At 28.5% G+C, this 57,671-nt stretch carries 56 protein-coding genes, 1 other RNA gene and 1 other annotated feature (1 of these 58 running past the window's edge); of the genes, 55 read left to right on the top strand and 2 right to left on the bottom strand.

Annotation, left to right across the window (positions count from 1 at the left end; genetic code table 4):
- The 53 genes from dnaA to SCORR_RS00265 all read left to right on the top strand — a co-directional run bounded on the left by dnaA (position 1) and on the right by SCORR_RS00265 (position 52,248).
- On the top strand, positions 1-1,332 hold the full coding sequence (gene dnaA / locus SCORR_RS00005; RefSeq protein ID WP_094047917.1) for a chromosomal replication initiator protein DnaA: 1,332 nt from the start codon (positions 1-3) through the stop codon (positions 1,330-1,332).
- A gap of 98 nt (positions 1,333-1,430) precedes the next feature.
- The gene (gene dnaN, locus SCORR_RS00010) at positions 1,431-2,558 is read left to right on the top strand and encodes a DNA polymerase III subunit beta (protein ID WP_094047919.1); all 1,128 of its coding nucleotides are present in this window, start codon (positions 1,431-1,433) and stop codon (positions 2,556-2,558) included.
- 61 nt (positions 2,559-2,619) lie between these two features.
- Positions 2,620-4,518: a DNA gyrase subunit B gene (locus tag SCORR_RS00015; RefSeq protein ID WP_094047921.1), complete on the top strand. Its 1,899-nt coding sequence runs from the start codon at positions 2,620-2,622 to the stop codon at positions 4,516-4,518.
- An 18-nt stretch (positions 4,519-4,536) separates the two neighbouring features.
- Positions 4,537-6,960: a DNA gyrase subunit A gene (gyrA, locus tag SCORR_RS00020; RefSeq protein ID WP_094047923.1), complete on the top strand. Its 2,424-nt coding sequence runs from the start codon at positions 4,537-4,539 to the stop codon at positions 6,958-6,960.
- A 133-nt stretch (positions 6,961-7,093) separates the two neighbouring features.
- Positions 7,094-7,191: signal recognition particle sRNA small type (ffs, locus tag SCORR_RS00025), an RNA gene on the top strand.
- 11 nt (positions 7,192-7,202) lie between these two features.
- Positions 7,203-7,631 (top strand): deaminase, encoded by a 429-nt coding sequence (locus SCORR_RS00030; protein WP_094047925.1) that lies wholly within the window; start codon positions 7,203-7,205, stop codon positions 7,629-7,631.
- A 1-nt stretch (position 7,632) separates the two neighbouring features.
- Entirely contained in the window at positions 7,633-9,480 is a 1,848-nt protein-coding gene (gene dnaX / locus SCORR_RS00035) for a DNA polymerase III subunit gamma/tau (RefSeq protein ID WP_094047927.1), read from the top strand.
- Between the two features lies 1 nt (position 9,481).
- On the top strand, positions 9,482-10,054 hold the full coding sequence (locus SCORR_RS00040; protein WP_094047929.1) for a toprim domain-containing protein: 573 nt from the start codon (positions 9,482-9,484) through the stop codon (positions 10,052-10,054).
- A gap of 15 nt (positions 10,055-10,069) precedes the next feature.
- Positions 10,070-10,705 (top strand): dTMP kinase, encoded by a 636-nt coding sequence (gene tmk, locus SCORR_RS00045; RefSeq protein WP_094047931.1) that lies wholly within the window; start codon positions 10,070-10,072, stop codon positions 10,703-10,705.
- Positions 10,698-11,438 (top strand): DNA polymerase III delta subunit-related protein, encoded by a 741-nt coding sequence (locus tag SCORR_RS00050; protein ID WP_094047933.1) that lies wholly within the window; start codon positions 10,698-10,700, stop codon positions 11,436-11,438. Before tmk ends, SCORR_RS00050 begins: the two co-directional genes overlap by 8 nt.
- Positions 11,438-12,157 (top strand): tRNA1(Val) (adenine(37)-N6)-methyltransferase, encoded by a 720-nt coding sequence (locus tag SCORR_RS00055; RefSeq protein ID WP_211279178.1) that lies wholly within the window; start codon positions 11,438-11,440, stop codon positions 12,155-12,157. The genes SCORR_RS00050 and SCORR_RS00055 overlap by 1 nt, the downstream gene beginning before the upstream one ends.
- 4 nt (positions 12,158-12,161) lie before the next feature.
- Complete coding sequence (tilS, locus tag SCORR_RS00060; RefSeq protein ID WP_094047937.1) at positions 12,162-13,283, top strand: tRNA lysidine(34) synthetase TilS; 1,122 nt, start codon at positions 12,162-12,164, stop codon at positions 13,281-13,283.
- Positions 13,284-13,318: 35 nt separating this feature from the next.
- On the top strand, positions 13,319-15,232 hold the full coding sequence (gene ftsH / locus SCORR_RS00065; RefSeq protein WP_094047939.1) for an ATP-dependent zinc metalloprotease FtsH: 1,914 nt from the start codon (positions 13,319-13,321) through the stop codon (positions 15,230-15,232).
- Between the two features lie 36 nt (positions 15,233-15,268).
- Positions 15,269-16,123, top strand: coding sequence for an Hsp33 family molecular chaperone HslO (locus SCORR_RS00070; RefSeq protein WP_094047941.1), 855 nt, complete (start codon positions 15,269-15,271; stop codon positions 16,121-16,123).
- 49 nt (positions 16,124-16,172) lie between these two features.
- On the top strand, positions 16,173-17,063 hold the full coding sequence (locus tag SCORR_RS00075; RefSeq protein ID WP_094047943.1) for an ABC transporter ATP-binding protein: 891 nt from the start codon (positions 16,173-16,175) through the stop codon (positions 17,061-17,063).
- A gap of 68 nt (positions 17,064-17,131) precedes the next feature.
- Positions 17,132-17,446, top strand: coding sequence for a DUF1904 family protein (locus SCORR_RS00080; RefSeq protein ID WP_094047945.1), 315 nt, complete (start codon positions 17,132-17,134; stop codon positions 17,444-17,446).
- Positions 17,446-18,411, top strand: coding sequence for a tRNA dihydrouridine synthase DusB (dusB, locus tag SCORR_RS00085; protein ID WP_094047947.1), 966 nt, complete (start codon positions 17,446-17,448; stop codon positions 18,409-18,411). Before SCORR_RS00080 ends, dusB begins: the two co-directional genes overlap by 1 nt.
- A 16-nt stretch (positions 18,412-18,427) precedes the next feature.
- Positions 18,428-19,942 carry a lysine--tRNA ligase gene (lysS, locus tag SCORR_RS00090; RefSeq protein ID WP_094047949.1) on the top strand — a complete coding sequence of 505 codons (1,515 nt, stop codon included), beginning with the start codon at positions 18,428-18,430 and terminating at the stop codon, positions 19,940-19,942.
- Positions 19,942-20,946, top strand: coding sequence for a class-II aminoacyl-tRNA synthetase family protein (locus SCORR_RS00095; protein ID WP_094047951.1), 1,005 nt, complete (start codon positions 19,942-19,944; stop codon positions 20,944-20,946). Before lysS ends, SCORR_RS00095 begins: the two co-directional genes overlap by 1 nt.
- 8 nt (positions 20,947-20,954) lie before the next feature.
- The gene (locus tag SCORR_RS00100; RefSeq protein WP_094047953.1) at positions 20,955-21,569 is read left to right on the top strand and encodes an IspD/TarI family cytidylyltransferase; all 615 of its coding nucleotides are present in this window, start codon (positions 20,955-20,957) and stop codon (positions 21,567-21,569) included.
- A 108-nt stretch (positions 21,570-21,677) separates the two neighbouring features.
- The gene (gene rpsF / locus SCORR_RS00105; RefSeq protein ID WP_245831786.1) at positions 21,678-22,142 is read left to right on the top strand and encodes a 30S ribosomal protein S6; all 465 of its coding nucleotides are present in this window, start codon (positions 21,678-21,680) and stop codon (positions 22,140-22,142) included.
- 11 nt (positions 22,143-22,153) lie between these two features.
- A complete protein-coding gene (locus SCORR_RS00110; protein ID WP_094047955.1) occupies positions 22,154-22,606 on the top strand; it encodes a single-stranded DNA-binding protein in 453 nt (150 codons plus the stop codon).
- Positions 22,607-22,615: 9 nt separating this feature from the next.
- Entirely contained in the window at positions 22,616-22,843 is a 228-nt protein-coding gene (gene rpsR, locus SCORR_RS00115; RefSeq protein ID WP_094047957.1) for a 30S ribosomal protein S18, read from the top strand.
- 57 nt (positions 22,844-22,900) lie between these two features.
- Entirely contained in the window at positions 22,901-23,347 is a 447-nt protein-coding gene (rplI, locus tag SCORR_RS00120; protein ID WP_094047959.1) for a 50S ribosomal protein L9, read from the top strand.
- 3 nt (positions 23,348-23,350) lie between these two features.
- The gene (dnaB, locus tag SCORR_RS00125; RefSeq protein ID WP_094047961.1) at positions 23,351-24,712 is read left to right on the top strand and encodes a replicative DNA helicase; all 1,362 of its coding nucleotides are present in this window, start codon (positions 23,351-23,353) and stop codon (positions 24,710-24,712) included.
- A gap of 13 nt (positions 24,713-24,725) precedes the next feature.
- Positions 24,726-26,099: a hypothetical protein gene (locus SCORR_RS00130; RefSeq protein WP_094047963.1), complete on the top strand. Its 1,374-nt coding sequence runs from the start codon at positions 24,726-24,728 to the stop codon at positions 26,097-26,099.
- A 74-nt stretch (positions 26,100-26,173) separates the two neighbouring features.
- Positions 26,174-28,111 carry a hypothetical protein gene (locus SCORR_RS00135; protein WP_094047965.1) on the top strand — a complete coding sequence of 646 codons (1,938 nt, stop codon included), beginning with the start codon at positions 26,174-26,176 and terminating at the stop codon, positions 28,109-28,111.
- Positions 28,112-28,777: a uracil-DNA glycosylase gene (locus SCORR_RS00140; RefSeq protein WP_094047967.1), complete on the top strand. Its 666-nt coding sequence runs from the start codon at positions 28,112-28,114 to the stop codon at positions 28,775-28,777. It begins immediately after the preceding gene.
- Positions 28,778-28,786: 9 nt separating this feature from the next.
- Positions 28,787-29,686 carry a hypothetical protein gene (locus SCORR_RS00145; RefSeq protein ID WP_094047969.1) on the top strand — a complete coding sequence of 300 codons (900 nt, stop codon included), beginning with the start codon at positions 28,787-28,789 and terminating at the stop codon, positions 29,684-29,686.
- Between the two features lie 12 nt (positions 29,687-29,698).
- Complete coding sequence (gene cysS / locus SCORR_RS00150; protein ID WP_094047971.1) at positions 29,699-31,030, top strand: cysteine--tRNA ligase; 1,332 nt, start codon at positions 29,699-29,701, stop codon at positions 31,028-31,030.
- Positions 31,030-31,755: a 23S rRNA (guanosine(2251)-2'-O)-methyltransferase RlmB gene (gene rlmB, locus SCORR_RS00155; protein ID WP_094047973.1), complete on the top strand. Its 726-nt coding sequence runs from the start codon at positions 31,030-31,032 to the stop codon at positions 31,753-31,755. The genes cysS and rlmB overlap by 1 nt, the downstream gene beginning before the upstream one ends.
- Positions 31,756-31,771: 16 nt before the next feature.
- Positions 31,772-32,392, top strand: coding sequence for a sigma-70 family RNA polymerase sigma factor (locus SCORR_RS00160; protein WP_094047975.1), 621 nt, complete (start codon positions 31,772-31,774; stop codon positions 32,390-32,392).
- Between the two features lie 41 nt (positions 32,393-32,433).
- Positions 32,434-32,592 carry a 50S ribosomal protein L33 gene (rpmG, locus tag SCORR_RS00165; RefSeq protein ID WP_094047978.1) on the top strand — a complete coding sequence of 53 codons (159 nt, stop codon included), beginning with the start codon at positions 32,434-32,436 and terminating at the stop codon, positions 32,590-32,592.
- 1 nt (position 32,593) lies between these two features.
- Positions 32,594-32,989, top strand: coding sequence for a preprotein translocase subunit SecE (gene secE / locus SCORR_RS00170; RefSeq protein WP_094047980.1), 396 nt, complete (start codon positions 32,594-32,596; stop codon positions 32,987-32,989).
- 12 nt (positions 32,990-33,001) lie between these two features.
- Complete coding sequence (gene nusG, locus SCORR_RS00175; RefSeq protein WP_094047982.1) at positions 33,002-33,628, top strand: transcription termination/antitermination protein NusG; 627 nt, start codon at positions 33,002-33,004, stop codon at positions 33,626-33,628.
- Between the two features lie 16 nt (positions 33,629-33,644).
- Positions 33,645-34,151, top strand: a complete 507-nt coding sequence (locus tag SCORR_RS00180; RefSeq protein WP_094047984.1) for a peptidylprolyl isomerase — start codon at positions 33,645-33,647, stop codon at positions 34,149-34,151.
- Positions 34,152-34,264: 113 nt separating this feature from the next.
- Positions 34,265-34,699: a 50S ribosomal protein L11 gene (gene rplK / locus SCORR_RS00185; RefSeq protein ID WP_094047986.1), complete on the top strand. Its 435-nt coding sequence runs from the start codon at positions 34,265-34,267 to the stop codon at positions 34,697-34,699.
- A gap of 2 nt (positions 34,700-34,701) precedes the next feature.
- Positions 34,702-35,388, top strand: a complete 687-nt coding sequence (gene rplA / locus SCORR_RS00190; protein ID WP_094047988.1) for a 50S ribosomal protein L1 — start codon at positions 34,702-34,704, stop codon at positions 35,386-35,388.
- 25 nt (positions 35,389-35,413) lie between these two features.
- Positions 35,414-35,541: a sequence feature (ribosomal protein L10 leader region), on the top strand.
- Between the two features lie 39 nt (positions 35,542-35,580).
- The gene (rplJ, locus tag SCORR_RS00195; protein WP_094047990.1) at positions 35,581-36,081 is read left to right on the top strand and encodes a 50S ribosomal protein L10; all 501 of its coding nucleotides are present in this window, start codon (positions 35,581-35,583) and stop codon (positions 36,079-36,081) included.
- Positions 36,082-36,097: 16 nt separating this feature from the next.
- Positions 36,098-36,466 (top strand): 50S ribosomal protein L7/L12, encoded by a 369-nt coding sequence (rplL, locus tag SCORR_RS00200; RefSeq protein WP_094047993.1) that lies wholly within the window; start codon positions 36,098-36,100, stop codon positions 36,464-36,466.
- Between the two features lie 143 nt (positions 36,467-36,609).
- Positions 36,610-40,461 carry a DNA-directed RNA polymerase subunit beta gene (gene rpoB, locus SCORR_RS00205; protein WP_094047994.1) on the top strand — a complete coding sequence of 1,284 codons (3,852 nt, stop codon included), beginning with the start codon at positions 36,610-36,612 and terminating at the stop codon, positions 40,459-40,461.
- Positions 40,462-40,476: 15 nt separating this feature from the next.
- Complete coding sequence (rpoC, locus tag SCORR_RS00210; RefSeq protein WP_094047996.1) at positions 40,477-44,244, top strand: DNA-directed RNA polymerase subunit beta'; 3,768 nt, start codon at positions 40,477-40,479, stop codon at positions 44,242-44,244.
- A 64-nt stretch (positions 44,245-44,308) separates the two neighbouring features.
- Positions 44,309-44,737 (top strand): ribose 5-phosphate isomerase B, encoded by a 429-nt coding sequence (gene rpiB, locus SCORR_RS00215; RefSeq protein WP_094047998.1) that lies wholly within the window; start codon positions 44,309-44,311, stop codon positions 44,735-44,737.
- A 14-nt stretch (positions 44,738-44,751) separates the two neighbouring features.
- Positions 44,752-45,375 (top strand): uracil phosphoribosyltransferase, encoded by a 624-nt coding sequence (upp, locus tag SCORR_RS00220; protein WP_094048000.1) that lies wholly within the window; start codon positions 44,752-44,754, stop codon positions 45,373-45,375.
- A gap of 124 nt (positions 45,376-45,499) precedes the next feature.
- Positions 45,500-45,859 carry an MG406 family protein gene (locus SCORR_RS00225; protein ID WP_094048002.1) on the top strand — a complete coding sequence of 120 codons (360 nt, stop codon included), beginning with the start codon at positions 45,500-45,502 and terminating at the stop codon, positions 45,857-45,859.
- Between the two features lie 41 nt (positions 45,860-45,900).
- Positions 45,901-46,671, top strand: a complete 771-nt coding sequence (locus tag SCORR_RS00230) for a F0F1 ATP synthase subunit A (RefSeq protein WP_094048004.1) — start codon at positions 45,901-45,903, stop codon at positions 46,669-46,671.
- Between the two features lie 72 nt (positions 46,672-46,743).
- On the top strand, positions 46,744-47,025 hold the full coding sequence (locus SCORR_RS00235) for an ATP synthase subunit c family protein (RefSeq protein WP_094049860.1): 282 nt from the start codon (positions 46,744-46,746) through the stop codon (positions 47,023-47,025).
- 3 nt (positions 47,026-47,028) lie between these two features.
- Positions 47,029-47,571 (top strand): F0F1 ATP synthase subunit B, encoded by a 543-nt coding sequence (gene atpF / locus SCORR_RS00240; RefSeq protein WP_094048006.1) that lies wholly within the window; start codon positions 47,029-47,031, stop codon positions 47,569-47,571.
- Positions 47,572-47,573: 2 nt separating this feature from the next.
- On the top strand, positions 47,574-48,119 hold the full coding sequence (gene atpH / locus SCORR_RS00245) for an ATP synthase F1 subunit delta (RefSeq protein ID WP_094048008.1): 546 nt from the start codon (positions 47,574-47,576) through the stop codon (positions 48,117-48,119).
- Between the two features lie 13 nt (positions 48,120-48,132).
- Positions 48,133-49,704 (top strand): F0F1 ATP synthase subunit alpha, encoded by a 1,572-nt coding sequence (gene atpA / locus SCORR_RS00250; RefSeq protein WP_094048010.1) that lies wholly within the window; start codon positions 48,133-48,135, stop codon positions 49,702-49,704.
- A gap of 3 nt (positions 49,705-49,707) precedes the next feature.
- Complete coding sequence (atpG, locus tag SCORR_RS00255; protein WP_094048012.1) at positions 49,708-50,553, top strand: ATP synthase F1 subunit gamma; 846 nt, start codon at positions 49,708-49,710, stop codon at positions 50,551-50,553.
- Between the two features lie 14 nt (positions 50,554-50,567).
- Positions 50,568-51,980: a F0F1 ATP synthase subunit beta gene (atpD, locus tag SCORR_RS00260; RefSeq protein WP_094048014.1), complete on the top strand. Its 1,413-nt coding sequence runs from the start codon at positions 50,568-50,570 to the stop codon at positions 51,978-51,980.
- Positions 51,964-52,248, top strand: a complete 285-nt coding sequence (locus SCORR_RS00265; RefSeq protein WP_157705296.1) for a F0F1 ATP synthase subunit epsilon — start codon at positions 51,964-51,966, stop codon at positions 52,246-52,248. The genes atpD and SCORR_RS00265 overlap by 17 nt, the downstream gene beginning before the upstream one ends.
- Before the next feature lie 17 nt (positions 52,249-52,265).
- On the opposite strand, the gene SCORR_RS00270 is transcribed toward SCORR_RS00265, so the two are convergent.
- Together SCORR_RS00270 and SCORR_RS00275 are read right to left on the bottom strand one after the other, a co-directional pair.
- Complete coding sequence (locus tag SCORR_RS00270; RefSeq protein WP_094048018.1) at positions 52,266-53,201, bottom strand: 5'-3' exonuclease; 936 nt, start codon at positions 53,199-53,201, stop codon at positions 52,266-52,268.
- Positions 53,202-53,221: 20 nt separating this feature from the next.
- Positions 53,222-53,824, bottom strand: a complete 603-nt coding sequence (locus SCORR_RS00275) for a YigZ family protein (RefSeq protein ID WP_157705298.1) — start codon at positions 53,822-53,824, stop codon at positions 53,222-53,224.
- Positions 53,825-54,087: 263 nt separating this feature from the next.
- Between SCORR_RS00275 and secA the strand changes: the two genes are divergently transcribed.
- Both secA and SCORR_RS00285 read left to right on the top strand, forming a co-directional pair.
- Positions 54,088-56,982: a preprotein translocase subunit SecA gene (gene secA / locus SCORR_RS00280; RefSeq protein ID WP_094048021.1), complete on the top strand. Its 2,895-nt coding sequence runs from the start codon at positions 54,088-54,090 to the stop codon at positions 56,980-56,982.
- 51 nt (positions 56,983-57,033) lie between these two features.
- Positions 57,034-57,671 carry the 5' portion of a YfcC family protein gene (locus SCORR_RS00285; protein WP_094048023.1) on the top strand. It continues 856 nt past the right edge of the window, so only the first 638 of its 1,494 coding nucleotides appear in the window; its start codon is at positions 57,034-57,036; its stop codon lies beyond the right edge, outside the window.

A 57,671-nucleotide genomic window follows, 5' to 3' on the forward strand; every position in this document is an offset into this window, starting at 1 on the left:
ATGAATAACAATGATATATGAAAAAAAACTAAGGAATGATTAATCTCATCCGATTTAGTTGAACCTAACGTTTATGACGAGTATATAAAAATAGCTGAACTTAAAGAATTAAGTGATGACGAAAAAGTAATAATAGTTAAATCAGAACTTTCAAAGTGATACTTAAACACTATAAGTGATCAATTAAAAGAAAAAATTGCTGAAATCACAGGAAAATTCACTAATTTAACCTTATTAACCAAGGATGAGTTTAAGAAAGAACTTGAGATCAAATCATTGGTAAGTCTAAAAAAACAAAAATCGTTACAAAATATATACTCTTTTGAAAATTTTATTACAGGTTCAAGTAATATAAATGCACTTAATGCTGCGAAATCAGCAATAAACAATTTGGGTACTAAATGGAATCCATTATTTATATACGGAGATTCTGGATTAGGAAAAACTCATTTATTAAAAGCTATAAGTAGTGAAGTGGTTAAAAATGATGAAAATTTAAATGTAAAATATTTTACTTCATCAGACTTTAGAAAAAATATACTCGACTCTCTGATGGATGGTTTTAAAGAAATCGAAATGACTAAGACAAAAATGAATGATATAGACGTCATATTAATAGACGATATTCAATTTCTGGCTAATAGTGGCAAAACAAATGAGATATTTTTTAATATATTTAATTCTTTTGTAGAAAGTAATAAACAAATCGTATTATCTTCTGATAAGTTTCCAGAGCAATTAAATGGTTTTGATAAAAGAATGGTGTCAAGATTCTCACAAGGGTTAAGCGTCAGAATCGAGAAGTTAGATAATGAAACATCATTAAATATAATTGACTATAAATGTAAAATTGCAAACATAAAACTTTCACAGGAAAGTAAAAAATATATATCTTCTTTCTTTGGTACGGACGTAAGAAAAATAGAGGGAATAATTAATAAGATAGAATTTTATTTCATACAAAATAAACACGACTCTGAAGAGCTAATAAATATTGATAAAATATCAAAAATACTCGAAGACTACTCGTTTGCACCTGGTGGGGAGATTACAGTTCAAAAAATAAAGGATGTTGTGGCTCAAAATTATGGTGTTAGTATTAAATCAATTGATAGTGGCTTGCGTGTTCAAAACGTGGTCAAAGCGAGACATGTTGCTATGTATCTTACAGGAGAGATATTAAAAAAGAATTACTCGGAAATTGGTCTTGCCTTTGGTGGTAAAGATCACACTACTGTGCTGAATGCTTATAACAAAATAAACAAGTTTTTAAAGGACGACAAACTTTTCAAAGCTACATTGAAAAAAATTAAGAAAGATATTGTGTCTTAAAGGCTCAAAACCTTAATGCTATAAGCCTCAGGTGAAGTTATCCACATATTAAGAGTATAATAATAATAAATTAAATAATAAATTAATAGGAGGAATAAATGTTTTTTAGTATAAATAGACTCTCACTCATTGAAGAAATAAATAAATGTAATAGAATAATTGATTTTAAATCACCATCACCAAGTATTACTGGAATTAGTATTGAAGTATCTGTCGATAATTTGGTTTTGATTTCTACAAATAGTGTAATCTCTATTAAAACTTGTATTAACGTTGGAGAAATAGACCTTATAATAAAGCAACCAGGTAACCTATTAATTAGAGGTAAGTATTTTTTGGATATACTTAGAAAAATGGATGATGATATTGTTAATGTATCTTGTGTTGAAGAAAACATTGTAGTATTATCCGGAAAGAAACTAGAATTTTCTTTAAATATACTTGATTATAATGATTTTCCTATAATCGCATTTAGAGAAAAAGGAGAAAGCATTATAGTAAATTGTGCTGATTTAAAAAAAGCTTTAAATCAAACTATAATATCTGTTAATGAATATAAACAAAAAATTGTATTATCTGGACTTAATTTTTCTTTAAAAAACGATGTTTTTTTTATTACTGGAACTGATGGATATAGAGTTTCAAGAAAGAAGATAAATTTTTGATCTTCCGAAATTGAAGAAAAGTTTGAATCTAATATACCTTATAAAAGTGTTCTAGAGGTAATCAAATTATTACCTGAAAATGGAGAATGTAAAATAAGTATAGTTGATAATTATGCGATGTTTATAATAAATAAAACTGTCTTTCAAACATCTGTTCTTGAAGGACAATTTCCTGATGTAAATGCTGTTTTTCCAGTTGATTTTAATACAACCATATTTGTGGATAACAAAAAATTCTACAAGTTAATTTCACGTGCTGATTTACCAAACGATGACAACTCAATTCCTGTTGTTAATTTAATTCTTGAAAATGAAAAGATATTTATTAAGTCAAGTATTCATCAGGTTGGTAGTTACGAAGAAGAATTTGAAGAATTTGAATTAAAAGGAATAGATAATCAAAACATATCATTCAATTCTAAATATTTAATTGATTCTCTAAGAAGTTTTGAAACAAGAATGATTGAAATCAACTTAATTGACTCAAAAAAACCAATTGTTATTTCTTCTTCAGAAGATGATAGTTTAAGTCAAATTATTTTACCAATGTTTTCTAATTAAGATACCATAAAGATAAATTCTACTATTAAATGCTATAATTAAAAGGTAGAAAAAGGTTATCATGAAAAACGATTATAATTCAGAACAAATACAAATATTAGAGGGTCTTGAAGCCGTTAGAAAAAGACCTGGAATGTATATTGGGACTACTAATAAAAATGGATTACATCATCTTGTATGAGAAATTATTGATAACTCTGTTGATGAAGCTCTTGCAGGATATTGTAATGAAATTACTATTATAATAACTGATAAAAACGAAATCATTGTAAAGGATAATGGGAGAGGTATACCTATTGATATACATCCAAAAACTAATAAGACAACTTTAGAAACAATTTTTACTGTTTTACATGCAGGTGGGAAGTTTGATGAGTCTACTTATAAAATCTCAGGTGGTCTTCATGGTGTTGGAGCATCAGTTGTAAATGCTTTATCTGATTATGTTAAAGCTTATGTGATGCGTGATGGTAAAATTTATAAACAATACTTTTCAGAAGGCGGAACAAAATCAACTAGTTTAGAATTAGTAGGAAACACTGATGTAAATGGAACAATAATTTGTTTCAAACCTGACAACTCAATTTTTAAAGATACTGTGGTATTTGATTTTGATATAATCAAAAATAAAATAAGACAGTTAGCATTTTTAAACAAAGGATTAAAACTTAATTTATATGATCAAAAAAATGAAAAAGAAGTGTCTTTCATTTTTTCCGACGGAATTAAAGATTATGTAAAAGAAATTAATAATGGAAAAGAAAAAATAAATAATAAAATATTTTATGTATCAAAAACGGTAAATGAAGTAGAAGTTGAAGTAGCAGTCCAATACAACGAAAACTACGATGACAACTTATTTTCATTTTGTAATAATATTTTCACATCCGAAGGTGGTTCTCATGAAGATGGGTTCAAGAATGCAATGCTAAAAGCAATACACTTATATGTTGATAACTTAAAACAAAATAATGCTAATAAATTTATTTGGGATGATGTTAAAGAAGGAATAGTTGCGGTTGTTTCTATTAGACATAAAGATCCATTGTATGAAGGACAAACAAAAGCTAAACTTTCAAATAATGATGCAAAAGAAAGTGTGTTTAATGTAGTTTTAGAAACTTTTGAAGATTATTTGTTAAAAAACCCAGAAGATGCCAAAAATATATTAGAAAAAGTTTCATTATCACAAAAAGCACGAAAAGCGGCTCAAAAAGCTCGTGAAGATACAAAAAGAAAATCAGCTCTTAGTAGTTTCTCTTTACCAGGTAAACTAGCAGATTGTGAATCTAAAAATGTTGAAGAGTCTGAATTATATTTAGTAGAAGGTGATTCAGCTGGTGGAAGTGCAAAACTTGGAAGAAATAGGAAAAATCAAGCTATTCTTGCATTAAAAGGAAAAGTTTTGAATGTTGAAAAAGTAAAGCAAAATAGAGTATTTGAAAACGTTGAAATTCAATCAATTATTGCTGCTGTTGGAACAGACGTAAAAAAAGATTTAGATCTAAAGAAACTAAGATATGGAAAAGTAATTATTATGACTGACGCAGATGTTGATGGAGCTCATATTAAAGTTCTTCTTTTGACATTTTTTTATAGATATATGAAAGACTTAATTTTAAATGGTAATGTTTACATTGCTCAACCACCTTTATATAAAGTTTGAAACACAAAAAATACAAATTATGCTTATAGTGATTCAGAGTTAGAAAATCTTAAAAAGAGTACTTATGAAGGTACAAAATATAATATTCAAAGGTATAAAGGTTTAGGTGAAATGGACCCTATTCAGTTATGAGAAACAACCATGGACCCAAAAAGAAGAACTATGTTAAAAGTTACAGCGGATGATGCATTCTTAGCAAACGAAGTATTTTCTAACCTAATGGGTGACAATGTTGAGGAAAGAAAAAAATTTATAATTGAAAATGCAAAGTTTGTGAAAAACATTGATATTTAGATTGAGGTTATTTAAATAATGGAAAATAATAACATAGAAAATAGATTATTAGATATCGACATAAAAACAGAAGTTGAACGAGATTTTCTTGAGTATTCAATGAGTGTAATTGTTAGTAGAGCACTTCCTGATCTAAAAGATGGGTTAAAGCCTGTTCAAAGAAGAATTATATATGCAATGAATGAATTAAAGATTTTTTCTGATACTCCTCATAAAAAATCTGCACGTATTGTTGGTGAAGTCATAGGTAAATATCATCCACATGGTGACTCTTCAGTTTATGAAGCAATGGTTAGAATGGCTCAAGATTTTTCTTATAGATACCCACTTGTTGAAGGACATGGAAATTTTGGATCTATTGATGGCGATGGAGCTGCGGCGATGCGTTATACTGAGGCCCGTCTTTCAAAAATATCTTCACTATTACTTAGAGATATTGATATGGATACTGTGCCGTTTGTAGATAATTATGATGCACTTGAAAAAGAACCCGTATATTTAACGGGTTATTTTCCTAATTTATTAGTTAATGGCGCAACAGGTATAGCTGTTGGTATGGCTACAAATATTCCACCACATAACCTTTCTGAGGTAATAGATGCAATTGTGGAATCTATTAACGACAAAGATATAACTATTGATAAAATTCTAACTCTTATAAAAGGTCCTGATTTCCCAATGGGTGCTTCTATGACTAATGGTAAAAGTATGATCGAAGGTTATAAAACAGGAAAGGGTAGCGTAACATTAAGAGCGAAGATTACAACTGAAGAGACAGAAAAAAGAAATAGAATTGTCATTACAGAAATCCCGTATCAAACAAATAAACTTAAAGTTGTTGAAAAGATTGCTGAACTCCATAAAAATAAAATTATATTAGGTATTCATGATATAAGAGATGAGTCTAATTATGAAGGAATTAGGGTGGTTGTAGAAGTTCAAAAAACTGCAAACATTCAACTTATTATAAAAAAACTTTATAAACTAACAAATCTACAATATAATTTTGCAATTAATTTATTAGCTTTAAATAATGGAAAACCTGAATTATTGAATATAAAAGATATTATTAGGTTATATATAAACCACCAAATTTTAGTGATAATAAAAAGAAGTCAATATGAGAAAACAAAACTTGAAGATAAGTTACATATTCTAAAAGCGTTAAAAGTAACCATCGATAACATTGAAGAAGTAATTAGAATTATTAAGGACTCTAAAACAACTGCAGAAGCAAGTCTTAATTTAGGTAATAGATTTAAATTTGATGATAAACAAATAAAAGCTATACTAGATATGAGACTACAAAGGTTGGTTTCTTTAGAACATGAAAAAATTGTGAATGAAATTTTAGATATTGAAAAACGTGTCACTTATTTAATAGAAATAATTAACTCAAAAGAACTACAACAAAAAATATTAGTTGATCAATTAATAGATATTAAAAAAAGGTTCGGAGATGAAAGAAGAACAAAAATAATTGAAGAAGAATTAACTCAAATCGAAGATGAAGAACTAATCCAAGATGACCAATTTTTATTAAGTTTATCAAATGATGGATACGTAAGAAGAATTAAGCTAGATGAATTTAAGGTACAAAAACGCGGAGGTAAGGGAACTTTACTAAGTAATAATCAAACCGATGAAATACTTATATCCTGTATTGGTAAAGCAAAGGATGAAGTTTTATTTTTTACAAATATTGGAAAAGTATATAAAATAAAAGCTTACAAAATACCTTTATTTTCAAAAAACTCAAGAGGTATTCCATTGATTAATTACATTGGTATAAGTCAAGAAGAAACTGTAACTTCTGTTTTATGTTACAAACAAAATAAAAATAAGAACTTATTTCTTCTAACAAAAAACGGTATTGCAAAAAGAGTTTTGATAAAAGAGTTTGAAAAGGTGAATAATGTAGGAAAATTATCTATTGTATTAGATGAAGGTGACAAATTGATCTCGGTTGTAGCAACAAAAGGAAATGAACATCTAATAATAGCTTCTAAAAAAGGTAAAGTTATAAAAATAGAAGAAGAGAAATTTAGAATTATGTCTAGAGGTTCAAGAGGTGTTAGAGCAATTAAGTTAGACAAAAACGATAATACAGTATCTGCTTGTTCAACTGTAAAGAATACAATGGTAGTTACTATATCAGACAAAGGAATTTTAAAAAAGACATTAATTGAAGAATATAATTTACTTAGTCGTGGTTCAAAAGGGATTATCGGAATGAAATTAAATGATAGAACTGGTAATCTTAAGTATATTTTCTCTATTAGAGAAACAGATGAAATAATCATGGTGTCCTCTGAAGGAAAAACTATAAGAATATTAGCTAGTGATATAAACCTTCAATCAAGAAGCAGTTCTGGAGTAATAGGGTTTGATGTAAATGATAAAGAAACTGTTACTTCTGTCTCAATAAAATTTAATAAATAAAAATGTTTCACGTGAAACATTTTTATTTATGCGAACTTATTGTTTCACGTGAAACATTTTTATTTATTTGATATTGTTAACTAGCTTTAAATAATTCATTTTGTTTTTTATTTTAGAATATAATATGTTATTATATGAATGTCATTGTAAGGGTGACGTTCGAACTTGGTCAGGACCGGAAGGTAGCAGCCATAAGAATCCAGTGCCTTGTACATTGACTTTTTTTTATTTTTGGGGAAATTATGCAAATAAATAAAATATATAATTTATTAAATAAAAGTATTGAAAAATGTAAGAAATCAAAAGATGTGCCGGTAGTTTCTTTGTTGTATAAAGATGAATATAATTTTTATTTAGGATTTAACACTAGACAAAAAAAGTATGAAATAAATAATCATGCTGAAATAAATTGTATAAATAAGGCTTTTAAAAAAACAAGATCTAAAAATATGAGTGAATATAAACTTTACGTAAATTTAAAACCTTGTTTAATGTGTATCACCACTTTAGAACAAGTTAACATAAAAGAAGTATATTATTGATTGGAAAATGATAAAATTGATTATTCTAGAATTAGGTCAAGCATTATATTTAGTAAAGTATATAATAAAAGGCAAGAGGAGTTCTTTAGAAATGAACTTCAAAATTTTTTTAAAATTTTAAGAGGGTAGTATGGAAAACAAAAAAGTATTATATAGAAAATATAGACCTTCATGCTTCAATGAGTTAGTAGGACATTCCGTTGTGAAAGAAATCTTAACTAAACAACTTATGAAAAAAACATTTTCTCATGCAATGATTTTCTCAGGACAAAGGGGTACAGGGAAAACTTCTTTAGCTAGGCTGTTTGCGAAAAAAGTCTTATGCGATAGTAAAGATTACATCTCTGATGAATCATGTAATAAATGTATAAGCTGTATTGAATTTAATAATGAGTCACACCCTGATTTATTTGAGATTGATGCTGCTTCAAATAATGGAGTAGATGAAATTAGAAGCATTAAATCTAACATTTCAACTTTACCAACAATTTCAAATTATAAAATATATATAATTGATGAAGTTCACATGTTATCTAATGCGGCTTTTAACGCATTATTAAAAACTCTCGAAGAGCCTCCTAGGCATGCGTTGTTCATTTTAGCAACAACAGAGCAAACCAAAATCCCTGTAACAATAGTCTCTAGGTGTCAAGCGTTTAATTTTAAAAAAATTGATCAAGAAAGCTTAGTTAACAAATTGATTGAAATAAGTATAAAAGAAGGTTTTGAAATTACACATGAAGCTGCTCTTGAAATTTACTACATAACAGAAGGTTCATTGAGAGATGCTCTAAACTATCTTGAACAATGCATGGTAATTACTGAACATGTTATAGATATAAAAGTCTTAAAAAAACTATTTTATATATCTTCAAAAAGTGAAAAACTAGAATTTATAAGTAATATCACTCTAAATAAAGTTGATAAAATAATCAATGCACTTGAATCATTTAGTAGAATCGGTGTAGATTTTAAAGTTTTCTTAATCGGTTTAATTGATATTCTAAAAGAAGTTGTTGAATATAAGTTATGTAAAAATACTGATTTTCTTAATGTATTAAATGAAAAAGAAGTTAAAGAGTTTGATGACATTAGTTTAGAAACTATTATTAATCTTTCTGAAAATTTAATTGATGCTTATGTAAAAGTAAAAAATACAAGCCTTGGTATAGAAGTGGTGTTGTTAGGTATCATTAAATCATTTTCTAATAAACTTATAAGTTTAACTAATAAGATGTCTGGAACAACTACTTTAAAAAAAGAAGAAAATGACCAAGATGACGTAACTTTAAAACATAGTCCAAAAGTTTCTAACGAAATACTTGTAAATCAAGATATAAAAGAAGAAAATGACTTTATTATTGAAAAAATAACAAATCATAATCAAGAACAAATTAATGGACATAAATTTTTGTTAGAAACTGACTATGAAAAAAAAGAGTTTCAAATGAAGTCAATGATAAAAGATAAAAATAAAGTTAAAGTGAATGTATTTTTTAGCAATGAAGATATACTTAATGAGTTGTTCTTTGCTAATAAAGAAAAAAGAGTAAGTGTAGAATCGAAATTAAACGACTTCTTTAGTGTATTAGATAAACAAAATGAACTTACTGATTTGTTAATTCCTTTATATGATACAAAAGTTGTCGCTTCAAGTGAGAATTGTTCGATAATCGTCACTGACAACAGCTCACAAGCAAACTGAATGAATAACAAAATAAGAGATGATTCATCAATTGAAAAAGTATTTAATTTTCTTGAAGTTAAATTTATATTTGTTATAGATAAGGACCAATGAAGTTTCATAAAAAAAGATTACATAATGTATAAAAATCAAAACAATATACCAGAGTATGTAAAAAAGAGTTATAGGGAATATTATAGTAAAAAAAACACAGATATAGATATTTCAAAAGAGAATTATATTAGAGATTTGAAAGAACACTTTAAAGAATTTGATATTGAGGTCGAAGAGTAATATGGATGATTTATTAGATAAGTTAAAAGAAATTGATGGTATCACAAACAAAATAGGAGAAAAGTTTTTAATAAACTTGATTGAAAATTTAGATAAGTTTAATTTATTGAACGAAATACTACAAGAACTTAAAGAAAACTATAAAAATTGTGAAATTTGCAACTTTTATAAAATGAATAATACATGTGTCTTCTGCGATAATAATAAACGTGATCAAAACTTGGTGTGTGTATTAACATCAAAAAGAGAAGCTAGAAAGTTACTAAATAGCGAATATAGAGGAATAGTACATATATTAAGAGGCGAGATTAACCTAAATAAAAATATATCTCCGGATACAATACAAATAGATAAATTATTTGCTAGAATTAATAAAGATACAGAGGTGTTATTAGCTACAAATCTTACCTTTAATGGAGAAGTTACTGCAAATTACATTATTAGTGTTATAAAAGATAAATGTAAAAAGATAACAAGATTAGCAAGAGGTATCCCTTTTGGAGGGTCGTTAGATTATATAGACGAAGAAACACTTATAAATGCAATTGAAAATAGAAAGATTATTAAAAAATAATAATTTGGTGAAGATATGCTTTTTATATCACTTGAAGGAATTGACGGTTCTGGTAAGACAACAATATCAAAAATGATCAAGGATAATTTGTCTCAAAAAGGTTATAAAGTTTTGTTAACAAGAGAACCTGGTGGGGAAATTTTTGCAGAGGATATAAGACAAATGATATTAGACAAAAAAAATATAATCACCCCTTGAACTGAAACACTTTTATATATAGCGGCAAGAAAACAACATTTAGATAAAGTTGTTATACCTGCATTAAAGTCAGGTACTATTGTAATTTGTGATAGATTTATGGATTCAACGTCAGCATATCAGGGATATGCCAGAAACATAGGGATGACTGAAATTGATGAAGTACAAAACATAGTTTTAGGCTCTACAAAACCAGATTTAACAATTTTTTTTGATATTACCCCGAATGAAGCTCATATTAGACTATTAAAAAGAAAAAGAAAACCAGATAGATTAGAAAGTGAAAATGCTTTATTTCACGAAGCTGTTTACGAAGGTTATCAAATACTTATTTCAGAAAATACAGATAGAATTAAAGTTGTCGACTCAAGAAAACCAATTAATGAGGTTTTGCAACAAGTAGACTTTTTAATTAATGATGCATTAAATCAAAGAATGAAAAAAAATGACTAAATTAGATTTTTTAAATACTATCTACTCATCTATTCTAAACAAAAAACTTCATCACTCTATTATATTAGAATCTAATGAACAAGAGATTTTAGAAGAATGCGGAAAAGAGTTCGAGAGAATTTTATTTTGTGAATCTCACAGTATAGAAAATGATGATTGCAGTTATTGCAAGTTGGTAAATAATAACAATAATCAAAATTTGTACGAAGTTTTATCTGATGGTAATCAAATAAAAAAAGATACAATAAAAAAAGTTATTGCTAGACTATCGTTAACTTCTTTTCAGAGCAACTTTAATAAACTTTATATAATTAAAAATGGAGAACATTTAAAAGAAAGTGCAGCCAACGCATTACTTAAATTTTTAGAAGAACCACCAAAAAATACTTTTTGTTTAATTTTTACTAAGGATATAACAAAAATTTTACCAACAATAAAGTCAAGATCATTAATTTATAAAACGGAAAGTAAAAATAATTTAATTAGTGGAGATAAACTATTAAATTTTTATACAAAAAAAAATAAACTCCAATTACTTGAATACTTTTTAGAACTTAAAACAAAAGATAGAGTTTCTGTCATTGATGCTCTAGAGTACAATTTTAAAGCTTTCATGAGAATTAATTTTAGAATTTCAGAATGAATAATAGAAGCGATTGAAGAAGTAGGTAAGTATAATTACTATATTTTAACACTTGAAAACCTATTTTATAAAATTATTAAGGAGCTATAGTGAAGGTTAAAAATAAACTATTAAATTACAAAGATTTAGAAATTATCCAAGATAGCAATCATTTTAATTTTTGTTTAGATTCAGTTTTATTAGCTCGATTTGTAACATTTAATAAAAAGGTTAAAAAAATTGTAGATATTGGAACTAATAATGCAATTATTCCATTAATTTTATCCAAATATACTAAAGCAGCGATTTATGGCGTTGAGATACAAGAAGAACCATCTATTTTGGCTAGGAAAAATATTGAAGCAAATAATCTTATTAATCAAATTGAAATTATCAATCAAGATATAAAAAACTTTACAATAAAAAGGAATAACTTTTGTGAAATAGTTGTCTGTAACCCACCTTTTTTTAGAATCGATGAAAATTCTAACCTAAATACTAAAGAAAGTCTCGTTATTGCAAGGCACGAGAAATTCCTTAGTCTGGAAGAAATGATACATTTTTCAAGGATATTACTTAATAATGACGGAAAGCTGGTATTTATTCATCTTGCAGAAAGATTTGAAGACATTATAATTGCATTAAATAAATCTAGTTTTTCAATTAAAAAAATAAGATTTATTTATTCTAAGAATGAAAAGTTTAGTAACAAAATATTGGTAGAGGCTAAGTTATCAAATAATAAAGGTTGTAAGATATTTCCTCCGTTATATATACACAATGATGACGGAAGTTATACAAATGATGTAAAAGTTTTTTTTGAGGATTAAGACTATGACTCTAAATAAAAATAAAAAATATATAGTGGGTGTGTCAGGGGGACCAGATAGTATTTTTTTATTATCTAAACTTATTTTAAAAGGTTATAAAAATCTTATTGTATGTCACATTAATCATAATTTTCGTAAAGAGGCTTTATTAGATCAAAAAGTTGTCGAAGATATTTGTAAAAAAAATAATACTAAATTGGTTATTAAAAACATATATTATGAAAAAAAGTTTGGAAATTTTGAATCTTGAGCTAGAAACGAAAGATATAAAATATTCTCATCATTACTTAAGGAAAACAAATTTGACTCAATTCTTACTGGTCATAACCAAAACGATGTTGTTGAAACTTTTATTATGCAATTAGAAAAAAAATCATTAGTAAAATATTATGGGATCTCATATAGTTCGAATTTATTCGGGTGTAATATTTTGAGACCCATATTAAATTATAAAAAAACTTATATTATTAATTGATTAAACAAAAGAAATATTGATTATGCAATTGATAAAACAAACTTGGATATAAAATATAAAAGAAATAAGATAAGAGCAAATCTAAAAGAGAAAGAGATAAAACATTTTATAAAAGAGATAAATCAAAAAAATAAGTCTCTGTCAAAAAAATATAAGACTATTAACAATTTATTAGACAAAAGTAGTTCGTATCTAAATATTAATTACTTAAAATTAAACGATGATGATTTTAATCTTAGGTTGATATATGAGTTTCTAGTAATTAATAATTTACAATCACATGTATTATCTACTAAGAAAGCTAAGGTTAAAGAAATCCTTAAACAAATAAGAAGTAAAAAAAACTATTTAACATATGATTTTGATAATAGAATACTATTAAAAGATTACAATAAAATTTATATATGTGATAAAAGCATAGTTAGTACTTTTGAAACAAATAATAAACCAAATAATTGCACATACATTAATGCCGAAATTAGTAATTTAGTTTATACTAATAATTGGATAAAATGACAATCAAAATTGTATTATAAAAACAAAAAACTAAAAACCCACTTTATGAATAAAAAAGTAAGTTATTTAGAGAGATTTAAAATAATATTGGTGTTTGAACCTGAACAAAAAGTTATTTTAAATAAATTATGATAGAATTATAAAGATTTAGAAAAAGTGAGCGGTGTTTAATGAAAAATAAAAAAACGATATGGATAATATTAATCACTATATTTATATTGGCGATAATTGGTTTTGCTATTTATAGTTTTATAGTGTCCTCAGCTGAAAAGTTGACTTATCAACAGTTTGAAGAGTTGCTTAAGCAAAACTCAATTGTTAATAGTTCTCTAGAAGAGAAAATAGTTAATGGTGTTCATGTTATTTCAGGTTCATACAATAAAGATGGGAGTCTACACAGATTTGTAGTTGGTATTAATAACCAACAATATTCTAACTTACTAGAGGACCCTATTTTCAAAGACATAGTCGGAAGAATTATTACCAATCAAGAACTTGTTTCACCAATTTGGACTCTTGTTCAATCATTACTACCAATTGTTATTATGATAGGTGCTTATGTTTGGATTTTTAGTATGATGACAAAAGGCGGAATGGGCGGAGGAATGCTAGGCGGAAAAAACCAAAGACCTAGACAAATAAAATCCGATGTTAAGTTTTCTGATGTTGCAGGTATTAATGAAGAAAAAACTGAGCTAGTAGAATTAGTTGATTATCTTAAAAACCCAAATAAATACGCAATGATGGGTGCAAGAGTTCCAAAGGGAGTACTAATGGAAGGTCCTCCGGGTACTGGGAAAACTTTATTAGCAAAAGCAGTTGCTGGGGAAGCAAATGTAGCTTTCTTCACAATGGCTGGTTCAGAGTTTGAAGAAATGTTTGTTGGACTAGGTGCTAGTAGAGTACGTGACTTATTCAATGATGCTAAAAAAGCAGCACCATGTATTATTTTTATAGATGAAATTGATGCTGTTGGTAGAAAAAGAAATACTGCAATGGGTTCTGCTACTAATGAACAAACATTAAATCAACTACTTGTTGAAATGGACGGTTTTGGTTCTAACTCAGGTGTCATAGTTATGGGTGCGACAAATAGGGTTGATGTTTTAGATCCAGCTTTACTAAGACCGGGTAGATTTGATAGAACTATTCAGATATCATTACCAGATATTAGAGAAAGAGAAGCTATATTAAAACTACATGCGCGTAATAAGTCTGTATCTCCTGAGATAGAGTGAAAAAGAATTGCTGAAAGAACACCAGGTTTCTCAGGTGCTCAACTTGAAAATGTATTGAATGAAGCTGCAATACTTGTTGTTAGAAATAAACGTAAGATGATAACATTAGGAGACATCGATGAAGCTATTGATAGAGTTGTAGGTGGTCCTGCTAAGAAATCTAGAGCAATGACAGTTCAAGACAAAAAAGTTGTATCTTATCATGAAGCTGGTCATGCACTTATTGGTTTAAAATTAGATTCTGCTTCAAAAGTTCAGAAAGTTACAATTATTCCAAGGGGTAATGCAGGTGGTTATACAATTATGACACCAAAGGATGAATCAAATTTTTCTTCTAAAGAAGATTTATTTGCATCAATTGCTGGTTATCTGGGTGGAAGAGCAGCAGAAGAGTTAATGTTTGGTAAAGATAAAATTACAACTGGTGCTCACGATGATCTTGATAAGGCAACAAACATCGCGAGAAGGATGGTTACCCAATTTGGTATGTCTACTCTTGGACTAACAAAATATTTAACAATGCAAGAAGAAGCATATGGTCAAACAAAAGGTGTATATTCAGATGAGATTGCTTATAAAATTGATACTGAAATTAATACAATATTAGATAATTGTTATATTACAGCCCGTGAATTAATTAGTAAGAACCTTGATTTACTTGAATTAATAGCAGAATCATTAAGGGTTCTTGAAACAATCACTGCTGAGCAAATTGAATATATCAATAAATACTCTAAACTTCCAGATGAAGTTATTAAAGAAAAAGAAAGAATGGAAAAAGAAGAAAAGAAAAAAAACGCTGGAGAAATACTTGAGTTTGAACCAGATGAGGATGAAAAAAAATAGCACTTCACTGCTATTTTTTTTAAATAAGGAGATATTATGGATTTACAAATTAGAGCTATAAGTAATTTAAGAAATGTAAAAATTTCAATTGTAGATATTACTGAAGGTTTGGTAGAAATAGCAAGTATACAAAAACTGAGTGAAATTGCAGTTGAGGCATTAGGAAAGCTGATAATAAATACAAGTTTAGTTAGTTTATCATTGAAAGATGGTGCTAAAGTAGTTACAAATTTAAATGGTATGGGGTACTTAGGTTCTTTAATTGCTGAATTTGATAATAATAATTTTAGAGGTTATGTCCAAAACAAAGTACCAAGCATAAAAGAGGATGAACCAGGAAGTTTACTATCAAAAGCGGTTGGTACAAATGGTTTTTTACAAGTTTCTAGATATGATAAAAAAAGTGTTGAACCCTATACTTCAAAGGTTGAAATAGCTTCAGGAGAGATTAATATGGATTTTATGTATTACCTGCAAAAAAGTGACCAAATTAACTCGTTAATCACTTCTAGTGTAAAAATTATTAACGGAGAAGTAAAAAAAGCTTGTGGTATTATGATCCAATTATTACCCAATTTTAAAGATGATGATATTGATTTTTTAGAAGAAAAAATTGGTACTTTAAGTTACTTAATTAGTACTCTTGAAAAAACAACAAATTATGATGCGCTTGTAAAGGATATTTGCGAGGATGCGAAAGTATTAGAAACTAGGGAAATAAAGTTTAAATGCACATGTTCTAATGATAAAGTCATGAGTTCTTTAAAGTTACTTAGCAAAGAAGAATTAAAAAAGGCTTATGAAGAAGGAGAAGTTATAGAGGTTATTTGTGATTTTTGTACTAAACAATACAACATTAGACCAGATGAAATTTTAACTTTATTAGAATAGTATGATAAAATTATTTTAGTGTACTTTATAATTTAATAAGGAGAATAACATGACTGAAAAAATACCCGAGTTCGTTGTAATTAATAAGCCTACTTTCAACGAGTCTGATGAATTTAAAGAATTAAAGCAGAAGATTAAGTTTCAAAAACAACAAACATCAAAGTTTTCTAAAAAGATATTATTAGGAGATATTGTTACAACAACTGATAATAAACCTGATACTGATAAATATGTAATTGAACTTTTTGGAGTACGAAAGTGATATCAAACTGGAGATATATTAACCCCCGTATTAAGAGGAGTTGATTTAAAAATAGAAAAAGGTAAGTTCATTGTAATACTTGGACCATCTGGTTCTGGTAAAACAACATTATTAAATACAATTTCAGGACTTGATAAATCTTCTGAAGGAGATATTTTTGTATTAGGAAACAATTTATCTTTATTAAAAGATTCGCACTTAACTAAATTTAGACGTGAAAATGTTGGTTTCATTTTCCAACAATACAATTTATTATCTAATTTAACAGCTAAAGAGAATGCTGAGGTTGGTGAAAACCTAAGTAAAAGAAAAGAAAATAAAATGTCATTAGTTGATATTTTCAAAACAATTGGTATGGAAGACCAAATGAATAAATACCCTCACCAAATGTCAGGTGGTCAACAACAAAGGGTTTCTATTGCAAGAGCACTTGCGAAAAGTCCTGAGATATTGTTTGGTGATGAGCCAACAGGTGCACTTGATGAAGAAATGGGTAGAAGAGTTCTGGAAATACTTGTAGATATAAAAAACAAATACAAGACTACAATTATAATAGTTACTCATAACCCTAATATTAGTGAAATTGGTGATACAGTTATTCATGTAAAAAATGGTTTAATAGATGACATTAGAAATAATGCTAACCCAAAAAAACCTTCTGATATTGATTGATCTTAAAAACTAGTACTTTTTAGTACTTTTTTTATTTATTTAAATTATAATTAAAATAATAGACGGAGGTTATTATGCCAGTATTTACATTCAAAGGTGAAAATTTAAAAACAGTTCAAGAATATCATAAGAAAATAGGGGAATTAGCATTACTAGTAAACGCTAAGGTTGAAAATTTTGTATTCTTGTATGAAGAAATAAGTTTAATTACTAATGATAATGATATAAATGTTCTTTATGTTTCTGTTGAATGACTTGGGAGGCCTTTAAAGCAGGAAATCGTAGCAAATCATTTACAAGATTTTTTTGGTAAATATTATAAGAAGATATATTTAAAGTTTACTGAAATAAATAATTTTATGTATTTAAATGGCAAGTTAATAGGTTAATGAAAATAAAAAATATAAATATAGAAGGTAGATTATTTCTTGGTCCTATGGCAGGAACAACTAATAGCGCTTTTAGAACAATCTGTCGTGAAAAAGGAGCTTCTCTTGTTTATGCTGAAATGGTTAGTATGGAGGGTTTGGTACATAATAATCAAAAAACAAAGAAAATGATTTATGTCTCTGAGATCGAAAAACCAACCTCATTACAAATATTTGGTTATGATGTAAATTCTTTTGTTGAGGGTACAAAAATAGTTGATGTAAATTCTGATTGTGACATAATTGACATTAATATGGGTTGTCCAGCACCTAAGGTAGCTCTAAGGAGTCAAGCTGGTGCAAACTTATTAAAATTCCCAGAAAGAGTTGGAGAAGTAATAAGAGCAGTAGTTAATAGTACTGATAAACCAGTAACTGTTAAAATGAGAATTGGCTGAGATGATGAGAGCAAGAACGTAGTTGAACTAGCAAAAATTGCAGAAGAAAACGGTGCAAGTGCAGTAGCAATTCATGGTAGGACACGAAATCAATTTTATAAAGGACAAGCAGATTGAACATGGATTAAAAAAGTGAAAGAAGCAGTTAAAATACCAGTAATTGGAAATGGTGATGTTGTAGATGGAGAATCTGCAGAAAAAATGTTTTTAGAAACTGGATGTGACGCAATTATGATTTCTAGAGCAGCCCAAGGAAATCCATGAATTTTTAGAGAGATAGAACATTATTTAAATACTAAAACATTGTTAGAGAAACCTTCATTCAATGAATGAAAAGAGACAATTATAAGACATGCAAAATTATTAATAAATGAACTAGGTGAAGAACATGCGATTAAGGAAATGCGAAAGCAGTTAGTTTGATATATAAAGGCATATAAAAAAAGTCCAAATTATAGTGAAATGCAAAACAAAGCAGTTCAGATTGAAACTATTAAAGACCTAGAGTCAGTTATTGACTTATACTAGAATTAGAGGAAAAAATATGAAAGATAACAACGAAAGAATTTTTAGTGAACAAGAACAAATTAGGAGACAAAAATTAGAGAGCCTAATAAAAGAAAACAAAGATCCATATGTAGAAAATAGTTATGATAGATCTCATACATTACAAGCATTAATTGATGAATATAATCGTTTTGATAAAGAAGATTTATCAAAATTAAGTGACGGAAATATAATTTCTACAGCAGGTAGAATTAGATTATTTAGAGAAGCAGGTAAAAAAGCTATTTTTGCAAATATACAAGATCAAGAAGCTGTGATTCAAATTTATGTAAGAGAGGATGAAGTTCAAGAAACTAATTTTGCATATTTCAGAGATTTAGACCTTGGAGACATAATTGGAGTAAAAGGTATAATGATGAAAACCGATCACGGTGAGTTAACTATAAGAGTTAAAGAATTTACCCTTTTAACAAAAGCACTTAAACCGCTCCCTGATAAATATGCAGGAATTTCAGATATAGAGGAAAAATATAGAAGAAGATATGTTGATTTAATAGTTAACCCAGAAACAAAAAAAGTGTTCCAAAAGAGAAGTAAAATTATTAGAACTATTCAAAGAGTTTTAGATGAAAAAGGGTACATAGAAGTTGAAACGCCAATACTTCAATTAATAAAAGCTGGTGGTGATGCAAGACCATTTATTACTCATTATAATGCGCTCGATTCTAATTTTTACTTAAGAATTGCAACAGAGCTTCACTTAAAAAGGTGCATAGTAGGAGGTTTTGAAGGAGTATATGAAATAGGGAGACTATTTAGAAACGAAGGAATGAGTACAAGACATAACCCGGAATTTACTTCAATTGAAATTTATGTAGCTTATAAAGAAATGAATTTTTTAATGAATTTATGTGAAGAAATATTTAGAACATGTGCTGAGCAGGTAAATGGTAGTACAAAATTAACATATGATGGAAATGATTATGATTTTTCAAAACCTTTCAAAAGGTGACATATGGTGGACGCAATTAAAGAAGTATGTGGAGTAGATTTTTGAAAACCAATGACTTACAAAGAAGCAATTGAATTAGCCGATAAACATAATGTTCATTATGAAAAATATCACTTCTCAGTAGGTCATATTATCAACTTATTCTTTGAACACTTTGTAGAAGATAAAATAATTGAACCAACTTTTATAATTGGACACCCAAAAGAAATATCACCTCTTTCAAAATTAAATAAAGATGACGGAAGATTCACCGATAGATTTGAATTTTTTATAAATAAAAGAGAGTATGCAAATGCTTTTTCAGAATTAAACAATCCTATTGATCAATATGAAAGATTTTTAGATCAAATAAAACAAGCTGAAGCAGGAGATGAAGAAGCGTCTGAATTGGATTTAGATTTTATAGAAGCTTTGGAATATGGAATGCCGCCAACAGCAGGGATCGGAATTGGAATTGACAGATTAGTAATGCTTTTAACAGGATCTGATTCAATTAAAGACGTTTTATTATTTCCACAATTAAGACCAAGAGGTAACTAATGAAGTTTGGTATTGTTTTAGGGTATGTTTCTAAACTAAATTTTAAAGATACATTAAAAGCTATCGAATTAATTAAAGATAGCTTATTTTTGGGTATAAAGAATAAGTTTAAGTTAATTTCTGTAGATAGTGGTATTGTAACAAATAAAAGAGACTGACTAAATGACGATTTTCAACAAACAAAAAGACCAATTGATTTTGATATAATTGACAGTAAAGATTTTGGGGAGATTATATTAGCAAACAACAAATGAAGAAGAAAAATTTTATCAAATATCGAGCACCTAGAAAATAAAAAGGGTATTATATCAAAGTTTTCAACCATTGATAGAGATGCGAAAGTTGGTAATACTAGCTCGATAATATATGATGAACTAGGTATTGAGCTTTTAACAAAAGAAATAGATATGAAGTTCTTAGATAGCATATTAATAGAACTTTATTCCTTAATTTATAGTATTGATATAAAAACAAGTGAGCAATATAAGAACTTAAAAAAATCGCACTTTGCAAAAACATTAACATTTGTTTCTTATAAGAAGTTAAGAGAATTATACCCATTATTGACCTTCAAGGAAAGAATTAATAAGTTTGCAAAAGAAAATGGAAGTTTTGTATTAAAAGACTATGTCGAAAAAATAATTAATCATAAAAGTATGAATAGCTTTTCAGAAGATGTTTTTGATTTTAAAACATATTCTAAACTTTATGTATATAATTATGAGTGTGAAAAAGCAGTTTCAATAGGTTATGCTTCATACCAAGTTGATAGAGAAGTTTTAAGAAAACAAAACCTCTTACTAAAAGAGAATTATAAAAATAATACTAATTATAATTATTTAATTAAGTCAAATGCACTACCAGTTTCATTGTCTTCAGGACTTTTCATAAATAGAGTGACTATGATGATATTAGAGAAGCAACACATAGCAGAAGTGCATTCGTCTATTTGGGATGAGGAATTTATTGAATATTGTAGAGCTAATAAAATTAAAGTATTTTAAGGAGTAGTATGTTTAGTATTATCATTGTGGCAAATGGGAGTTCAAATAGATTCGGTAAAAATAACAAACTATTATCTAGAATAGATGGTGAATATTTGATTAATATAACTATAGATAGGTTCTTAGAAAATAAATTAATTGAAGAAATTATATTAGTTTCTAATAATCAGGTTTTCGACAAAGTAAAAAATAAGAATGTTGTAAAAACTTTTGGTGGCGAAACTAGAGCATCATCAGTATATAATGGTTTGAAATTAGTAACTAAAAAATATGTACTAGTACATGATGGTGCAAGACCGTTTGTTAATAAAAGCTTCATTAAAATGTTATTAGAAGAAATTAAGAATTATGATGTAGTAGTACCATATTTAAAAGTTACAAGTTGTTTAAAGCAAGTGTTTGAGGATAATACTATTAAAACAGTTAATAGAAATGAATTTATACAAACTCAAACTCCACAAGTTTTTCTATCTAGTGTTATTAAAAAAGCATATGAGAAATTTGATGCTAATTGAATGGATGATCTTCAAGCTGTTGAAAATAACAAAAGCTTAAAAATAAAACTTATTGAAGGTGACTCTAAAAATATAAAAATAACTTATGCTAGTGATTTGAATCTATAATCATATTTATATTTAATAAAATAACAAATTAATATATAATTAATAAGCGAGTTAATTTAATATTAATTCCTTGCCTTTTCTAAGGCCAATAGACCAAAAGGAGAACCTATGATAAGAAAATACGAAATTATGTACATCATTGATAAAGATGTAGATGACGTAAAAAAAGTTGAACAAAAGTTTAATGAAATTTTAACTGCTAATTCAGGAAAAATTTTAGAGTCTGAAAATTGAGGATTAAAAGATTTTGCATATGAAATAGATAAAAAGAAAAAAGGACATTATTGTGTTCTTATTGTTGAAACAGATTCAACTAATATATCTGAGTTTGAACGTGTTTCACACATTGATAAAAATATAGTTAGAAGTTTAATTATTAATACTGAAAATGAAAAAAACTATATTCAATCAACTATGTATGCAAAAACAGATATGTCTAAATATAGAGAAGAAAGAAAACCTAATAGACCATATGAAAAAAGGTTTAGAAAAGATGATAATACATCTGAAAGAAAAGAACCTAAAGAAGAAGTTAAAGCCACTCCTTCTGAAGTAAAAGAAGTAAAAGACTAAGAGGATAAAATATGAACTCTGTAAATTTAATAGGTAGAATAACCAAAGATCCAGAACTAAGAAACTCAAAAGATAATAGAGCATTCGTTGCTTTTACATTAGCTGTAAATGAGTTTGCGGGTGGTAAACAATACACACAGTTCGTACCGTGTTTTGCTTGGGAAAAAACAGCAGAAAATATGGCTAAGTACTTAAAAAAAGGTGGACAAGTATCTGTTGAAGGTTCGCTTAATGTAAGACAAGAAAATATAAATGGTCAATTTCAACAAAGTGTATTTGTTAGAGCAAACAGAGTACAATTTTTATCAAGTAGTGTACAAGATACATCATCTAATCAAGATAGATTTTCAAATTTTACTAGTCCAGGTAACATTGGTAATACACAAAACAATAAGGCTCTTGATTTTGATTTAGTTGAAGACGAAAAAATAAAAGATGATGATTCTATATTATGAGAAGATTAAAAGGAGAAAATCATGGTAAAAAAATTTGTTAGAAGAAAAAAAGTTAACTTCTTTGCAAAAAATAAGATAGATTACATTGACTATAAAGATGTAGACTTACTAAAAAAATTTATATCAATAAATGGTCAAATATTACCAAGAAGAGTTACTGGTACTTCGCCAAAACACCAAAGAATGTTAGCAATCGCAATAAAGAGAGCTAGAATTATGGGATTATTACCATTTATAGTTCAATAAAAAATTATTATACCCAGCTGGGTATTTTTTATTTGTTATAATTATTTTGGTGATTATATGAAAGTAATTTTATTAGAAGATGTAAAAAATTATGGTAAAAAAAATGATGTTGTAGAAGTGTCTGACGGATATGCAAGAAACTTTTTGATACCCAAAAACCTTGCTAAAGTCGCTTCAACAAAAGAACTAGGGCATCTAAGAGTTTTAAAAAATAAGCAACAAGAGATAGAAAACGAAAGTAGAGAACAAGTCAATGAATTGGTTGAAAAAATAGAGCAAATAACTTTAAAGTTCTCACTAAAACTAAATAAAGGTAAGGCATTTGGTACAATTTCTTTAAATCAAATTGTCGATGTATTGAATAAAAGTCATGGAATTGAAATTGATAAGCGTAAGTTTGAAAGACATGAAAATATTAACAAAGCTGGTTTATACTATCTTAAAATAAAGTTGTCTAAAGAAAAAAGTGCGACTCTAAAAGTCAATGTAGAAGGAGTTATTTAGTACATGACAGATATCAATAATACTACTCTCATTGATTTAGAAAAAACAGTTTTAGCTATTACTTTACACTCACCAAAAGCTCGATTTGAAATAATAACTCAACTTGATGAAAATGACTTTTTTTTAAAACAACATAATATAATTTTTTCTTCAATAAAAAAATTATCTAGTATAAGTAAAACTATATCTTTGACAAAGGTTATTGAAAGTCTTGAAAGCGAAAAGAAACTTAATGAAGTAGGTGGGGTTGAATATATCTCTAATATTTCTGGATATTATGTAACCGATGAAGGATTTGAAGATTATGTAGAACTAATATTTAAAAGTTCAATTGGTAGAAAACTAGATAGAGAACTTGAGAATATAAAAAAACTTAGAGAAAATAATACACCAATTGACCAGGTGTTTTTAGAAACGCAACAAAGAATATTAGAGATAAAAACAGATATTCATAAGGATGAAGCTACACAAATAAATAAGACAATAATTGATGTAATAAAAAAAATAGAAGAGTTATCGAAGAACGAAAACTTTATTAATGGTGTTCCTTCAGGGTTTTATTTAATAGACCAAATGACAAATGGGTGACAAAATGGTGACCTTATTATACTTGCGGCCAGACCATCAATGGGTAAGACAGCATTTGCGTTAAATTTAGCAATTAATGCAACAACATATAATAAGTCGGTTGCATTTTTTTCTCTTGAAATGCCTAAAGAACAGTTGGTACAACGAATTTTAAGTGCTAAATCAAAAGTTAGTTCTAGTTTATTGAAAAGATCTAAAAATCTGTCTAAAGAGGTATGGAAAAGAATTTATGCAGGTGGAGAAGATATAAAAAAAATGAATATAGTTATTGATGATTCGCCTAGTATAAATGTATTGCAATTGCAATCTAAACTTAGAAAGTTGAAGAGAGATTTTAAAATAGATATATGTATAATAGACTACCTTCAATTAATTTCTTCAATATCAACAAGTTTCGAAAGTAGACAAAATGAAGTAGCTGCTATATCAAGACAGTTAAAAAAAATAGCTAGAGAATTGGAAATGCCCATTATATGTTTATCACAACTTTCAAGAAAAGTAGAATCAAGAGAACAAAAAATCCCAATAATGTCAGATTTGCGAGATAGTGGTGCTATTGAACAAGATGCTGACATAATAATGTTTCTATATAGGGAAGCATATTATGATAGTAAAGAATTATCTTATGATTCAATTGAAACGGGTGATGTTTCAACTATAATAGAAGATACAGATGAAACTGATGTTATAATCTCTAAGCATAGAAATGGTCCGACAGGAACTGTCAAAATTAACTTCATAAGAAATTGTGGAAAGTTTTTAGATAAGAATAATTAATTAAGGAGAAAATATGAAGAAAGTACTTACACTATTATCAGCGCTAATGTTAACTTCAACAGCCGCTATAAATACAGTCTCATGTGAGGCACCGACTGATGGGATGGATGTTTATGTTGGCGGTAAAAAAGAATATAAACTAAAATGAAGAGGTGAAGATAAAGATATTAGAGCAACAGAGTTATTCTCTAATGGTAATAATAAATTGATGACTAATTTAACTATCCAATTGTTAGAAGCGTTAACTTATAAAGATAGTAAATATCAAAACATTGAAAAGAGAACAAAAGAACAAAAATTTTTAGGTGAGTCTGGACTTGGTTTGTCACTTGATTATATTTTGAATGACTCATATACATCAAAAAAAGCAAAAATTAATTTCGATAATGATTCAACAAAAGATGAGTTTATAGAAGATTACACAAGGTCTTCGAAAAACACAAGATTTAAATCCTTAGATTATAAAATTAATTCCATTAAACTAGATGATAAAAATTTAAGTGCTGAATATGGCAATTCAAATACTAAAATTACCACTTTTAATGGTAATAATTCTTTTGGAGTAACATTAGAAAATGATTATAATGAAAAAGCTGAGTTAGATAAATCGGAAGTAACAAGTGATTCTAACGTTACTAAACAAAACTTATCAGATTTTTATGATTTAAATTGAAGTACGTATTATCCTGAATTATTCGAAAATGATAGTTTTGGATATTTTAGTGAATATAAAGATAAATTGGCGTTTGCAATGTCCTCAGAAGAAGCTGACAACTTTTATGATAAGTTATTGAATAATGTTACAACTGAATCACAAAACTTAATTAAAGGAGTTAATAAAACTACTTTCAGCTTAATACATAAACAACTTGTTGATTCAAAAGATAAAGTAGAAATTGGTTTTCTTATGCCTTCTGACTTTTTATTAAAAAAAGCTGATAAAGGAGAACGTGCAATCTCTGAGTACTCTGAGGATGCATATGATATATCAAAAGGTGCAAAACTTTTTAGAGTAAAAGATAAAAAAGAAATAGGATCACAAAATGATAAAGAAAATGAAGGAAAAACTTTCGTGTATTCAAAAGCATTAAACGCCCCTAGTATAAGTTTAGATTTTGTGGTACCGAGTGATAATGGTGACGAAAAAAGTTACACAGTTAATATTGATGGTTTAAATAATATGGTTGTTGGATTGACACTTTCAAACTTTAAAATAAGCGAAAAAAAAGACGAGTCAAATGGAAGTGCAAGAAAAGATCTGGTTTATTATTGGTATGAACCTACAATTTATCAATTCTCAGATAAAAAGTTTTTCAAAATTGGTGAGGAAAATATGTTTGAATCTCTTGATATCGAAAAAGTTAATATTAATGTAACCAAAAAATAAATAATAGATTAATAATCTATTATTTATTTTTGATATATGAGATAATTAAAATATTATTTGTGAGGTAAAGTCACATGAATTACTATATAAGATTTGAGAATAATTATTTTAATGTTATAGACTATAGCTTGAATAAAGTGATTGCTTCTTTTTTAAATGAAGATGATGCGCATTTGTTTATTCAATCTTTATTTTATGTTTTTGACCCCTATAGTCCTAACATATCATGTCTTCCATTAAATGGATTCGGTTATAGCCCATTTAATTTTAGCTCATTTTATAATGAATCACCTCTTGGTATAATGTCATTACCATATAATGGTGGAGGAATGTTTTACCAAAATTCAATTCCATCATTTACAAGCTTTTTACCAAGTAACATTCCACTAAATCAATATGTACCACCCCAGTTGAGCAACGAACAAAAACCTTCAAATGACAATTTCCAACAACCATTCAATAGCCAACAACCATTCAATAATCAACAACCTTCAAACAACAGTTATTTCCAACAACCATTCAATAGCCAACAACCATTCAATAATCAACAACCTTCAAACAACAGTTATTTCCAACAACCATTCAATAGCCAACAACCATTCAATAGCCAACAACCTTCAAACAACAGTTATTTCCAACAACCATTCAATAGCCAACAACCATTCAATAGCCAACAACCTTCAAACAACAGTTATTTCCAACAATCACCAAAAAATAACTTAGACTTTCAAAAAAATAATAGGGATAATAATTTAAGTAGTAATAGGCAATATAATCAACAAAGTCAAAAAACCCAAGGTTATGATAGCTATGGTAATGAAGAAGATTTTTTAAATGAAAACAGTTTGCAAAAAGAAAGCAAATTCCTACAGTATAAGAAAAATAAAAGAGAATCATTATTTAACGATGATAAATTAAAGGAGGAGATGAGAAACTTTGATATATCTTCAAAAGAACCAATAATATTTAATGACGATACATTATCAATTGATAACTCAATTTTTGAAGAAGATAGAGAAGGTGCTATATTTAAAAATGCTGACTCTGAATTGTACTATAATAGTACTGATGATGATAGTTTAGGTGAACTCTCTGCTTACAAAAACTTAAGTAAAGCATCGGTTAAAAAAAAAGAAGTAAAAGATAGGTTAAATAATTTGACCTCACCCAATTTAGTTGATTCAAATAGTGAAATATTTAATAATAATAGTTTTAAAAATAATGAAATATATAAGAATGAAGCAGATTCATTATTAGAAGAAGAAAGCGTTAAAAATAAAAATAATTTAAAAGAAAGAATTCAAGAAATATTACAAAAAGATAAATCTATTAATGAGGAAAAAGATAATAGTTTAAGAGAATCAACTATAGTAAATAACGATTTAAATGCAGAAGTAGATTATAATAAAAGTCACCACGTTTCGAAAATTAATAATGACACAAAAGTAGAAGGACTATTAGATTCAAATAACTCAAAAGAAATCCCATTTAAGGATGATGAAAATCTTGATTTTATAGTTGATAAGGAACTTGATGAATTAAATGATAGTTATCAAAATACCCTAAGGAATAAGGAAATTTCAAGCAAAGTTAACTCGCCATTAGAGTATGAAAATGACTTAATTGCAGAAGGTAAAAATTTAAACTATAATTTAAATAATGAGAAATTGGATAACCAATTAGACCAAATTAAATATGAAAAGCTTCTTAAGGAAGCTGATTTAATTAATAAAAAGCCCGAAAAAAACGCTCTTGATAGTAACAAAGAAACGGGCAAATCAATAACAAGTCTATATGAGGACAATCTTGTTACAGTGAATAACTTTGTTCCAAAAAAAGATGATGTAATTGATCTTGGTCCAATTAACGAAGAAGATGAAATTTTCTCAACCCCTAGAAGAGATGCGGAAATGGATGATTTTGAAAACTTCGGAGTTAACAAGAAAGAAAGAAGAATCCTTAAAAGGATTGATAAACAGCAAAAGAAAGAACAAAAGAAAGAAAAAAAATAGATGAGTTGAAAAAGTTATCTTAATAATGAATGAACCGAATTTATTCTTTCTAATAATTTAGATTTTGAACTAGATAAAATATGAAAGAGTTTAGAACAAATAAATAATTTTTTACCTCCTAAGGAACTAGTGTTTAATTTGTTTAATAATATTAGTGTGAATAACATTAAAGTAATAATTCTAGGACAAGATCCTTATCATGATATAGGTCAAGCTGATGGTGTTGCGTTTAGTAGCTTTAATGACAAACCCACCCCAAGAAGTCTAAGTAATATTTTTAAGGAGTTAAAAAGAGATCTTAATGTTGATCATAAATTAAACAATAGTTTAATGGGATGGGTAAAACAAGGTGTTTTTTTAATTAATACTTCATTGACTGTTGAACCGCATAAACCTAATTCCCATAAACGATTAGGCTGAGATAGATTTATTATTAAATTATTAGAAAATTTAAATCATAAAAATAAAAATATTATTTATTGTTTATGAGGTAATTCAGCAAAAAATATATATAATAATTTTAAGAAAAAAACCAAGGATGTTATTATTACTTCCCATCCTTCCCCCTTTAGTTTTAATAAAGGTTTTTCTGGGAGTTCTGTCTTCTCAAAAATAAACATATTATTGATAAATAAGCAAATTAAAACTATAGACTGAAGTTTATAAGAGGTATTTATGGAAAAAATCAGTAACTGACTATTAGATGGTAATAATCTTGCTTATGCAATGTCAGGTATGATAGGAGCATTTATTTTAGCGTACTTTATTTATAATACATTCTCATATGTTGTTCTTAAAGAGAGATATCATGGTATAAGATTTACAACTAAAAACATTGCTTATATAACAATGTTTACTGCTATAAATGTTAGTGTTACTGTTGTAATATCATTAACAATTCCTATAACTGTTTTTCCTCCAATTAGAATTGCATTTGAAGGTGTAATGGTTAAAATTACAGGTTTTATTTTTGGCCCTATAATTGGGGTAATGGTTGCTATTATAACCGAAGTTCTGGTTATGATTTTTGTACCGTCATTTATACATCCGGCATTTATAATTGTTGTAATATCATTTGGGTTTATTGCAGGTATAGGGTCAAGTTTATTAAGACTAGGTAAAGGGTATAATTGAGTAAATATGTTCTTAATAAACCTTTTCTTCATAATATTTGCAGTTTTCATATTGGTTATTACAGATTATTATAGTGGAGAAATAAGTTTATTCGGTTTAAGTGTGACTAAAGAAATATACAAATGATTTTTTACAGGTTCAATACTCATATGTGTATTTTTTATATGATTAATATATTTTACATTACTCTTTAAAAAAAATACAAAAGCATTACATGTATTATTACCAATAATTTTGTTTGCAACAGCTTCAGAGTACTTATCAACTTCAATAATATCAGCATGGGGAGACGCGGGTTTCCTAGGAATAGAAGGTTCTAAAGGATATAGCGCAATGCTAATAAGTAGATTAGTACAAGCTCCATTAAAAATATTGTTTAACTCTACAGTTTTATATTTTGCATATAAAGCAGTACATCCACTAATAAAACGTGATAGATAAAGGAAATTATTAATGAAACTTTTTAACTCATTCACAGGGGATATTACAAAACTAAATAGCAAAAGTGTAACTATATATACTTGTGGACCAACAGTGTATGATTATATTCATATTGGTAATGCAAGACCATTAATACTAACAGATACTTTGATAAGATATTTAGATTATAAAAATATAGATTACAATTACCTATTAAATATTACAGATATTGATGACAAGATTATTAACAAAGCTAACCAACTTAATATTACGGAAGAAGATTTAGTAAATAAGTATAAAAAAGCGTTTTTAGAAGATATGAACAATTTAAATTTGCTAAGTCCAACTAACATTATTTCAATATCATCTAAAATTGATGAAATTATTTTTTTTATAGATGCTCTTATAGAAAAAGGACATGCTTATGAATCTAATGGTAGTGTCTATTTTGATATTTCAAGTATCGAAGAAGAGTATGGTAAATTATCAAAGCAAGAGATTGATAATTTGTTAAATGGAGTAAGATTTGATAACGATATCAATAAAAAAAATGCTTTTGATTTTGTTTTGTGAAAAAAAACAAAAGTTGGAAAAAAATGATTATCAAAATGAGGTTTAGGTAGACCTGGTTGACATACTGAATGTGCACTTTTAATTGATAATTACTTTAAAAATACAATTGATATCCATGTCGGTGGAATTGATTTAAAGTTTCCTCACCATGAAAATGAAAGAATTCAATTTATAGCAAAAAATAACATTGAGTTAGCAAGGTTTTGAATTTATAATGGTCATTTAACATTAAATAATCTAAAGATGTCAAAATCATTTGGAAATATAATTAACGTTAAAGATTTTTTAACAAATTATGATCCAAATGTATTAAGATATATTTTTTTATCTTCAAGTTATAGACAACCTTTAAATATTACAGATACATCAATTAATCAAGCTGTAGAATGAAATAAAAAACTACATAATTTACTTAAAACAGTAAATTGAAAATTAGCTATTAAAGAAGTATTTGAAAATAATAAAACACCAATTGATGAAGATTTTAATCCATTAAATTTTCTTGAGAAGTTTTCTAATTATATGGACGATGACCTAAACACGCCAATGGTTATAACACTTGTTGATGATTTAATAAAAAATATAAATAAACAATTAAAAAGTGGTTACTTGGACTTGTGCATAAATGAACTAAAGGAAATTATTAAATGTCTAGGTTTTAGTTTTGATTTATTAGAGTTAACTACAGATGATATTAAATTATTGAATTTATGAAAACAAGCTAAACTAGATAAGGATTATGATAGAGCAGATAAATTAAGACAAACTTTATTAGAAAGAAATATATTTTAATGAAAGAATTAATTGCATACGGAAAAAACGTTGTAGAAAATATTTTAATTGGTCATCCAAAAAAAGTAAAAAGAGTGTATATATTAAAAGGTTTATCTTTCACAAGAGATGCATTCTCATCATTGAAAAATAATAATATAGAATGAACAACTATTGAAAAAGAAGAATTCACAAAAATAACAAAAGATAAATCAAGTGTACATCAAGGTTATCTAGCAATTTTAAAAGATTTTAATTATAGACAATTTGAATATATAATAAGAGAAGATTGTAAAATGATTTTAGTTCTAGACAGAATTCAAGATCCACAAAATTTTGGTGCAATTATTAGAACATCATCTCTATTAGGTGTAGATGCTATTATAGTAAAATCAATTAATCAATCTGATATCACTCCAGTTGTTATTAAGGCATCTGCAGGAACCATATTTAATGTGCCAATTATTAAGGTTAACAGCCTTGTTAATTCATTAATTAATTTAAAAGAAAAAGGTTTTTGAATTTTTTCTTCTGCTTTAGTAGAAAGTAGTGTAAATATGGATACCTTAGACACAACAGGAAAAAAAGTTATTGTTATCGGCAATGAAGGAAGTGGAGTCTCAAATGGAATAATAAACATCTCAGACTTTATTTTTAAAATTAGTACAAACAATTTTAAAGATTCTTTAAATGTTTCTGTTGCCTGTGGAATAATTTTGTATAAATTCTTCAACAATAAAAAATAGAATAGAGGTAGTTTTTATGAGAAACAACTATCAAGATACTAAAATCATTTTAAATAAAATAGTTGAACTAAAGTTCAAGGAGTTAATTTCAAGTGATGAACTAGCGTTTTTAAAAAATCTTTTATACAAAACAATTATTAATGAACATCGTAAGTTGTCACAATTACAACTTGATGTAGAAGACTTTATTCATATTGTCTACATAACTTTGATTGAAGTGGAGAATAAGTATGATTATAAAACTAACGTACCACTTTCAGCATATACAAATTATTTATTAAAAAAAAGAATATTGGATTATGCAAAGTTTCTGAGAAGAAAGAAAAGACTTGCAACTATACAAGCAATTAATAGTAATAGAGGAGAACTAGTCGGTTCGTTTATGTCTGCATTAGATAGAGACGTCGATGACTTTTCTTATAATCAATTTGTAGGAAATTTAAAGAATGAAGAAATTAAATCTGTTATTAATGCATACCTTCATTCACAAGCGAATGAAATAGACAAAAAAATAATAACAATGATATATGAAGGATATACACAAAAAGAAATCATTCAAAATTTAAATATAACAAGAAAGCAATTCTTAATATGCAAAGAAAATTTAAAAAAATACTTTATTAGTTTAATAAATTAGTATAGTAATATATAATATTTTAAGAAAGTATTGTGGTAATTATGTCAACAAGTAGAACAAAAGCAATTATTGTGTGTGTTAATTGCCTATCGAGAAACTATACGTTTAACAAAAGTACGATGAATAACTCAGAAAGATTAGAAATTAAGAAGTTTTGCCCTACATGCAACATGCATGTTCTTCATAAGGAGACAAGATAAAATGGATGATAAAAAAAAGAAAATATCTAAGGAAGAGAAAAATCAAGAAAAACTTAGAAGATTAAATGAGAAAAGACTAAAAAAAGCGGAAAATAAGAAACAATTTGATGAGTTATTTACTGCTGTTCAAGGTCATGATGGAACACATGAAGGAAAAATAAAAGCAGCTAGAGCAAAAAAAATAAAAAAACATAAAGATAAAATAAGTTTAAAACAAGTAGCAAAGGAAGGCCCAGTTAAATTCCTAAAAGAAATAAACAAAATAAAATGATCAACTCGTGAAAATTTAAGTATGAAGTTTTTATGAGTGATTGTATTTATACTTATATTTGGTATTTTTTTCTTTGCTGTTGACTATGGTTTACAACACTTATTTGTAGAAATAAAAATTATATAAAAGAGGAGCAATATGGCAATAGATTTAATTGATATAGAAGAAGAATTAGCTTCTTATAAAGGTCAGTGATTTGTAATTAACTGTAATAGTGGTCATGAAGATAGCGTAAAATCAGATTTGTTACAAAAAATAGAGTCTTCAAGTTTAGAAGAAAAGGTATTTGATATAAGAATTTCAAAAAGCCCAGTTATGGGGAAGAACAATAAAATTGTTGATAAGAATAAATTCCCAGGATATATATTCATTAATATGCACATGACAGATGAAACTTGATTCATAATTAGAAATACCCCAGGTGTAACAGGATTTATTGGATCTTCTGGTAAAGGTGCTAAACCATTACCATTAACGAGCGAAGAAGTTTTTAGATTACTAAACCAAGAAGAGGTTAATTCTAAGGATAAAAAAGTTGGAAAAGGAAATGCAAATCAACCGAAAAAGGAGAAAGTATTATATCAAGCAAGTTTCAAGTTAAAAGATGTTGTAACTATTAAGGATGGACCTTTTGCGAATACAGAAGGTCAAGTAATGGAAATGGATTTTGAAAAAGGAATTGCTATTGTAAATATTGAGCTATTTGGTAGAATTACTCCAACAGAGTTTGAATTTGATAACCTTAGTTTAGCCTACAAATATTAACTATTTAGGAGATATAATGAAAAATACATTAATAAAAATAAATTTAAATAATAATAAGTCTATTAAATTAGAGTTATACCCTGAAATAGCCCCAGTAACTGTCGATAATTTTATTAAACTAATAAAAGAAAATTACTTTGATAACCTAATATTTCATAGAGTTATTAAAGGTTTTATGATACAAGGTGGTGGAATGTTTCAAGATATGAGCGAAAAAAAAGGTGCATCTGAAATAGTTGGTGAGTTTAAGTCAAATGGTTGAGACAAAAACACTCTTTCGCATGATATTGGAGTAATATCAATGGCTAGAACAATGGTCAAAGATAGTGCATCAAGTCAATTTTTTATTGTTTCAGGTAACGCTAAGTTTTTAGACGGTGAATATGCAGCATTTGGTAAAGTAATAGATGAAGAAAGCTTACAAGTCGTTGCAGATATCGAAAAAGTTGAAACTACATCAGTTAACTACTATGATGATGTTCCAGTATATCCAATAGTAATAAAAAGTATAGAAATAATTTAAAAAGTTTATTAAATATGATAATATAATAAATGGCAGATTTTTATTGTGGAAGTATTATATATTAGAGAATATGTATACGATTGGACCACAGCGAAAACAGGAGGTGTTGTATCGTGGCAAAAAAAATCACACGTGTAGCGAAACTAGAATTTATGGCAATGCAAGCAAAACCTGGTGCTGAGTTAGCATCATTAGGTATTAATATGCCTCAATTCACTCAACAATTTAATGAAGCCACTAAAGATAGAGCAGGAGAAGTAGTACCTGTATTAATTACAGCATATGATGATAAGTCATTTGATTTTTTACTTAAAACTACTCCCGCAGCATTTTTACTAAAAAAAGCAGCAAACATTCAAAAAGGTTCTAAAAAATCAGGAACTGAAGAAGTTGCATCAATAGATGCAAGTGAAGTAAGAAAAATAGCAGAATATAAGTTACCTGATTTAAATGCAAACTCAGTTGAAGCTGCAATGAGAATTATCGAAGGAACAGCTAGAAACATGGGTATAAAAGTTAATGGAATGCCATCTAAGGAAGGTAAATAGTTATGCCAAAATTAAGTAAAAAATTAAAAGCAGCAAATGCAAAAGTTGATAGAACAAAGCTTTACTCAATCGATGAAGCGATTAAACTTGCAAAAGAAACATCTGTAACAAAGTTCGACTCTACTATTGATATTGCATTCAATTTAAATGTTGATCCAAGACATGCAGATCAACAAATAAGAGGTGCTATTGTATTACCGGGTGGAACAGGTAAGACTCAAAAAATATTAGCTTTAACAAAAACTAAGGTTAAAGAAGCGACTGATGCTAAAGCCGATTACGTAGGTGGAACTGAACTTATCCAAAAAATTCAAAAAGAAAATTGATTTGATTTTGATATAGTTGTTGCAACTCCAGAAATAATGGCGGAACTTGGTAAAATAGGAAAACTTCTTGGAACAAAAGGGTTAATGCCTAATCCAAAAACAGGAACTGTTACAGTTGATATCGCAAACGCAATTAATGATATTAAAAAAGGTAAGGTTGAATACAGAACAGATAAAGAGGGAAATGTTCACTCAATTATAGGTAAAGCATCATTTGATGATCAAAACTTACTAAAAAATTACAAAGCAATTTTAGATGTTATTAAGAAAGCAAAACCAGCCGCTGTTAAAGGTACATATATTAAAAATATATCAATATCAACTACAATGGGGCCAGGTATAAAAGTTTTAGTTGAAAATTAATTATTATTATAAAAATAATGTTATTATATATATGCTATTCGTACCAAAGAAAGTAACGGAGATTGATCTCTTAATAATGTTGCCGAGGAATGATATATTTGATTATTCAATATATGCTAACTTTGGTGTATTCCAAAGTTTTTATTTGGTTAATAGTATTTAAAATAGTTTATAGAATTGGAGGTACCTAGTTTGTCAGTTTCAAGACCAGCACATACAAAAAAGACTGAGGTTATTAACGAAATAGCTAGTAAAATTCAATCATGCAAAGGTATGGTTGTTGCAGAATATAAAAAACTATCTGTTGCTCAGTTAAGTCAACTTAGAAACATGGCCCGTGAAGAAAAAATCTTTATTAAAGTTTATAAAGATTCATTATTCCAAAGGGCAACTAATCAACTTAAAATTACAGGATTAGATGCATTTTTGACACAACAAAATATATTTTTATTTTCAGAAGAAGACCCAATTAAACCTGCAAAGCTTGTTGCAAAGTTTAGTAAAAAAAATCCAGATTTAAAATTAAAAGCCGGTATTTATGAAGGTAATGTTATGGATACAGCTGCAATTACTGAAGTTGCAATGCTACCATCAAAAGAAGAACTATACTCAATGTTTGCTTCTTCATTAATTTACCCACTAAGACAGTTCATGCTTATTGTTAAAGAAATAGCAAAAACAAAACAAAACTAAGAAGGAGAATATAAAAATGGCAATTACAAAAGATGACATTATTAAAGCTTTAGAAGAAATGAAGCTTACAGAATTAAATGATTTAGTTAAGGCAATTGAAGATCACTTCGGTGTTGTTGCAGCAGCAGCGGTAGCTGCTCCATCAGCAGATGCTGGAGCATCAGCTGCTCCATCAGAAGTTAGCGTTATGTTAACAAACCCAGGAGGAAATAAAGTTTCAGTTATAAAACTTGTAAAAGAAATTACAGGTCTAGGATTAATGGAAGCTAAAAAATTAGTTGACGGTACATTACCTGTAGCATTAAAAGAAAACGTAAAAGTTGAAGATGCTGAAGAAATTAAAAAACAATTAGTTGAAGCAGGAGCTTCAGTTGATCTTAAATAGTATATGTAAATCAACTTAAAATAACGGCAAGCATTAAATGCTTGCTTTTGCATTTTAAAAAAACTACTAAAAATCTATTGAAATATACCATTAAAAAGTATAGAATTTATGTGCGTATATTTCATTTGATTGGGGGACACTAAATGAATTTTAAAACAAAAAAAATAAATGCGCTTGTTCAAAGAAGGGATTACTCAAAGGTATCAGGTAATTTAGAATTACCAAACCTTATAGAACTACAAACTGCGACTTTCGAGTGATTTAAGAAAGTTGGAATTAATGAAGTATTTTCTGAAGTATTTCCAATTATGTCAGCTGATGGAAATATTGTTCTTTCACTAACAGATTGAGATTTCAGAGAACCAAGAATGTCAATGGTTAAAGCAAAAGAAGAATCAAAAATATATGATGCACCAATTTATGCGAATTTATCATTAACTATTCATATGGAAGATGTTGAAGTATACAAAAGCAACATAATAGGATCTACAGATGGATTCTTAAAAGCATGGCTTCAAGAAAAACTAGAAGCAAACACAGTTGAGTTTAAAAATGGTAAAGATAATCTTTACTTTTTCGAGTTCAAGAGTAAGTATGGAGAAAGAGACTCAATACAAATTGAACTAAGAGAAGAAAAAGAAGAAATGTTTATTGCAACTGTTGATATTTACAAAACTGGTGAAGTATTCTTTGGTGAGTTTCCTTTAATGACAGATAGAGGAACATTCATAATAAATGGTAGTGAAAAAGTTGTCGTTTCACAATTAGTTAGATCACCAGGTAGTTATTTTAAACAAGAAATGAACCGTAAGAATGGTGAAATGATATATTACGCTGATGTTATTCCCTCAAGAGGTACATGATTAGAATTTGAACTTGAAACTAAGAAAACTGCTGATAATAAATTAGCAAGTGCTTTTCATGTAAAGATTGATAAGTCAAGAAAAACTAGTGTATCAAGTTTACTAACAGCATTTAAAATTGAAAAAGAACTAGTTTTAGATATTTTTGATAATGATAGAACTATTGAACTTAGTTATGAACAAGATACTCTAACTGGGGATATAAATATTGATTATGAAAATCAAGTTCAAGAAATTTATAAAAAAATAAGACAAGGTGAAACTGCAACATCTGATGGCGCAAGTAAATACCTATATGGTTTATTATTTGACAAACGAAAATATGACTTGACAAAGGCTGGTCGTTTTAAACTACAACAAAAATTAGCAGTTAAAAATAGACTAATTGGAAGAATATTAGCCGAAGATATAATTGATGTAAATGGAAAAGTTGCTTTCAGTAAGGGTCTTGAAGTTACAAAAGATAATATTGATGATATAGATTTGGTTTTAAGTGCCGGAGCAATGGTACAAAAAATTAATTTTAATACAAACATTGAGTCTGGTAATGAAATACAAAAAATAAAAGTTTTTAAAGATAATGATTTAAGAGATGAAGTTGCAACAATAATAGGTGTAACTCAAACATCAAACGATGAATTTGTAAATATACCAGATATTATTGCAACTATATCTTATGCTTTAAATCTATCTAATGGTATTGGCGAAGTCGATGATATTGATCACCTAGGTAATAGAAGAGTTCGAACTGTAGGTGAATTGTTACAAAACCAATTTAGAATTGGTATGATGCGTATAGAAAAAAATGTGCGTGAAAAACTAGCTACATCAAATCCATACAAAATGAAACCATCAGGTGTAATTAATAATAAGCCATTAACTGCTATAATAGGAGAATTTTTTAACTTGTCTCAGTTATCACAATTCATGGACCAAACAAACCCATTAGCAGAACTTACAAATAAACGTAGGTTGACTGCCCTTGGTCCAGGTGGTTTAAGCAGAGATAGAGCTGCACTTGAAGTTAGGGACGTTCACCCTTCTCACTATGGTAGAATTTGTCCTATTGAAACTCCTGAAGGACCAAATATTGGTTTGATAAACAACCTATCAACTTATGCAAAAATAAATGAATACGGATTTATAGAAACACCATATAGAAAAGTTAAAAACAAAAAAGTATTCTTAGATCAATATGAATATTTAACTGCTGATAGAGAAAAAGAGTATGTTGTTGCACAAGCAAACATAAAAATGGCAGAAGATGGAACTATTTTAGATGACCAAGTTATAGCAAGATATAGAGGTGATGACATTATGGTTAATGCTTCTGATGTTGACTATGTTGACGTTTCTCCTAAACAAATTGTTTCAATAGCCACTTCTTGTATTCCTTTCTTAGAAAATGATGATGCTAACCGTGCCCTAATGGGTGCTAACATGCAACGTCAAGCAGTACCTTTAATCGATCCTGAATCACCAGTTGTTGGTACAGGAGTAGAATTTGAAGCCGCAAGAGACTCAGGGGATGCTATTGTTGCAACTGAGTCAGGTGTTGTAAAATATGTAGATTCAAAAAGAATTGTTGTTGAACAAAAAAATGGAATCAAAAGTTATGATTTAAATGATTTTAATAGATCGAATAATGGTACTGCAATCACTCACATCCCAATAGTAAGAGTTGGTGACAAAATTCAGGAAAGAGATATCCTTGCTGATGGACCTTCAATGGAAAACGGTGAATTGGCGCTTGGTCAAAATGTTGTTGTAGCATTTACAACTTGAAATGGATACAACTATGAGGATGCCGTTATAGTATCAGAAAGAGTTGTAATTGATGATAGATTTACTTCAATTCATATAGACGAGTATACTATCGAAAGAAGACAGACTAAACAGGGACAAGAAGAAATCACCAGAGATATTCCAAACGTATCAGAAACAGTTAAAAAGAATCTTGATGCAGACGGAATAGTTGCTATAGGTGCAGAAGTAAAAGTTGGAGATATTTTAGTGGGTAAAGTTACTCCAAAGTCACAAACTCAATTATCCCCAGAAGATAAATTATTACACGCAATTTTTGGTGAGAAATCAAGAAATGTTAAAGATAATTCATTAAGAGTTCCAAATGGTGGAGAAGGAATTGTAAAATCAATAAAAAGATTTAGCAAGGCAGATGGTCATGACTTACCAGCTGATATTCTTGAAGTTATAAAAGTTTATGTTGTCCAAAAGCGTAAAATTCAAGAAGGTGACAAAATGGCTGGTCGTCATGGTAACAAAGGTGTTATTTCAAAAATTTTGCCAATCGAGGATATGCCGCATATGGAAGATGGTACACCAGTTGACATTATGTTAAACCCGCAAGGAGTTCCTTCTCGTATGAATATAGGGCAAGTTTTAGAAATTCACCTTGGTATGGCTGCTCAAAAATTAGGTATAAAAGTAAGTACACCTGTTTTTGAAGGAGTAAAAGAAGAAGATCTTAAAGATATAATGTCAGAAGCTGGAATGACAAATTATGGTAAAGTTAAACTAATTGATGGTAGAACTGGCGAAGCATTTGATAAACCTATATCTGTTGGAGTTATGTATATGTTAAAACTTTCACATATGGTTGATGACAAATTACATACAAGAAATATAGGTCCATACTCATTAATTACCCAACAACCTCTAGGTGGAAAAGCACAAAATGGTGGTCAAAGATTTGGTGAGATGGAAGTTTGAGCATTAGAAGCTTATGGTGCTGCTTACACTTTAAGAGAAATATTAACAATTAAGTCAGATGATATTAAGGGTCGTATCAAAACTTATGAATCAATTGTTAGATCAAAACCAATCCCAAAACCTGGTATTCCAGAGTCATTCAATGTTTTAACTAAAGAAATTATGGGATTAGGTTTCGATATGCATATGATTGATGAAAATGGAAAAAAAGCACCGATTAGTGCATATGATGATGATGAAATTGAACTTGATGAATTAAATGATTTTATGGAACATACTTCAACCTCATTCAATAGTGATAATGATATTGATGAATTTGTAGAGACTAGTGAAAGCGACCTTGATGAATTAGATCTAAATGATATAAATGATCTTGATGACAACGAGTCAGAAAATAAATAAAAGGAGTAGTTATAAATGCTAAATAAACCGAATAAAAAAATGATAAAAATTGAATTAGCTTCTCCTGATGTTATAAGAAGTTGATCAAGAGGAGAAGTAACAAAGCCTGAAACTATTAACTACAAAACATTAAAAACAGAAAAAGAAGGATTATTTGACGAAAGAATTTTTGGTCCTACTAGAAACTACGAATGTAGCTGTGGAAAATATAAAAAAGTAAAAAATAAAGGTAAAGTTTGTGAACGTTGTGGTGTTGAAATCACCGAGTCAATTGTAAGACGTGAAAGAATGGGTCATATCGAATTAGAAGAACCTGTCACACATATTTGAATGTTAAAAGTTGCTCCTTCAAGAATAGCATCTATTTTAGATTTAAAAACTAAAGAAGTAGAAGAAGTTGTTTATTTTGTAAGTTATATAGTTTTAGACCCTGGTGTTTCAAAACATATTAAAAAAGGACAAGTACTTGATTTAGGAAATGGAAAAGCAAGCATAAAAACAAGGGAGAAACTTCTTAAAACATTAGAGGATCTAAAACTTAATCTTAAACCTGAGGAGTTCTCATTTAAACGTGCAACAAATTTAATAGAACAATTAGCTTCACCTCAAAGTCCTTTTTCAATGGATGAGGCCGCAACTTTTATATCAAGACATACTGGTGCAAAGTTTGGTATTGGAGCAAGTGCTATTGAAGAATTACTTAAAAATATTGATCTTGGAAGTGAAATAGAAAAAATAAAAGATGACTTAAGAGAAAAAAAAGGATCTTCTGATCAAAGTAAATTGATGAAGAGATTAGAAATTCTTGACTCGCTAAAAAAATCTATGTCAAGACCCGAATGAATGATACTAAGAGTAATTCCCGTTATTCCTCCGGACATTAGACCAATTATACAATTAGATGGTGGTCGTTTTACTACTTCTGAAATAAATGATTTATACAGAAGAATTATTATAAGAAATGAACGTCTAAAAAAAGTTAAATCAATGGGTGCGCCAAGCATAATTGTTAATAATGAAAAACGTATGTTACAAGAAGCGGTTGATGCGTTACTTGATAACGAACGTAAACCAAGACCTGTTATAGGAAAAGATAAGAGAGCTCTTAAATCTCTTACTTCAATCCTTAAAGGTAAGCAAGGTCGTTTTAGACAAAACTTACTTGGTAAACGTGTTGACTACTCAGGTAGATCTGTTATTGCAATTGGGCCAGATTTAAAAATGTATCAAGCTGGTATCCCTAGAGATATGGCTATTACATTATTTAAACCTTTTGTAATAAGAAAATTACAAGAAGATGGTCATGCAGAAAACGTAAAAGTTGCAGAAAAACTAATTTCAGCAAACGATGCGAAAGTATGAGATGTTCTAGAAGAAGTTATTAAAGATAGACCAGTTCTTTTAAACAGAGCACCTACACTGCATAGACTAGGAATTCAGGCTTTCGAACCAAAACTTGTAAAAGGTAAGGCTATAAGACTTCATCCACTAGTAACTACTGCTTTTAACGCAGACTTTGATGGTGATCAAATGGCTGTCCATTTACCAATAAGTGAAGAAGCTGTTGCAGAAGCAAGGGCATTAATGCTTGGTTCTAAAGCTATATTAGGTCCTAAGGATGGTAAACCTATTGTTACACCAACACAGGATATGATTCTTGGTAACTACTATATAACTACTGAAGAAAAAGAATCTGATAACCCTAATATATTAGGACAAGGTACTTTATTCTCAAGCTATGATGAAGTTATTCTTGCTTATGAAACAGGAAGTGTTTCATTAAATGCAATAGTTGGTATCCCAGTTTGTGAATTGAAAAACAAGTTATTTGCAAACGAAGATCAAGAAAAAATATTAATAACAACAGTAGGGAAAATAATTTTCAACCAAATGTTCGTAGAGAAGTTCCCTTGAATTATTAATTCAAACATTTTAAATGCAGAAACTGAAATTAAAAAATTCTTAGTTGGCTTCGATGTCAATATTAGAGAATATATTGAAAAAGAATATATTCTTCAACAACCAATTAAGAAAAAAGAATTATCACTAATAATTGAAAGATATTTCCAATCATTTGGTGCTCAAAAAACTGCTCAAATGTTAGATAACATGAAAGATCTTGGTTTCAAATTCTCGTCAAAATCTGGTACTACAATTAGTGCGGCCGATGTTGTTGCCTTTACAGAGAAGTTTGAAGAGTTTAAAGTTGCTGATCAAAGAGTTAAAGATATAACTAACTTCTATAACTCAGGTATGTTGACAAAAACTGAGAAAAAACGCCGAGTAATTGCAGTTTGATCAAATGTAAAAGATACAATTCAAAATAAACTTGAACAAGTTCTGAAAAAAAATCCTAAGAACCCAGTTTTTGTAATGGCAGACTCAGGTGCTCGTGGTAACGTTTCTAACTTTACACAACTTGTAGGTATGAGAGGTCTTATGAATGACCCTAAAGGTGACATAAAAGAAATCCCTATTAAGTCTTCATTCCGTGAAGGTTTAACAGTTTCTGAATACTTTATTTCAACTCATGGTGCACGTAAAGGTATGGCTGACGTTGCTCTTAAAACAGCTGACTCAGGTTACTTAACACGTAGGTTAGTTGATATTTCTCAAGAAATTATCGTAACACAAGAAGATTGTAACCCTGCAAAAGGATTTTGAGTTCACTCGATTATTGAAACAAAGCATGATAATGTTATTGTTCCTCTAAAAGATAGACTTGTGGGTAGATTTACTTTTGAAGATGTTGAAGATAATAATAATAACATTATTGTAGAATCAAATACATTAATTACTGCAGACATAGCAGATAAAATTTTAAACGCTGGAGTGGATGATGTTCAAATTAGAACTATATTAACTTGTGATACAGAGCGTGGAGTTTGTCAAAAATGTTATGGTATTAACTTAGCGACCGGTGAAGTTGTTACAATTGGTGAACCTGTTGGAGTTATTGCTGCGCAATCAATTGGTGAACCTGGTACACAACTAACAATGCGTACATTCCATACAGGTGGTGTTGCCGGTGGCGCTGATATTACACAAGGATTACCTCGTATTAAAGAGTTATTAGATATTACAACACCAAAAGGTTCGATAGCTATAATTTCTCAAATTGATGGTGTTGTTAAAGAAACTAAAGAAGAAGATGGAATCATATCAATAGTAGTTGGTTCTGAACAAGATGAAAAACGTTATAAATCTCAATATGGAGCAATTCTTCGTGTTGAAGAAGGTGAACACGTTATTAGAGGGCAAAAACTTACTGAAGGTGCTATAAATATTAAAGAACTCCTAGAAGTAGCTCGTGTAGAAGATGTTCAAAATTATATTTTAAAAGAAGTTCAAAAAGTTTATAGACTTCAAGGTATTGAAATCTCAGATAAGTATATTGAAATTATAATCAAGCAAATGTTAAATAAAGTTAAAATAATAGACTCTGGTGAAACTGAATTATTACCAGGAGAAGTTATCTCAGCAAAAGCATTTAGAAATGAAGTTAAAGATGCAATTTTAAATAACAAAAAACCACCTCTTGCTAAAAATGTGATTTTTGGTATTAAAAAAGCTCCACTAGAATCAGATTCTTGATTATCATCGGCGTCATTCCAAGATACAGCTAGAGTTATTGTTAAAGCTGTTATTAAAGGTAAGGTTGATAAATTAGCTGGACTTAAAGAAAATATAATGCTAGGAAACTTAATTCCTGCCGGTACTGGATTGACAGGCAGTGAAGATATTATTAAAAAAGGTAAAGAAGTTTACGATCAAGAGTATTAATAAATCAGGTTAACACCTGATTTTTTTATTAATTAAATGATATATTAAAAACAAGGAGAAAAACATGAAAATATATATAGGAAATGATCATACAGCAGTTGAAATGAAAGAAAAAATATGTAAATATTTAAAGGACAATAATTATGACGTAGTAGACTTGGGTACAAACACTAGTCAAGCAGTTGATTACCCCGATTTTGGAACCGACGTAGCAAGAAAAGTAGTAGAAGATAACGCTCTCGGAATTGTTATATGCGGAAGTGGAATTGGGATTTCAATAGCTGCGAATAAGATTAAGTATGCAAGAGCTGCTTTATGTCATGAAGACAAAGCGGCTGAAATGGCAAGAAAACACAACAATGCTAATATTCTAGCTCTTGGAGCAAGAGTTATTGCAATTGAAAAAGCAATTGATATTGTTAAAACTTTTCTAACTACAAGTTTTGAAGCAGACAGACATGTTAAAAGAGTTAAAAAATTAGATAATCTATAAGAAGGAGATATTATATGTCATTTACAATTATTAAACACCCTTTAATTACTGATAAGTTAACAAGAATGAGAAGAGAAGATACTTCATCCAAAGACTTTAGAGAAAATTTGAATGAAATAGGTCAACTAATGGTTTATGAAATATTCAGAGATGTCCCATTAAAAGAAGTCGATATTAAAACACCGGTTACCAAAACCAAAGGGTATACAATAGATATTCCGGTTGTTCTTATCCCAATCATAAGAGCAGGTTTAGGAATGACAGAAGGAATACAGAAATTAGTGCCTACTGCAAGAATTGCACATATTGGTTTATACAGAGATGAAAAAACTTTAGAGCCTGTAGAATACTATGCAAAAAAAACTGAAAATATAGAGTCAAGTTATGTAATAGTGGTAGACCCTATGCTCGCAACTGGTGGTAGTGCTTCAAAAGCAATTGATATTGCAAAAGGTTGAGGAGCAAAACATATTAAGTTTGTTTGCTTAGTCTCTGTGGATAAAGGAGTAAAAAAACTTCAAAACGATCACCCAGATGTAGACATATATACAGCAAGTCTTGATCCGGTTTTAAATAATAAAGGTTTTATCGAACCTGGCCTTGGAGACGCTGGTGATAGAATATTCGGTACAAAATAATATAAAATAAATTATTTTAATAATAGTTTTCAAGTTTCTTATTTTTTCAAATTAATTTTAAAAAAATTTTATTATTATATTATTTTAGGAGTAATATTAAATTGATGGAACTGGATTGAGATTAATGAATTTAATAAAAAATAAAATATTTTTTTTATATTTGGTAGTCTCAATTTTGGTTTTCTCAGTATTTCTAACTTTGATATTATATAAAGAATTAGATTATCCATGATTAGTTGGTTATTTTTTAGGAATAGCTTGTTTCTGGTCGGGTTTTTTTTATAATCAATTTATTAGTAAAAAATTGATTAAATCATTAGATCCATTCCTATATGCAATGCTATTTATATCAAAATTAGGTATATACATAGTTCCATTCCTTATAAGTTTTTATTTACAAGATTTCATATCGCCAATAGGTATCATAATAGGGTTTAATGGTTTGATATTCATGCCTTTTATCCAAAATATGATTAGTAAATAATTTTTTATATGGTAGTTTTTGTTGAAAAGAGGGGTGGTTAGATGGTCTCATACTTAGTTAAAGACGGATTATTTGACGGATGATTATCTTTAACTCCGCAGTTATTCTCAATTTTTTTAACATTTATAATTATTTGCACTTTTTGTATTGTATATAATGTTAAAATTAGGAACCATGATGATAGTAAAGAGTTATCAGGTTTTTTAGTAATTACGGAATTGTTTATCAGCAAAGTTGAAGGTGTTGTTATTTCTATAATGGGAAAAGAACACAGAAAACTTACCCCATATATAATGTATATTTTTATGTATATAGTTATTTCTTCGGTTGTTGCGTTGTTAGGTTTTGAACCATTAACAACTTCTTATACAACTACTTTGTCAATGGCTTTATTTACATTCATAGGTATATATTATTATGGTATTAGATACCAAAAAGCTGCATTCTTCGTAAAGTATTTGAAAAATCCAATCGAATTAATAGGTCAATTCGTTCCATTAATTTCTCTATCATTTCGATTGTTTGGAAATATGGTTGGAGGAAGCGTAATATTGGCATTGTTATATACTGCTTTAATTAATTTAGAAGGTGGTTTTGGTGGTATTGACTCTGTCTCTGTTGGTATGTCGGTCGACTGATTGACACAATATAAATATTGATGAACAGGTTTTAATATATTTACTATTTTATTAATGCCTTGATTACATTTATATTTTGATTTATTTGATGGAGTAATCCAATCAATAGTTTTCTCAATGCTTACATTATCTTATTGATCTAGTGCTATGCATGGAGAATCAGGTGAAGATTAAAAGGAGAATTAAATTATGTTTATAGAAACTTTAAGAAGTTCATGTATTTTAACAGGTGGTTCATTTATTACAATGCTACCAATTTATACATTGTTTTCACAATTCTTATTTCTTGCTGAAGCAGGAGATAATAATACAGGATTAAAATTAATTGGTGCTGGTATTTGTAGTTTTGGTATGATTGGTGCTAGTTTAGGACAAGGAGTTGTTGGTGCTGGTGCTTGTTTGGCAATTGGACGTAACCCAGAAATAGCTCCAAAAGTAACTTCTACTCTAATTATTACTGCTGGTTTTGCAGAATCTGGTGCCATATATGCGCTTGTTATTAGTATTTTAATTATTTTTGTTGCTTAAAAAATGATTAATTTATTAGCTGACAATAGTAAAAAATATGGTATTCCAGATATAGTAGAGGGATTATTCCCAAACCTACCTATTTTAATTGCACATATATTATCAACGATAATAATTGTTTTATTACTATCTAAACTTGTCTATAAACCTTTTAGACAAACAATAAAGGATAGAAGAAAAAAAATAAATGCATTACTTGATGAAGCTTCATCAAAACAAACTATCGCAAATAAAAATAATGCAGATGCTGCAAGGTATTTAACTGCAGCCAAAGATGAAGCAAAAAGCATTGTTGACTCAGCAAGAGGACAAGCTGATAGCATAAAGTTTGAAATTATTAATAACGCAAAAAAAGAGGCTCAAAATATTCAAGAGCATGCTAACAAAATATTAGAATATGAAAAAGATGAAGCAAGAGAATCAATAAGGAAAGAAATTATTGATATAGCATTTGATGTTGCAGAAAAAGTTGTAGCAAAATCAATATCAAAGAGTGATAACGATAAATTAATAAATGACTTTTTGAATAGTATAGATGGTAAGTAAATATGGAAAAACAAAATATAATTCATAACTGAGCTATTGCAATTTCAAATCTAGCTATAGAAGATAAAAAAACTGACGAGTATATTGCTAGTATTAAAGATCTAATCACATTATTTGAAAAAAATTGAGATGTAAAAGAGTTTTTTTCTAATAATTTTATTGAAGAAACAGTTAAAGAAAAGGTTATTGATGTAAGTCTAAAAAAACAGATTAATGACTTACTTATTAATGCTTTAAAACTAATGGTAAAAAGAAAAGTTTTTGACTCAGTCTGCTCAATTTTAAAGTACTCTTTAAAATTACTTTACGAAAGTAAAAATATAGAAAACGGAATAGTATTATCTTCAGTAAAAATTAGTGATTCTATGATTACAACAATTGAGCAAAAACTTTCAACTAAGTTAAATAAGAAAGTAAAACTTGAAAATGTAATTGATGAATCAATTATCGCTGGTATTTTAGTAGAAGTAGCTAATAAAAGTTATGACTTTTCTATAAAAGGAAAAATTGAAGATATTAAAAACGATTTAAAAGAAAACAGAAATTAAGGAGTGATTAGTAATGTCGCTTAAAATAAATGAAATATCAGAAGTAATTAAAAAACAGATTAAAGACTACGGAAAGAAAGTTATTGAATCTGAAGAAGGTAAAGTAGCAAGTATTGGTGACGGAGTTGCATTGTTATATGGTTTAGATAATGTCATGATGGGGGAATTATTATTATTTCCAAATGATATTTTTGGAATGGTATTGAACTTAGAAGATGGTGCTGTAGGTGCTGTTGTTATGGGAGATGAATCTAAAATTAAACAAGGTGATAAAGTTACTCGTACAAAAAAAATTATTGAAACCGCTGTTGGAGATGAACTTTTAGGAAGAGTCTTAAACGGTATTGGTTTACCAATAGATGGTAATGGACCTTTAAAAAATAAAAAATTTAGTTCTGTTGAAAAAATTGCTTCCGGAGTTATGTCAAGAAAATCAGTTAATCAACCTCTTGAGACAGGTATTCTTTCAATTGATTCAATTATCCCAATTGGAAAAGGCCAAAGAGAGTTAATTATTGGAGATAGACAAACTGGTAAAACAGCTATCGCAATTGATGCTATTATAAATCAAGTTGGTAAAAATGTTAAATGTATTTATGTTGCGATTGGGCAAAAAGAGTCAACTGTAGCACAAGTAGTTGAAAAGTTAAAAAGAGCAAATGCAATGGAATATACAGTAGTTATTTCAGCATCAGCATCTGAACCTGCGCCTATGCAATATATATCTCCATATACAGGGGTTACAATTGCTGAAGAATGAATGTCAAAAGGTGATGATGTACTTATCGTCTATGATGATTTATCAAAACACGCTATTGCATACAGAACATTAGCTTTACTTCTAAGAAGACCACCAGGTAGAGAGGCTTATCCAGGTGACGTATTCTACTTACACTCAAGATTACTTGAAAGAGCAGCTCGTGTAAATGAAAAATTCGGTGGAGGAAGTATAACTGCTTTACCAATTATTGAAACACAAGCCGGCGATATATCAGCTTATATACCAACAAATGTTATTTCTATTACTGATGGTCAAATATTCTTATCAGAACAATTATTTAACTCAGGTATTAGACCAGCGGTTGATACTGGTTTATCAGTTTCGAGAGTTGGTTCTTCAGCACAAATAAAAGCTGTTAAGCAAACAGCGGGAACTTTAAAACTTGAGTTAGCACAATATTATGAGTTACAAGCTTTCGCTAAATTTGGTAGTGATCTTGATGAAACTACAAAAGCAACTCTGGATCATGGTTCAAAAATTGTGGAACTTTTAAAACAAAGGCAATATAAACCTATATCACAAATTGATCAAGCAATTATACTTTTAGCTATAAAAAAAAGATTAATTAAATGAATACCACTATCAGAAGTGTTGAATTACAAAGAAAGAATAATGAACTTCTTTAGTACAGATAAAAATGGACAAGCTCTTAGAAAACATTTAGAAACAGAAAAAGAGTTTAGTGAGAAATTGGAAAAAGATATTTACACCCAACTTGTAATTATATTAAAATCTATAACTTCAAACCTTAATGGTTATGTAGTTTCTGATTATGGTGATGAAAAAGAATTTAAAGGACTTTAACAAATGGCTAACTTAAGTGAGTTAAAAAATGAGCTAAGATCAACTAAAGACATAGGTAAAATAACGGGTGCTATGGAACTTGTTGCAACTGCAAAGTTAAAAAAGATATCAAAAAGATTAGGAAATATTCAAAGTTATTTAAATGATGTTTATGAAATATTTAATTACATAATTACACATACAAATGACTCAAAATATATGAAAAAAAAGGGGAAAGAACCAGATAACATACTATGAATAGTTATTGGTTCTAACCTAGGACTATGTGGTGGTTATAATTCTAATATAATTAAATTAGTTAAAAAACATGTATCTAAAAATGATTTAATTATACCGATTGGTACTAAAGTGCTTAACTTTGCAAAATTTAATAACTACAATATATATAAATCATTAACAAATATTGATGTTGATTTCTCAAATGAACAATCAAGAGAGTTATCAATTTGATTGCTTGAAAACTATTTAAAAAATGAGTTTGGAGCAATAAGAATTATTTACACAAAATTTATAAATAATGTTACTTTTGATGCGACAGTCTTAAATATGTTACCAATTGAGGTTCCTAAAGATGATAAAGATCACGATGATTTAACATTAGAACCTAATGCAGAAATAGTTCTACAAACTAGTGTTTCGATGTATTTAAACACAATTCTATTTGGAACAATCATTGAATCACAAGTTTCGGAACAAGCAAGTAGAAGAATGGCTATGGAGTCTGCCACTAAAAATGGAAAAGAAATAGCAGAAAAACTAGGTATTTTATATAATAGAAAACGTCAAGAAGGTATAACTCAAGAGATTAGTGAAATCGTTGGTGGTGCTAATGCTCAAAGTAGCGATTAATGGAGGTAATATAAATGAATAAAGTAACAGAAGGGAAAGTTGTTCAAGTACTTGGCCCAGTAGTGGATATAAGGTTTAATGATGGTGAACTCCCTGAGTTATTTAATACCATTGAAGTAGATAATAATGGTATTAAACTAGTATTAGAAGTTGTTCAACATATTGGAGACGACTTGGTAAGAACAATTGCTATGGGCCCAACAGAAGGTATGATTAGAGGATTAAAAGCCATAAATACTGGTAGACCAATTTCGGTTCCTGTTGGTGATAAAGTTCTTGGAAGAATGTTTAACGTTCTTGGAGAACCGATTGATGATAAGCCTCCAGTAAAAGATGCAGAAACAATGCCTATTCATAGACAAGCACCAAGTTATGACGATTTAACAACATCAGCTGAAATCCTTGAAACAGGAATCAAAGTTATTGACCTAATGATGCCATTTTCAAAAGGTGGTAAAATTGGTTTATTTGGTGGAGCCGGAGTTGGAAAAACAGTTTTAGTTCAAGAATTAATTAATAACGTTGCCAAAGCACATGGTGGTATTTCTGTATTTGCTGGAGTTGGTGAACGTACTAGAGAGGGTAATGACCTTTATTACGAAATGATTGAAGCTGGAGTTATTGATAAAACTACTTTAGTATTTGGTCAAATGAATGAACCACCTGGTGCAAGAATGAGAGTTGCACTTACTGGTTTAACAATTGCTGAATACTTCAGAGATTTTAAAAAGCAAGATGTTTTATTATTTATCGATAACATTTTTAGATTTACTCAAGCTGGTTCAGAAGTATCTGCTCTTTTAGGGAGAATGCCATCTGCTGTTGGTTACCAACCAACACTTTCTACAGAAATGGGTGCTCTTCAAGAAAGAATTACTTCAACAAAAAAAGGTTCGATTACATCTGTTCAAGCTGTATATGTACCTGCTGACGACTTAACTGACCCAGCACCAGCAACTACTTTCACTCACTTGGATGCGAGAGTTGTTCTTGATAGAGGTATTGCATCTCTTGGTGTTTATCCGGCTATTGACCCATTAAGTTCAAGTTCAAGAATGCTTGACCCACAAATTATTGGGGAAGAACATTATCAAGTTAGTTTAAAAGTCCAAGAAACATTACAAAAGTATAAAGAACTACAATCAATTATTGCAATATTAGGTATGGAGGAGTTATCTGAAGAAGATAAAATAGTAGTTAATAGAGCAAGAAAAATAAGAAATTTCATGTCACAACCATTTACTGTTGGTGAAAAATTTACAGGTAGATCTGGAAAATACGTTCAAGTTGCAGACACTGTTCGTTCTTTTAAAGCAATCTTAGATGGTGAATTTGATAATGTTCCTGAAGTATTATTCATGTACGCTGGTTCAATAGATGAAGTTCAAGAAAGATTTATTGGTCAAAATAATGGAAAAAAAGCTTAAACTAAAAATAATAACACCAGAAGAAACATTTCTAGATGATGTTGAAGTTGAGTCAATCACAATTGTTACTACTGCCGGTAGTATTACAGTATATGCTAATCATGCTCCAATTGTATCAACTCTTGTAATTGGAAACATGAAATATGTAAATAATAACGAAACTAAACATATCCATTTGCATCGTGGGATTTTAAAAATTTCTCATAATCAAGTCAAAATTATTACGCAAAGATTATATGAAGTCGATGAAAAAGGACAAAGAATTTAAAATAAAAGAAAACTTGGTTAACCCAAGTTTTCTTTTTCTAAAAGAGCTTTTCTTTCCATGTAAAGCTTTTGTTGTTCATCATATTTATCGCTTATCATTTTAGTGAATGCTCACATTCTTTCTCTTTTTAAAAACCCCATAAATCTAACATAGTTTACTCTAAGTGGTCTAAAATTAATTCTTCCAAGATCAACATTATTTAGTATCTTTGTTATTTTTTTGTTTTTTAGAACATGTTCTTTACATTCCTCTAGTTTTTTTTGTTTATCCTCAGGGAAGTCGTTCATATTTTTAAAAATGTTCTCTACATTTCCATATTTTTTTATTAATTTAATTGCAGTTTTGTAATGCAAACCTTTTACACCTTTTATGTTATCTGACTGGTCACCTAATAAAGATTTAATATCTGGGATTTGATGCGGTAGACAACCAAATTTTTCTATTACCTTTTCTTCGGTAACAACTTCTCTCTCTGTCTTTTTTGATTGCTGTGATACAATTTTAACGCTGTCGTTTACTAGTTGATAAGTGTCTTTATCATTTGAAAATATTTCTACGTCATATCCTAGCTTAACAGCTAGTCTAGAAATTGTACCCATGATGTCATCTCCTTCGTATCTTTCCTTTTCATATCAAGGAATATTTGCGGAAGTTAAGAAATCTCTTACTAACTGCATTTGTGGAATTAACTCAGGAGGAGTATCTTTCCTTGTAGCCTTATAGTCAGGGTATATTTCTCTTCTTCAGCATTCTTTACCAACATCAAATGTTACTATTATTGTATGATATAATTCAGACTTTATTAATTGGTATATATTTGCAACAAATACATAAACCGCATTTATAAGTTTGCCATCTCTATTAATTGCAACTTTTTTTCTTTTTAGACTCCCATAGTAACCCTTATGTAATAAATGATAACCATCAATTATTACAACTTTCTTCTTTTCCATGCACTTTCACCTTTCAAATGTTAAAAATAATCTAGAGTTTCACTCAAGATTTCAATTTTGAAATTAATTTCTTTTAATAATTCCTTAGTTTTTATTATAATAATAGATATGACATAACTATCTTTGTATTCAAAGATAGTGTTTGATTCACCAGATATTTTAAACAAAAAATTACTTATTGATTTACTATCTTTTAAGTCATATCTTAGTTTTAATTTATACATTAGTTGTACTTTTTTTAGCTCTATATTTGAAAGTAATTTTGTAGCGCCTGAGCAGTATGCCTTTTGTAAATTACCTTTACCTAATTTCACACCACCATAGTATCTAACTACTAATATTGCAATATTTGTTATATTCTTTTTATTAATTATGTTTAATAGAGCCTCCCCTGATACACCATTTGGCTCTTTGTCATTAAAATAACCATAATCTTGTTTACTATAACCGTATTTGTATGCATAGCAATTATGTGTTGCCGCTTTATTTTTATAAAGTTCCAAAAACTGTTTTAATTCATCTTTATTATTTATTTTTCAAATATAGGTGATAAACTTTGATTTTTTAAATGTTTCATTTATTGTTAACAAATTCCTAATTTGCAAAGTGTTTAAATAAACCACGATATCTACCAATCTAATCTTATATTGTTATTTTGTTTAACACAATTTGAGTTATTTAAAAATCAAAAAATAAAAATCTTTTTATAAATGCTAAAAACTTTTATGAAAGTTTGTTTTATAATAAGTTCTATCTTTTATATCTTACCACTTCCTAATGTGAATGTATAAATTAGTAATTTTTTTTATTAATTATTTGAACTATACTATTATTTTCCGTCTCGAAAAGAGTATAATTAATTTAGTTTTTTTAAAGGAGTTTTTGTATGGCAAGAGATAAGGTCATAATTAAGAATCATGGTAAAATTGCAGATAAAATAATTGCAATGGAAGAAGTTTATAAAAGTTTAAAAGACGAGGATTTTGTAAATAAAACAGCAGAATTTCGTGAAAGACTAAAAAATGGGGAATCTTTGGATGATATTTTAGTTGAAGCATTTGCTGTTGTCCGTGAAGCTGCTTCAAGAGTGTTAGGTTTAAAAGCATATAGAGTTCAATTAATTGGTGCAATCATTTTACATCAAGGTGATATAGCAGAGATGAGAACCGGGGAAGGTAAAACACTTACTGGTCTATTTCCGGCTTATTTAAACGCATTAACAGGCGAAGGTGTGCATGTGGTTACAGTTAATGAATATCTTTCACAAAGAGATAGTGAAATTAATGGTAGAGTTTATTCATTGCTGGGTCTAACAGTTGGTCTCAATGGAAGATCACTTAATAAGGATGAAAAAAGAAATGCATATGCACAAGATATAACTTATACAACAAACGCAGAACTAGGTTTTGACTATTTAAGAGATAATATGGTTTATCAGTATAGTCAGAAAGTTCAAAAAAAATTAAACTATGCAATTATTGATGAGGCTGACTCAATATTAATTGATGAAGCGAGAACACCACTTATTATTTCAGGTGGTAGTCAGAATCGTATTAATTTATATAAAGCTGCTGATACTTTCTCTAAATCAATATCACGTGAAAATGATATTGAAATTGATCTTGAGTTTAAGCAAGTCTATTTAACTGAAACAGGAATTGATAAGGCTCAAAAATATTTTAGTTTAGATAATTTATTTGATGTAAAAAACACAGAGTTATTTCACTTAATAATGAATGCTCTAAAAGCTAATTTCACTTTTAAAAAAGAAGTAGAGTATACAGTCCAAGATGGAGAAGTTGTGTTAATTGATCAGTTTACTGGTAGAGTTATGCCTGGTAGAGCTTATAGTGATGGCTTACATCAAGCAATACAAGCAAAAGAAAATGTAAATATTGAAGAAGAAACTATTACACTAGCAACAATTACATACCAAAACTTTTACAGACTATATAATAAATTATCTGGTATGACAGGTACTGCAAAAACAGAAGAAGAAGAGTTTTTGAAAATTTATAACACAAGAGTTATCTGTTGTCCAACCAATAAACCAATCATAAGAAAAGATGAACCTGATTTAACATTTGGTACTAAAAATGCAAAACTTAAAAAACTTGTTACTGATTTAAAAGAACTTAATGAACAAGGTAGACCTGTACTAATCGGTACTACTTCTGTTGAATCATCAGAGCAAGTTGCAAGATATTTAGAAAAAGCTGGGCTCAAGTTTGAAGTTATAAATGCAAAAAATCATCATAGAGAAGCTGAAATAGTAGAAAAAGCGGGGCAGTTTAAATCTATTACATTAGCTACAAATATGGCGGGTAGAGGAACTGATATTAAATTAAGTGATGAGACTAGAAAACTAGGCGGTCTTTTTGTAATGGGTGTAGAGAGAAATGAAGCTAGAAGAATTGATAATCAATTAAGAGGTAGAAGTGGTAGACAAGGAGACCCTGGTACATCAAGATTTTATGTCTCAATGGAAGATGAATTGATGGTAAGGTTCTCAGCCCCAAAACTTAGACAAATGTTTTTAAAACTTGGCGATGACCATATTGAATCTAAGTTATTAACAAGAGCTATTACAAATGCTCAAAAAAAACTTGAAGGGTTAAACTTTGACCAAAGAAAAAATGTTCTTGATTATGACAATATATTAAGTCAACAAAGAGAAGCAATGTATGCACAGAGAGATTCAATTCTTTTACAGGATGACCTAAAGAATGTTATAAGTAGATTCCAATACACAGTTGCTTATGAAACTGTTCAAAATAATTCTGAACTAGTAAGAGGTGAAAGTTTAATAAACATTAGTCAGTTACTTAACTCTCTTAACGGAAATTTAATTGCATCTAATTCATTATCTGAAAAAGATCTAAATGGTTTGGAAAAACAACAAATAGCAAAAATTTTGCAAGAAAAAATGATGGAGAATTATTTAGAGAAAACAAAAGATGTTCCGTCTAATGTAATTTCAGAACTTGAAAGAAGAACGATTATACAAGCCTTTGATAAACATTGAACAAAACACATTAACTTATCACAGAAGTTAAGAAGTGGTATTTATTTACAACAATATGCACAAAACAACCCACTACACGAATATGTCGAAGAATCAGCAAGATTATTTAATAGAATGAAAATATTAATTGCACAAGATACAATAGACAACTTAAATGAATCTTTCATAAGATCTATTGATCAAAGTGATATTCAACAACCTCAAGAAAAAAAAGTTATAGATATAACAGATAAAGATATAAATGATATATTAACTGAGTGAAAGGTTGAGAAAGAAAACTTTTCTAGACCAACGGTCGAAAAAAGGTTTAAAGAATTAGAAGTAGAGTTTAAAGATAATGCTCAATTGTTAGAAAGAACTAGATTTCAATTCTTTATACTTGATGGTTTAATGAATAAACTAGATGAAATTTATAATAGTCAAAACCAGAAGATGATGAATCTAAGTCAAGAAGAACTAGATTCTCTACTTAAAAAATTTGACCTATTCGAAAAAAAATTTACTAAAGAGGATATTAAAAACAAAACTGAAAAAATGTTATTAGATAAAACCGATGAAGAAAAAAATGCAATTATGATTGAAGCACAAGTTCTTTTTGCAATAGCAGACAAATTACAACAAGAAACTAAAGATTTTGTCGTAAAAGATAAAGAGGGTAAAATTAAAAAAGTAATTAAAGTTAAAGATGATGGTTCGATTGATCCTGATGAAATACACGATACAGAACAGGTGCAAACAAAAACAAAGATAGGTTAAAGGCTAGTAATAGTCTTTTTTTATTGTACTAGAACTGAAAGGAGAACAATTATGGAAAATTTTAAAAACAAAAAAAAGTTCAAATGAAGAATTCCAACAGCTTTTACTATTTTAATATCAATAACTTTACTATTGATATTAATTTCATGAATACCAGGTACAACTAGTGATTGAACCGATACAGATGGAACAATTCAAAAAGGTGGCCCTGCTGGGTTATTTGATTTATTTATCGCTCCAATAAACGGTCTTAAAAACAAGATTGATGTTGTGATATATATTTTAATAATAGGTGGTTTCCTTGGTGTAGTAGTAAGCTCTAAAGCACTCGATGCCGGAATTGGAAGATTAGTAAAAAAAATGAAGGGAAGAGAGTTGCTGATTATTCCAATTGTTATGATTTTATTTTCTATTGGTGGTACCGTATTTGGGATGTGCGAAGAAACAATTGCTTTGTATCCTGTTTTAATTCCAGTATTATTAGCAGCTGGATTTGATGTTATAACAACTATTTTAGCAATCCTTTTTGGTGCTGGTATTGGTGTAGTATGTTCAACAATTAATCCGTTTGTTATTCAAATCGCAGTTGATAATGCAAACGTAAGTGGTTTAAAAACCTCTACTGGTATAATTTTAAGAATTATATCATGACTAGTTTTAACTTCAAGCGGAATAGCTTTTGTAATGTG

Source organism: Spiroplasma corruscae, from assembly GCF_002237575.1.
GTDB classification, from domain to species: Bacteria; Bacillota_I; Bacilli_A; order Mycoplasmatales; family Mycoplasmataceae; genus Spiroplasma_A; species Spiroplasma_A corruscae.